Here is a 57,671-nt window from a genome sequence, read left to right as displayed (position 1 = left end):
AATCCGCCCGTGCGCTGTCCGTCATAGTTCGGCTGTGGTTGCTTGCTGTCCCGCAATCCCCGTCCGATGTTGACTTTGCGTTGCCCACCGTGGGCGCCCAAGGCCTCGCCCGGCTGGGACTCATCACCTTGGAAGCCGGTGTTGCCCGGGCCAAGGTGGACTTGCGTCCTTACGGCTGGGAGGCCAATGAAGACGGCAGCGCGGGAGCGGAGCTCTGGGTGGCCAGCGATCTCGCTGCCCACCAACAAGACGGGGTTTTGAGGCACGATCACGTGCTGGGGATAGGGCGGGCTTCAACAACCCTTGTCCAAACCACCATCAGGCAGCACACACAGCGTGCGCTGGATCTCGGGACAGGGTGCGGCATCCAGACGTTCCACTTGCTGCACCACTGCGAACACGTGACGGCAACAGACATTTCTGACAGGGCGCTGGCCTTCACCCGTTTCAATCTGATGCTCAATGCTCCGGAACTGGACCTGGATCCGGACAACCTGGAAGAGCGCGTCAGCCTGCGCCTGGGCTCGCTGCTGGAACCGGTGGCCGGGGAACGCTTCGGCCTCGTTGTCTCCAACCCGCCCTTTGTCATTACCCCCCGCAGCACTGGCGAATCCTCCGCTGATCAATTCACCTACCGGGACGGCGGTCTCCCGGGCGATGAGATCGTCGCTTCCTTGGTGCGGAACCTGGCTGACATCCTGGAACCTGGCGGCACAGCCCAGATGTTGGGAAATTGGGAGATCGTTAAAGGGACAGAGTGGCATGACCGGCCCTCGTCGTGGCTTCATGGTTCGGGTATGGATGTTTGGTTCATTCAACGCGAGCAGGTGGGCCCGGAGCAGTACGCAGAGACCTGGTTGCAGGACTCCTCGGAGAACCGGGACCGCAGTCACTATCAAGAGTCGTACGCTGCATACATCGACGACTTCGCCTCAAGGGACGTCGAGGGCATCGGCTTTGGCATGATCTGGCTGCGTCGCCCACAAACTTCGAACGGAACACGCCTCAGCCGCTTTGAGGAAATTACCTACCCCATTGAGCAGCCCATCGGACCGCATTTAAACGCGGCCGTGGAGCGCGCTGATTGGCTTGCCGGCAGCAGCTTGCCTGATGCGCACCTTGTGGTGGCCGATGACGTCACAGAAGAGCGCCACCAGCGTCCTGGAGCCGTGCATCCAGGCGTGATCCTCCTGCGGCAGGGGGCTGGCCTTCGCCGAACAAACTTGCTCAGCACCGAGCTGGCGGGCTTTGTTTCTGCTTGTGATGGCCAATTGTCCGTTCGGCAGATAATCGGAGCCTTGGAGGCACTGCTGGGAGGTGCAGACGACTTCGACTCAGTGGCCTTCCGCGAAGGGCTTCTTGCCGAAGTGCGGAATCTCGTCCTGGATGGCTTCCTCCTTCCCGATGCCAAGGAGGCGTCCGCATGAACAGTGCACGGCCCCCGCGCGCACCCCGCACCAAGCCCGCAGTTAGTGACCCTGATTACACTGGTGAAGTGATTGCGAACAACGAGGCACCCCAGGCGTCAGGCGATGCCCCGCGGCGCAAGAGGGCTGAGAAAACGGTTGAGATTACCGATCCCAAGGCTATCCGCGCGTTGGCGCACGCTGCCCGTCTCGAGGTCATTTCCGAGCTCTACGCCACGCAGGTAAGCCACACGGCCACTGAGCTCGCGGCCCGCACGGGGCTAACCCCCAGCGCCATGAGCTACCACCTCCGTGCGCTCCAGAAATGGGGCATCGTTGCCCCTGCGGAAAATGCCGGCGACGCAAGGGAACGCCGATGGAAAGCCGCCGGAACCGACTTCACGATTTCAGGCGGCAGCGTAGCCAGTCCGGAGATCGCGGTGGTCGATCTTGAGCTGGATGCCTTCCGGCGCAGGGCCTCCGCTTTCGCCAGGGCACGGGGAGAGCGCCGGCAACGTGGCGAAGCGGCGGAAGAGCCGGTGTCGGTGGTGCTGGCGAGCAACCTGCTGTACTTGACCAACCAGCAGCGCAAGGAGCTTTCAGAGCGGATCCGGGAGGTCCTGCGGGAGTATGAACTCGATGACCCAACCCAGATCCCGCAAGGCGCCGAGCGAGTTGCTACTCTTTGGTCGATGATCCCGGATGACCGCCTGGCACCTGGGCATTAGGGGCCTGGCCAGGCCCTCGGATTTCCACGCCAAAACGCAGGATTCTGCAATCTATGGTGAACTAGGCCAATATGGGCACCAGCCCAATTACACATTTTTTCTGTAGGAGCACCGTGCCCAGCAAGGCAAAAACCGGCAAGAAACTCGTGATCGTGGAGTCTCCGGCCAAGAGCAAGACCATCGCCAAGTACCTTGGCGAGGGCTTCATCGTCGAGGCTTCCATCGGCCATATCCGGGACCTCCCGCAGCCATCAGACCTCCCTGCAGAACTCAAGAAGACCTCGCTGGGCAAGTTCGCCGTCGATATCGAGAACGACTTCAAGCCGTACTACGTCGTATCGCCGGACAAGAAGAAGAAGGTCGCCGAGCTCAAGGCCCAGCTGAAAGACGCTGACGCGCTCTATCTCGCAACCGATGGGGACCGCGAGGGCGAGGCCATCGCGTGGCACCTCCTTGAGGTGCTCAAACCCAAGGTTCCCGTGTATCGCATGACCTTCGGCGAAATCACCAAGGAAGCGATTCACCGTGCCATGGACAACCTGCGCGACGTCGACACCGCCCTGGTTGATGCCCAGGAGACCCGGCGTATCCTGGACCGGCTCTACGGTTACGAAATCTCGCCGGTTCTGTGGCGCAAGGTTGCCAGAGGACTCTCCGCTGGCCGTGTGCAGTCCGTGGTCACCCGCATGGTGGTCGATCGCGAACGCGAACGTATGGCTTTCCGGGCGGCGTCCTATTGGGACCTGACCGGCCAGTTCGGCGCCGACTCGGGATCGTTCAAAGCGAAGCTCGCCGCGGTGGACGGTTCCAAGGTGGCCAGCGGTCGTGACTTTAACGACAATGGTCAGCTGACATCCTCCAACGTGGTGCACCTCAACGAGGAACTCGCCACGTCTTTGGCTGCGGGGCTGCAGGACGCCGATTTCCGCGTTCGCTCTGTAGACACCAAGCCGTACACCCGCCGTCCTGCCGCGCCGTTCACCACCTCCACGTTGCAGCAGGAAGCTGGCCGAAAGCTCAGGTTCTCCTCGAAGAGCACCATGCAGGTAGCCCAGCGCCTGTACGAAAACGGCTATATCACCTATATGCGTACGGACTCCTCTGCCTTGAGCGATGAAGCTGTGACAGCAGCCCGCAGGCAGGCCGCGGAGCTCTACGGCCCCGAGTACGTGCCCCAAAGCCCCCGCGTGTACGCCAACAAAGCTGCAAACGCGCAAGAGGCCCACGAAGCCATCCGTCCGGCAGGTGACTCGTTCCGCACTCCTGCCCAAGTGGCCAAGCAGCTCAGCGGAGACGAATTCCGCCTGTACGAGCTCATCTGGAAGCGCACGGTCGCATCGCAGATGGCCGACGCCAAGGGCTCGACGGCCACCATCCGCCTGGGTGCCGTGGCAACTGACGGACGCGACGCCGAATTCTCGGCCTCGGGTACCGTCATCACCTTCCCCGGATTCCTCGCCGCTTATGAGGAGGGCAAGGACGAGAGCCGCGGAGACGACGACTCCGATGAAGCCCGCCGTCTGCCCAACGTGGCCAAGGATGACTCCCTGAAGGCCTCGGACATCGTGGCTGTGGGCCATGAGACGTCGCCGCCCCCGCGCTACACTGAAGCCTCGTTGACAGCTGAGCTGGAAAAGAAGGGCATCGGCCGTCCGTCCACATACGCCTCCACGATTTCCACCATCCAGGATCGCGGTTATGTTCGGAAGCAAGGTTCTGCGCTGGTTCCCAGCTGGATCGCTTTCTCGGTGATCCGCTTGCTGGAGCAGCACTTCACGGACTACGTGGACTACGAGTTCACGGCAGACATGGAAGGCGACCTTGACAAGATCGCCAATGGACAGGCTGTTGGCGCTGCTTGGCTTAAGCACTTCTACTACGGTGAAGACGCAGACCCAGGCCTGCTGAGCATCGTGAACAACCTCGGCGAAATCGATGCACGCGAGATCAACTCCGTGCCGATCGCGGAAGGCATCACCCTGCGTGTGGGCAAGTTCGGTCCGTACCTGGAAAGCAGCATCCCCACCATTGATGAGAAGACCGGCGAGGTGGTGGAATCCGCACGGGCCAATGTCCCCGAGGAACTGGCTCCTGATGAACTGACGGCCGCCAAGGCCATTGAACTCATGGAAACGGCTGCTCCCGAGGAACGGGTCCTCGGAACGGACCCCCACACAGGACACACGGTGGTGGCCAAGAACGGCCGCTACGGCGCTTACGTCACCGAGATCATCCCCGAGATGACAGAGGAACAGCTGGCAAACCAGCCAGTTGAGTACTACAAGAACGGCAAGCCCAAGCCGCCCAAGAAGCCGGTGAAAGCCAAGCCACGCACAGGCTCGCTGTTCAAGTCCATGACCGTGGACAGCGTCACTTTGGATGAGGCCCTGCAACTCATGAGCTTGCCCCGGGTCCTTGGTGAGGATGCCGAAGGAAACGTCATCACGGTCCAGAACGGCCGGTTCGGACCTTACCTGAAGAAGGGCACAGACTCCCGCTCCATCGGATCCGAAGAAGAGATCTTCACCATCACCCTGGAACAGGCCTTGGAGATCTATTCACAGCCCAAGCAGCGTGGTGCCCGTGCCGCCGTGCCGCCGCTCGCCGAGTTCGGCCCGGACCCCGTCTCGGAGAAAAACATTGTCGTGAAGGAGGGCCGTTTCGGTCCGTACATCACTGATGGCGTCACTAACATCACGGTCCCGCGCTCAACCTCCCTTGAGGAGCTAACACGGGAACGCGCCGTCGAACTTCTTGCCGAGAAGCGGGCCAAGGGTCCCGTCAAGCGGACCACCACCCGCAAGGCGCCAGCCAAGAAGGCCACCGCCAAGAAGTAGGGCAGCAACACGGCAGGGTGCCGTCCGGGAAGCTAGCGAATTGCGTCCCGGACGGCATCGTGGTCGAGTAGAAGCATGACTGAACAGACGGTTTCACCGGACAACGAACCCTTGAATGACCTCGAAGCCAAGCTTGCCTTGGCCGAACATCCGGACGCCAACCCGGTAGACGTCATCCTTGCTTTCCTGAACAACGAGGTCTACCTGGTCAGTTCTGAAGCGGTGGACGGACCGGATTCTGCCGTAGAGCCACTGGTCCTCTCAAACGCCGATGGCCAGCCAGTCCTAGCGGTTTTCAGCCACCCGAGCCGCGTGGACGCACGTTTCCTGGAAGCTGCCCCGCATGTTCTGGGCACCATGGGCTCGGCGATTCTCGGTAACATCGGCGACGAACTGGGTATGGTCATCAACCCCGGCAGCGAATTTGGCTTCGAGATCGATCCTGAAGGGATCGCCAACATCCGGCGCGACTTCAAACGGGCAGACGAAGCCGGGGAGCCAACAGAATAGCTGGCATCCAGGACGCGAGGCGCGCACGTGTCCGCGAAACGTGGACGCCAAGTTGCTTTCCCGGCTTCGAATCGGTGAATAATGGCAGAATGCGTCTTGGCGTTCTCGACATCGGTTCAAACACCGTCCACCTGCTGCTCGTGGATGCCCATCCCGGCGCACGCCCCGTGGCTTTCGCCTCCCACAAGCGCCCCCTTTCCCTGGTGCAATACCTGGATGGTGATGGCAACATCAATGATGACGGCCAGAACGAGCTGATTGAGTTCGTCCTGGAGGCGTGGGAATTCGCAGCACGCCACAAGGCCGAGGATCTGCTGGCCTTTTGTACGTCGGCAATCCGTGAGGCAACCAACGGCGCCGAGGTCCTGGCACGGGTCAAGCATGAGACCACGGTGACTCTCCAGGAGCTCACGGGCAGCGAAGAAGCCTCCATGACCTTCTTTGCCGTTCGCCGTTGGTATGGGTGGGGTGCCGGTCCCATTCTGGACCTGGACATCGGCGGAGGCTCGTTCGAAATGGCCTACGGTACAGACGAACTCCCGGAGTTTGCTACGTCTGTTCCCCTGGGGGCAAGCCGGCTCACACGGGATTGGCTCCATGACGATCCACCCAGTGCCAAGAGTGTCAAGGAGTTGAGGCGTTACATCCGTTCCACGCTCAAACCGGTTGTCCGTAATTTTCACGAGCTCGGCCGCGCCAACCTGGTGGCCGGGACCTCCAAGACGTTCCGCTCGCTTGCACGGATCGCTGGTGCAGCCCCCAGCGGAGCTGGTCCTTACGTGAAACGGGAACTCCACGCCGCCGATCTTGGTCTGTGGGCCCAGCGCATATCCGCCATGAAAGTTGAGGACCGCTTGTATCTCCCCGGCGTTTCGGACGCGCGGGCCCGCCAATTGCTGGCTGGTGCCTTGGTGGCAGAAGCCGCGCTGGAACTCTTCGAATTCCCTAAAATGGAAATCTGCCCGTGGGCTCTGCGCGAAGGGCTGATCCTTCGCCGACTGGACCAGTTGGTCTTCGAAGAAGCCGTGGATCCCGCGCCGCACGTCGGGAAGCGCAAGAAGGACAAGTCCAAGAAAAAAGCAGGCAAGGAAGGCGACAAGAAGACGGACAGCGACGAGCCCCAGACCACCTTTGAGGAATTCCCTGTGCCGGTAAATAACCCTGCACCCGCACCAATCCCGGCCCCTATGGCAGGCGGGCTGGCTTCCTGAGATGAGCACCGACGTCGAGCCTGTTGAAAATAACCGCCATATCCCGGTGGCGCTGTCCAGCGCGTCCGTGTATCCGTTGAGCGTCCATGACGCTTTCGCTGTGGCCCAGGACCTCGGTTATGAAGGCGTGGAGGTCATGGTCACCAACAACGCCGTGAGCCAGAATCCTGACGCCCTCATCCAGCTGAGCCATCGGTACCACCAGCAGATCGTTTCCATTCACGCGCCCACGCTGCTGCTGACCCAGCAAGTGTGGGGAGCGGCATGGAACAAGATCGAGAAATCCTGCCAGATGGCAAGGGAGGTGGGCTGCGACACCGTGGTGGTCCACCCACCGTTCCGCTGGCAATCGAACTACGCCGAGAACTTCGCTGCCGGTGTTCGGGAGATCGCTGCGATGTACCAGGTGCACATCGCAGTCGAGAACATGTACCCCTGGCGCGTCCGTGGACGGGAGGCTGTTGCCTACCTGCCGCACTGGGATCCCTTGGGACAGGATTACGACGACGTCACTTGGGATTTCTCGCACGCGGCCACTGCGGGGGCCAACAGTTTGGAAGCAATCCAGGCGTTGGGGAACAAACTCCGCCACGTTCACCTCACGGATGGTTCAGGTTCCGGCAAGGACGAACACTTGGTTCCGGGCACTGGCACGCAGCAATGTGCAGATGCCCTCCAACACCTTGCATCCAATGGCTTCAACGGTGTTGTGGTGGCGGAGATCTCTACCCGCAAGGCCAAAGTGGCTGGTGAACGCGAGGAAATGTTGGCGGAGACGCTTCGTTTCGCACGGCAGCACCTCAGCATCCCGCTGGTGCGTTCGCACGACAACTAGCTAGTACGCTCCCACAATCATTAAAAGCGAAAGCACCGGCGGCCGAATCGGGAAATGGGGGAAAACCCGCCCGGCCACCGGTGCTGCTGGCGGACATCCCCATGCCCGCCTCATCACTCGCACCCTCAATGAGGTAACTACTAAGTTACGGACCAAGGATGGGTGCTGCCTGCAATAATCTTGGGAACCAGCTGTGAATGTGGATGCCGTTCGACCCCTCCATGGGCAAACTGCCATGATGGTGCAATGAGCAACCGAATCGCATTCCTTGGCTGTGGATCCATGAACGAGGCAATCCTGGCAGGTCTCCTTGCCGCCGGGACTGACCCATCCGACGTCGTCGCCACCGTCCGACGAACCGAGCGCGCAGAAGAACTTGCGCAGCGCCATGGCGTTATGGCGATCGCCGGCGAGGAAGAGCCGGAAAACAATAAGCTTGCCACCAAGGGTTCCGGCATGGTCATCCTTGGCGTCAAGCCAGTTGGCATTGCAGACCTTGCACGGGAAATCAGCCCGGCACTCGCCAAGGACACTGTTGTTGTGAGCGTGGCCGCTGCGGTTTCCATCGCACAGCTTGAAGCCGCCCTCCCGGAAGGGCAGCCGGTGATCCGAGCCATGCCGAACACCCCCGCCAGGCTGGGCCGCGGCGTCGTTTCCGTCTCGCCCGGAACTCACTGCACGCCCGAACAGCTTGAACGGGTGAAGGCCGCGCTGGCAGGTGCCGGCACGGTTGTGGAGGTGCCCGAAGAGCAGGTGGACGCTTTGTCCGCCATCAGCGGTTCCGGCCCCGCATACGCGTTCTATCTGGCTGAGGCCATGGCAGCGGCGGGCGTCGAGCTGGGACTGGACGCCGAATTGTCCCTCATGCTGGCCCGCGAAACGGTGGCAGGCGCCGGGTTCATGCTGGCGGAGCCTGGTGCGGACCCCACTGCGCTGCGCGTCGCCGTGACCAGCCCGAACGGCACCACCGAGCGGGCTATCGCAGCTTTCGACGACGGCGGGATCCCCAGGATCATCGCCGATGGCGCCCGTGCGGCTGCCAACCGCGCAGCAGAGATCACTAAACAGCTGGGCTAATCCCCAACCGCACCCTAGCCTCGCAAGCTCGGCCAGGGAACCCTGCGGTCGTGGGCCCAAAGCAACCGCACCCTAGCCTCGCAAGCTCGGCCAGGGAACCCTGCGGTCGTGGGCCCAAAGCAACCGCACCCTAGCCTCGCAAGCTCGGCCAGGGAACCCTGCGGTCGTGGGCCCAAAGCAACCGCACCCTAGCCTCGCAAGCTCGGCCAGGGAACCCTGCGGTCGTGGGCCCAAAGCAACCGCACCCTAGGGCCGTGCCGCGAAGCGCTCCAGGAGATCGACGTGCCCGGACACGATCAACATGTCGTGCCCGGACACCTTGGTCTCGGGCCGCGCGTAGGTGAAGTCCTCCCCGGGGGTCTTCACGCCTACGATCGTCACGCCGTATTTGGAGCGGACCTTGGACTCTTCCAGCGTGAAGCCCACGGTCTCCTTGGGCGGATACATCTTGACGATTGCGTAATCGTCATCGAACTCGATGAAGTCCAGCATTCGCCCGGATACCAAGTGTGCTGCCCGGACGCCGGCATCGGCCTCCGGGTAGATCACGTGGTTGGCGCCGATCCTGCTGAGGATCTTTCCGTGCGAAGGCGTGATCGCCTTGACCCACAGATGCTGGATCCCCAGGTCCACCAGGTTCACCGTGATGAGCACCGAGGATTCGATCGATGTGCCCACACCCACCACGGCCGAGCTGAACTCCTGCGCCCCCAGTTGGCGCAGGGCATCGATGTTGGTGGCGTCTGCCTCCACCACGTGGGTGAGTACGGGCGCCCATTTCTGGACGAGAGTGCGGTCGCGCTCGATTGCCAGGACTTCCCGGCCTTGCTTGACCAGTTGCTCGGCAGTGGCCGATCCAAACCGGCCAAGGCCAATGACCAGCACTGGTGCGTTGTGGGCGGGGCGGTTCGCCGCCCCTGTGGTACTAGCCAATGATTGGCCTCTCTTCCGGGTAGTGGTAAAGCTGGCTGCGTTGGCGCAGGGCCAGGCCGGCAGCGAGGGTTACGGTGCCGACGCGGCCTGCGAACATCAAGGCGGTCAGGACGTAAACGCCCGACGGCGGCAGCTCGGCGCTGAGGTTCGTGCTCAATCCCACGGTGGCAAAGGCGGAGATGGTTTCAAAGAGCACCCGGTCCAGTGATGCGCCGCTGATGGACAGCAGCAGGAACGCCGCGACCGAGACAAGGGTGGCGCCGGCAACAATCACCGAAATAGCCACCCGCATGGTGCCTTGGGGAATAGTGCGGCCGTATACCTTCACGTCGGCATCGCCACGGGCCTCGGCAACGATGGCGAGGAACATGACCGCAATCGTGGTGACCTTGATGCCGCCCGCCGTGGACGCCGAGCCGCCACCGGCAAACATGAGGGCATCCGTGAGGAGCATCGTGGTGGATTCCATGTGGTTCTGGTCCACCAGATTGAACCCGCCTGAACGCGTCATCACGGAAGCAAAGAGGGAATGAATAAGCTTGTCGCCGAATTCCATGTGCGCGATGGTCCGCACGTTGTCCCATTCCATGAGGGCCCATAGGACCGTGCCGGCGAGCAGCAGGATGAAAGACACCTGGATGGTGAGCTTGGTGTGGAGGTTCCACTTCTTCCAGTTCAGGCCGTTCTGCTGGAGCACCATCACTACCGGGAAACCGAGGCTGCCAAGGAACACGCCGAGCATGAGCGGTACCAGGATCCAGAGATCGGTCTCGTAGGGGACAATTCCGTCCGAGTGCGGCGTAAAGCCGGCATTGTTGAAGGACGAAATCGAGTAGAAGACTCCGTGCCAAACCGATTGCCAGAAGGGCTCCCCAAGGAGCATGAAGCGTGGGACGAGGGCCAGCGCCAAGGCACCCTCGATCACCACGGAGGTCACGATGACGATGCGTAGCAGGGTACCCACTTCACCCAGCCTGCCAGCATTGTTCATGGCCTCCTGGGCGATGAGCTTGCCCCGGACACCAAGCCGCTTGCTGACCATGAGCGCCAGCAGGGACGCCAAGGTCAAGGTGCCGAGGCCGCCCACAAAGATGCCCACCAAAATAATGAGCTGGCCGAGGAAGGACCAGTGGGTTGCGGTGGAAACCACGGTCAGGCCGGTCACACAGACACTCGAAACGGCCGTGAACATGGACTGGTGCAGGGGGGTAGGTTCGCCGGAAGCCGAGGAAAACGGCAGGGACAACAACCCTGTGAAGAGCAGGATCACCACGGCGAAAGCGACCAGGGCCAAACGGGCCGGGGATGTGTTGGCGATGTTGTCGATGAAGTCGCGCGCACGTGTGAAAATCCACAGACCTTCACGTTCCTGCTGGCCGGGATGCCAGTTGGCCGGGCTCGTGGAGCGCGTCTGGCTTTGAGACATGGGGTTCTTCCTCGGTTGAACATGCTTTCCTGAGTAGTAAACCACTATTCCTGCGGCGTAACCGGGCGGTGGTCCAGTGCGGCCTCAGGTAGCCTGTTCTGGATGAACTCCGGGCTTGGAACAACTGCTTCCAGCATTACGCGATCCGCACTGCCAACGACGGTGGTGTGGGACCCAGCCATGACTGCTTACAACTTTGGTCCCAGCCATCCTATGGCCCCGCAGCGGTTGGAACTGACGGCCAGGCTCGCGGAGTCCCTAGGCCTTTTCGACCACAGCCATGTGGCGGTGGAGGCGCCTGAGTTGGCCACCGACGTCGAACTTTGCTCGGTGCACAGCGCGGAGTACGTCGAGGCGGTGCGCCGCGTCAGCCAGGATCCGTCCATGCCCGAGGAAGACCGGGGCCTCGGAACCGAGGATGATCCCGCATTTGCCGGCATGCACGAGGCCAGCGCCCGACTCGCTGGCGGTTCCCTGTTGGCTGCTGAATCCCTCCTCTCTGGCCAAGCCGTCCGCGCCGTGAATTTCAGCGGTGGATTGCATCATGCCGCGCGGGAAAGGGCCAGCGGCTTCTGCGTCTATAACGACGTCGCAATCGCCATCCAGCGGCTTCTGGACGGCGGTGTGCGGCGCGTCGTGAGTATCGACGTCGACGCCCACCACGGCGATGGGACGCAAAGCATTTTTTGGAATGACCCCCGCGTTATGACCATTTCATTGCATGAATCGGGGCTCACGCTCTTTCCGGGAACGGGTTTCGCGAATGAAACGGGGGGCCCGGATGCGCCCGGGACGGCTGTGAACGTGGCGCTGCCGGCGTTCACGGGGGATGCCGCGTGGCTGCGCGCTTTCCATGCGGTGGTGCCGCAGCTGGTTGGCGCGTTCAATCCCGAGGTGATTGTCAGCCAGCACGGCTGTGACTCGCACCGCCTGGATCCGCTGACGCACCTCAACCTCAGCGTCGACGGCCAGCGGGAGGCGGCCAGCGCCGTCGCCAGCCTTGCCGCCAGGTACTGCGAAAACCGGTGGATAGCCACCGGCGGAGGCGGCTATGACATCACGGGTGTTGTGCCGCGCGCGTGGAGCCATCTGATCGGGATGGTGACGCAGCGGCCGGTCCCGTTGAGCACGCCCGTTCCCGAGGCCTGGCGGACCTATGTCAGGGAGGCTTACGGCGTTTGGGCGCCGGAGTCGATGAGCGATGACGTGGACGTCTGGTGGCGTTCCTGGGAAGTTGGATACGACCCCGCAGACGAGGTGGACCGGACGGTCATTGCTACGCGCAAGGAGATATTCCCCTTGTACGGGCTGGATCCCTGGTTCGACTAGCTGTTCGTGGACCAGGCTGTTCGGGGTCCATTCGACCGTCCCAACCCTGCTACGGCCCGGTCTTCTCCGTCTGGAACACCACGCCCGCTGCCCCCACGAGCCATCCCAGCAAGGACAAGGCAAACGCGCCGATGAGGTCCGTGGACGCTTGCCCTTTGAACAGCCACAGCACCAACACCAGCATGCCCATGGTCATGTAGACCATGATCGCGAAGATCACCCGGCCAGAGAGTCGGTTGGCCACCTCGGTGGGGCTGACAAGAGGGCTGGGCTGGCCAGCCTCGGCTTGGTCCCTTTTAACCTCGGAAATCGTAAAGCCCAGTGCGGATGCCGTCAGGGAACTCAGGGACGTGGCGAGGACGCCTGCAGCTGTCACAAGGGCACCATTGAGTTCAGGGGCAACCGCACCGCCGGTGGGCACCCAGGTTCCGACGCGCAACAGGACGGCAGCCCAAACGAACACGAAAAGTGCCAGGAATACCGCGGCGATGATGTTAAACATTTGACGTCGGAAATAGTCAGTCATGGCCTTGCACCCCGAGCGATTGGCGGCCGGGGCCTGGCAGCCCGGACGGACCGTGACTCCGTTGTAGCACCGGCCCCATGTTGGGTCAACGATCCGTCCCCGTCGCGGCACGAAACAGGGATGCCATTTGGCGTATATGTCGCTAGGGTGGGAGGCATGGTGACTGACGACGTATTTGCCGTCATAGCTGAGGCAACCAGGCGAGATATCCTGGTTTCACTCCGCTCTGGGGATAAAGCTGTAGGCGAACTGGTGGAAGAACTGGCTGCAAGCCAGCCCACGATCTCCAAGCATCTGAAGGTGCTCCGCGAGGCTGACCTCGTCAGCATGCGCGCCCAGGGACAGAAGCGCTACTACGCGCTGAACCCCAAGCCGCTTGCCGGCGTCGCCAGTTGGCTGGAAACTTTCGACGTCGGACCCTCGGCTTCCACCGCCGTCGGACCTTCCGTGGACGCAGCCCAGGAACCCGTGGCCGCCGCTGAAGCAGTGGCCGCTGCGTCGGTTGTGAAACCTGCCGACACAATTCCGGATGTCATCCCAACGCGGGCCGACGCCATTGGCCAGGCCGTGAAAGTCCACTCGAGTGGGACGCCACTCTCCGTCGATCCGGCATCGGATGACACCGTCCCGCAGCAGATTGGCCGGACTGTGGGCCGCGCTGCCACCAGAGCCGCAGATCTGCTGGCCAACCTCCCGAACCTTCCCAATCTCCCCAAGTTCGGTCGAAAGCGCTAGGAACCGCCCCACCCAGTAGGGTCGAATAACGTGATCTTCGACACCTTGTGAGGTGTTGTTAGGGTCAAGTTTCCCTGCGTTTCCGGGGTTTTTCTACGGTTGTGTTAACTCCGCCCAAGGGTCACATTTTCACCGGATGGAGATCCTACGTCCAATGATGCAACCATGAGCGGGACTGGATCGTCTCGCCGCGGGTCGGCGCATGGATGGATTGGAAGACGCATGGATTCGAGGCTCGAAGCTGTCCGGAACACCGTACTGGCGCGGAATCCCGGTGAGAAGGAGTTCCACCAGGCTGTCACCGAGGTCTTCGAAAGCCTGGGGCCTGTTCACGATCGGCATCCCGAATTCCTTGAGGGAGCCGTGCTGGAGCGCCTATGCGAGCCGGAGCGTCAGATCATCTTCCGCGTGCCGTGGACGGATGACTCGGGCCGCGTGCACGTCAACCGTGGATTCCGCGTGGAATTCAACTCCGCCTTGGGCCCGTACAAAGGCGGACTGCGGTTCCATCCGTCGGTCTACCTGGGCATCGTGAAGTTCCTCGGTTTTGAGCAGATCTTCAAGAACGCCCTCACCGGCATGCCGATCGGGGGCGGCAAAGGCGGCTCCGACTTCGATCCCCGTGGACGTTCGGATGCCGAGATCATGCGGTTCTGCCAGTCGTTCATGACTGAGTTGTATCGCCACATCGGCGAGTACACGGACGTCCCAGCAGGCGATATTGGCGTTGGAGGCCGCGAAATCGGCTACCTCTTTGGCCAGTACAAGCGCATCACCAACCGCTACGAATCCGGGGTCCTCACCGGCAAGGGTATTTCCTGGGGCGGCTCGTTGGTCCGGCCGGAGGCTACCGGCTACGGCACCGTGATCTTCGCCCAGGAGATGCTCAAGACCCGTGGTTCTTCCTTTGATGGCCAGCGCGTTGTGGTGTCCGGTTCGGGAAACGTGGCCATCAATGCGATTGCCAAGGCACAATCCCTCGGTGCAACCGTGGTGGCCTGTTCCGATTCCGCCGGTTACGTCGTGGATGAGGCGGGAATCGACGTCGCGCTTCTCAGCCAGATCAAGGAAGTGGAGCGCGGGCGCCTCACGGAATACGCCGCGCGCCGTTCCGGAACCAGCCACGTTGCCGGCGGTTCCGTGTGGGATGTCAACGGTACCGTGGCGCTGCCATGCGCCACGCAGAACGAGCTCGACGGCGATGCTGCCGCCAAGTTGGTCAGCAACGGCCTGATTGCTGTGGCTGAAGGCGCCAACATGCCCTCCACGCGCTCAGCCGTTTCGGTGTTCCAGGAGGCCGGCATACTCTTCGGGCCGGGCAAAGCAGCCAATGCTGGAGGCGTTGCGACGTCCGCGCTGGAAATGCAGCAGAACGCCAGCCGGGATTCGTGGTCGTTCGAGCACACGGAACAGCGCCTCACTGAAATCATGGTGGGCATCCACGATCGCTGCGCAGCTACAGCCGATGAATACGGCTCGCCTGGAAACTACGTGGTTGGCGCCAACATCGGCGGCTTCGTCAAGGTTGCCGACGCGATGCTGGCCCAGGGCCTGATCTAACCCCCTTACCCAACTAATACGCAGCTAAGCGCGTTTTGAGCCCTCAAAACGCGCTTAGCTGCGACCCGCATGGGTGCCTTTAGCGCTGCAGAAGCCGCACGTGGTCCGGGTTCAGTTCCGAGATCTTTGTGACGCCCAGCAGTGCCATTGTCCGGGTCATGTCCTTCTCCAGGATCTGGATGGTACGGTCCACGCCTTCGCGTCCGCCGGCCATGAGTCCGTAGAGGTATGCGCGGCCGATCAAGGCGAAGTCGGCGCCCAAGGCCAGGCCTGCCACGATATCCGCGCCGCTCATGATGCCCGTATCCAACATGATCGCGGCCTTGCTGTTGTCCGCCTTCAGGGCGGCCGAAACTTCAGGCAGCAAATGGAACGGGATAGGCGCCCGATCCAACTGGCGGCCGCCGTGGTTGGACAGGACGATGCCATCGGCGCCGTGGTCCACCACCTTGCGGGCGTCCTCCACGGTCTGGATGCCCTTGACCACGAGCTTGCCCTTCCAGGTTTCGCGCAGCCAGTCGAGGTCCTCGTAGGTCAACGTGGGGTCGAACATCGAGTTGATCAGGTCCGCCACTGTTCCCGTATACCGCGAGAGCGAGGCGAAGGTCAGCGGCTCATGCGTCAGGAAGTTGAACCACCATGCCGGGCGGTACGACGCGTCAAGGACTGTCTTCAGGGTCAATGCCGGCGGGATGGTCATGCCGTTGCGGACATCGCGCAGGCGGGCGCCGGCAACCGCGGTGTCCACGGTGACCATGAGGGTATCGTTGCCTGCTTTGGCGGCGCGCTCAATCAGCTCCAGCGAGCGGTCACGGTCCGTCCACAAATACAGCTGGAACCAGTTCCGGCCATTCGGAGCGGCAGCCGCGACATCTTCGATCGAGGCCGTGCCCATCGTGGACAGCGTGTAGGGGATACCCGCTGCTTCCGCGGCCTGCGAGCCTGCGTATTCGCCTTCGGACTGCATCATGCGCGTGAATCCGGTGGGTGCGATCCCGAAGGGGAGGCGCGATTCCTTACCCAGGATGTCGGTGCGGAGGTCGATCCTGGAAACGTTGCGAAGGATCCCGGGTCGGAACTCAATGTCCTGGAACGCCTGACGGGCCCTGCGCAGCGTGATCTCGGCTTCAGCGGCGCCGTCGGTGTAGTCGAAGGGGGCCTGCGGAGTGCGGCGCTTGGCGATGTCGCGCAGCTCCCAGATGGTGCTGGCGCGCTTCAGTCGGGCGGCCTTGCTGAATTCGGGCTTCTTGAACTGCATGAGCGGCGCCAGGTCCGACACTTTGGGGATGCGCCGCTTCAGTGCGGGAGGACGCACGACGGCGGGCGTCGGCTGGGGTGGGCGGCTTACGTTTTGGTCGCTGCCGGCATTGGCCGGGGCGGCTGTGAGCTTCGGATCGAGGGTGTCGGTCATGCGGTTCTCCCTTGAATTCTGTGGTCCTACCACTGTGGTCTAACCACACTGTAAGCCATGTGGTTGGACCACATCAACTAGTATTCCGTTATGCGTACCCACGAACTAGTCCTGCAGTGGATAGAAGAGCAGCTATCCGATGGCCACCTCGCCCTCGGAGGACGCCTCCCGGGCGAGCGGGCCCTGGCGGAGCAACTGCAGGTTTCGCGGACCTCCGTGCGTGAGGCCGTGAGGATTCTCGAGGCAATGGGTGTTGTCCGTGCGGGCGTTGGTTCGGGAAAGGACGCAGGGACCGTAGTGATTGCTGAGCCCGGCTCAGCGTTGGGCTCCACGCTCCGCCTCCACGTGGCAACGCGCCACCTTCCAGTGGCCGACATCGTGGAGACCCGCGTGCTGCTCGAATCATGGGCAGCGGCGCGGGCCAAGGTTGGCGCCCCGGCCCTCGATGAGGCTGCTGCCCTGCTCGAGCAAATGGACCATAGTCCGGACATCGAAACGTTCCTGGCGCTCGACGCCCGGTTCCACGTCGCCCTGGCACAGGCTGCCGGGAATACCGTGGTCAGCGCCATGATGGCGTCACTGCGTGGGGCAATCGAAAACTACGCCGGGAAGCTCACTGGAAACCTTCCCGACTGGAATGCCACTTCAGGCAGGCTTCGAGCGGAACACCGCGCGATTCTTGCGGCTGTGAACGCGAACGACGGCGGCCGGGCGGCGGAGCTTGTGGCCGCCCACATCGAAGGCTTCTACAAAGAGGCCGGACTGGGGTCGGAACACGCGCCGAGATGACAATTAATGCCAATGTTCCTCGGGAACATTGGCATTAAATGTCACCTCGCGGGGTTGAGTGCCGGGGCTGCAGTGCTCTTGCGGATTTCCATCCGCGGGGAAAATTCATCCTGGGCCTGCGTGGTCGACTCGCCTGCTTGCTGGATCTGCTCCCGCATCCTGCGCCACGCCAGGCTCCCGAGCTCGTTGATGGGCACGGCGGCGGTGGTCAGTGGGGGAGTTGTGTACTTGGCGAACGGGATATCGTCGAAGCCCGTCACCGAGATGTCCTGCGGTACCCGCACTCCACGCTCGTGCAGGCCGCTCAGCAAGCCCATGGCGACGAGATCGTTAAAGGCCAGGATGCCCGTGGCCCCACTGGCGATGATGGCCTCTGTTGATTCATGGCCGGAATCGAAGTTGGATCCGCCGTGGAGCATCTGGAGCTCGATCTCCGGGTGTTCCTTCCGGAATTGCTCCAGGCCAACCAGCCGCTGGCGGTTGGATGCGCTGTGCTCCGGGCCGGAGAGGAAGGCAAGGCGTCGGTGACCCAAGGTCACGAGGTGCTGTGCCAGTTCCTGGATGCCTTGGCCGTAGTCGACGCTGAGGCTTGGAGTGTTGGTGGCCACCGTGGTGCGGTTGATCAGTACCAAGGGGTGCAGGGTAGGTGCCAGTTCTTCAAGTTCGGCATCGCTCATGCGGGGTGCACAGAGCACTACTCCATCACAGCGGCGACGGGCTTCTCCGGCAAGGATTGCTTCCTCGCTGGTTACCTCGGAGGAGTCCGCGATCAGAACGCGGTAGCCGTCCTGGGCTGCTGCAATGCTGAGCCCGCGCAGGATGGCCTGGAAGGTGGGGTTGGCCAGATCCGGGACAACAATGCCGATGGTGTCGGTCTTCCCCAAGGCCAGGCTTCGTCCGACGGGGTTGGGCTGGTATTTGAGTTCGGTTGCTGCGGCCCGGACGCGGGCGGCGATGCCGGGATCCACGGCGGCGTTACCGTTCATGACGCGGGACACTGTGGCGTGCGAGACGCCGGCCATCTCCGCGACGTCGGCGATGCCAACGCGCCGATTGGTGTTCCTCCGTGCCATGTTGCCCCTTCCGGTTGGCTGTCCGCGTGCTGCCCCTGCGTTGGGGCAATGGTTGACGGAACCGCCAGAGTCTTGATACAAAGCTTATAACGCTCTGAGAAAACGCTTTCTCATGATTCTTCCCAGATCACGCCGGGCCGTCAAGCGGTTCACTTCTGCCTTTTGAAAGGGGCATTCCCATGGTCAACGTCGACACCGCCGAGACCCATTCATCCGCGGCCGAGACTTCCGCCTCGGCCGACGCAGGCACTGTCCGTCATAGGACCCGTATTGCCCTTATCGGCACCGGTGGCCGCTCCGACATGTACATTCGCGCGATCTATGGGCAGCACGCAGACGTGGCTGACCTCGTCGCGCTCTCAGACGTGAACCAAGGCCGCGTGGAGTTTTACCAGGAACTCATCAAGGAATTGGGCGGCGCCGGGCCAGTGGCATCCTTCGAGCCGGCAAAGCTAACGGAGTTTATCCAGGCCAACGGCATCGAGCGCGTCATTGTCACAACGCCCGACTACACCCACGCGGACTACATCGTCGAAGCGCTCGAGGCGGGTGCCGACGTCGTGGTTGAAAAGCCGTTGACGATCGATGTTGAGGGCTGCCGCCGCATCACCGCCGCCGTGGCAGAAACCCGTCGGAACGTCGTCGTCACGTTCAACTACCGTTACTCGCCCCGTAACACCGCGCTCAAGGAGATCATCCAGAACGGCGTGATCGGCAAGGTCACGTCCATCGATTTCAGCTGGGTGCTGGACACTGTGCACGGCGCGGACTACTTCCGCCGCTGGCACCGTGAGAAGAAGAACTCCGGCGGCCTGCTCATCCACAAAGCCTCCCACCACTTCGACCTCGTCAACTGGTGGATCAACGATGTCCCCGAGCGCGTATTCGCCTCCGGGGGGCTTCGCTTCTATGGCGACAAGAACGCTGCCGAGCGCGGACTGGGTGCCCGCCCGGAGCGCGGCACCGTTGATGGCCTGACGCCGGATCCGTTCCGCCTGGACATGCGGGAAGACGAACGCCTGAAGGCCTTGTACTACGACAACGAAAAGTTCGACGGCTACCTCCGCGACCAGGACGTCTTCACGGAAGGCATCACCATCGAGGACAACCTGGCCCTCGTGGTGGACTACCAGGGCGGCCCCACGCTGAGCTACTCGCTGAATGCCCACAGCCCGTGGGAGGGCTACCGGGTCAGCGTCAATGGTACGGAGGGCCGGGCCGAACTCGAAGTGGTTGAGCGCGCGGCGGTCCACTTCAGCACCGACAAGAAGACCGTGGTGGACCCCAGCGCGACGCCGATCGAGGAAGACGACGCCGTTCGACGCAACGGTGAGCGCCTCATTGTCCAGCGCCATTGGGAAGCGGCCTATGAAGTCCCGATCGTCAATGGCGAGGGAGGACACGGAGGCGGCGACAACCTGCTGCTCTCGGACCTCTTCAACGGACCGGGCGTAGACCCCCTGGGCCGCCCGTCGGGGTACATCGATGGCCTCCGTTCCGTCTCAGTCGGCATCGCCGGCAACCAGTCCCTGGACACCGGGCTCCCAACCCGCATCAGCGAACTTGGCCTTGGCGTCGACCTTAGCCGCGGCCAGGCTTGACGGCCCACCACCACACAAGGACAACACCATGAGCAGGATTTTCGTCACCGGCGGTTCCGGCCGGCTCGGCCGCAGCGTGGTGGCAGGCCTCACGCAGGCCGGCCACGAGGTGGTCTCGGTTGACCGCGACGCCATCCCGGCGGAGCAGTTGCCGTCCGGCGCCGTGCAGTACGCGGCGGACCTTTTGGCCCCGGGAGAAGCGGAGCGGCTGCTCCGGGAAACAAACCCCGACGCCGTCATCCACCTCGCCGCCATCGCCGTACCTTTCAGCGCGCCAGAGGACGTCATTTTCAGTACCAATACCCGGCTCGCCTACGCGGTCATCAGTGCTGCGACTGACGCCGGTATCCCGAAGATTATTACGGCAAGCAGCCCCACCGCCCTGGGCTATGGCTCACCGGCCGGTTGGTTGCCGCCGTCGTTCCCCTTGGACGAGCAGACGCCGCCCAAGCCGTGGAACGCCTACGCGTTGTCCAAGCTGATCGCCGAGCAAACCGTGCAAATGTTCGCTGCGGCGCAGGGGGATAAGATCCGCTACGCAGCGTTCCGGCCGTGCTACGTCATATCCCCCGAGGAGTGGCAGGGCGCGCCCACGCAGCAGGGGCACACCGTTCGCCAGCGGTTGGAGGACCCCTCCCTGTCGGCGCCGGCCCTGTTCAACTACGTCGATGCCAGGGACGTGGCCGACTTCCTGGACGTGCTGCTGGACAAGATGGACGCCATCCCCAATGGCCAGGTCTTCTTTGTGGGAGCGAAGGATGCCCTGGCCACTTCCCCGCTCGCTGAACTGTTCCCGCGTTTTCTGCCCGGCAGCGCCCCGCTCACCCGGCACCTGACCGGTACCAGCCCCGCGTTCTCCATCGGGAAAGCGCGTGAGCTTCTTGGCTGGGAGCCCAAGCGCAGCTGGCGTACCGAACTTTCGCCGCCCTTCGAAGGCGAAGATTCAGCAGCATCAGACCAAGCACTACTCAACGACGAGAATCACGCCGGCTTGGTTCCGGCGGGAGCAACCAAGGAGACACCATGAACTTCGACGGCGTACTGTTTTTCCCCGTCACCCCCTTTGCCGAAGACGGCTCGGTGGATGTAGCCCTTCTGAAGGAGCACATCACCTCGCGCCTTCCTTACGGCCCCGGCGGAGTGTTCCCGGCGTGCGGCACTGGTGAATTCCATGCGCTGTCCATCGATGAGGTCCGCACCGTGGTGACTGCCGCCGTCGAAGCTGTTGCCGGAGCTGTTCCGGTAGTGGCAGGCGCTGGTGGCCCGCTGGGGCACGCACTTGCTGCCGCCAAGGTTGCCGAGGAGGCCGGAGCCGACGCCTTGCTGGTTCTCCCGCCGTACCTCGTCACTGGGCCCACAGACGGCGTGGTTGCGTACGTCGAAGCCATTGCCGCAGCCAGTAGCCTGCCCGTGATCGTCTATCACCGTGGCACGGCTAAGTTCACCGCCGCGGCCATGACCCGCCTTACGGCCAATCCCAAGGTAATCGGCTTCAAAGACGGGATCGGGGACGTCGGCCTGGCGCAGGAAATCGTATCGGCCATCAACGCCAGCGGCCGCACTGACTTCGCACTCTTCAACGGGCTCCTCACGGCGGAGCTGACACAGGGCGCCTACCGCGGCCTCGGCATCCCGCTCTACTCCTCGGCGGCATTTGCCATGGCTCCCGAGATCGCCAAAGCCTATTACGACGCCTACGTCTCAGGTGACGAGGAACGGCGCAACGCCCTGCTTGAGGGCTTCTACGGCCCACTCGTGCGTCTTCGCGACCAGACGCCCGGCTTTGGCGTCTCGCTGATCAAGGCAGGCCTTCGCCTGGCAGGGCTCCCGGTTGGCTCCGTGCGACCGCCGCTGGTGGACCCCACTGAGGAACAGCTGCTGGAGCTGAAGGCGATCCTGGCCAAGGGCCACGAGCTGGCCGGCAGTTGATGGCTGCCCGCATCACGGGCCTCACAACCCGCCTGATCACGGTTCCGCTGCTGCGCGGCTGGGGTGCTGAAGCCCCCGAGAACCACGTGATCGTCACCGAACTGACCACTGACGACGGCGGCGTGGGCCACGGTTTCTCGTGGACACCCACAATTGGTCCCCAGGCTGTGAAGGCCCTCCTGGATCACGACATCGCACCATTCATCCTCGGTCTGGAGGCCAATCCGGAGCTGGTCTGGGACCAGCTGTGGAAACGGCTGCACGAAGCCGGGGGGGGAGGCCTGACCACCATCGCCATGGCCGGCGTCGACCTCGCCCTGTGGGATCTCAAAGCGCGGCAGGCGAGTACATCCGTCACCGGGCTCCTGGGTCAACGCCAGGAATCAGTGGAGGTCTATGGCTCGGGCGTGAACCTGCACTACTCCTTGGAGCAACTCGTGGAGCAGGCACAGCGCTGGGTGGCCGCTGGTCATAGGGCTGTGAAGATCAAGGTGGGAAAGCCTGAGCTACGGGAGGATGCCGAACGTGTTGCAGCCGTCCGGCAAGTCATCGGGCCGGACCGGCTGCTCATGATTGATGCCAACCAACGCTGGGACCTGGCGCACACTTTCCGCGCCTTGGATGTTTTGGGGGAGTACGGTCTGGAATGGCTCGAAGAACCAATCCGTGCTGATGACCTCTGGGCTTATCGGCGCCTCCGTAAACAGTCCCCGGTGCCCATCGCGCTGGGCGAGAACGTCCACACCATCTACCGTTTCCGTGACTTCATCGAAGCCGAAGCCGTGGACATCATCCAACCCAACATTGTCCGGGTGGGCGGCATTACGCCGTTCCGCAGGATCGTCGAGTTGGCCCGTGCGCACAGCATCAGGGTGGCGCCCCACCTGCTTCCGGAGCTCTCGGGGCAGTTGGCGCTCACCCTGGCTGAAGCCGTGAGCGTGGAAGACGTTGAAGATGCTTCCTTCGAGCAGCTCGGCATCCTCGCAGAGCCCTCTCCCATACAGATCCGCAACAGCAGGCTCAGCTCCGCGGGCCGTGCCGGCCTTGGCTTCAACTTTGCCGCGAAGCTGACCGCAAGTGAGAGCTCCGCCCCCGAGAGTAAAGGAAACCACATTGAGTACAGCAACTCTTGACCTAACCGCGGTTACAGCCGCTGCCGCCGCAGCGTTCAAGGTAACGGCAGCAGCGTCCGACGCCGAGCGCGCAGCCTGGCTGACCGCCGTCGCCGACGCCTTGGACGCCAACGTGACGGAACTGGTGACCATAGCCGACTCCGAGACCAGCCTTGGCACGGTTCGGCTCACCGGCGAGGTGGCAAGGACCAGCGGCCAATTGCGGTTGTTCGCGAAAGTCATCACCGAGGGCTCATACCTTGAGGCCGTCATCGATCACGCGGATCCTGCTGCCACCCCGCCCAAGCCTGACTTGCGCCGCATCCTGCGTCCGATTGGCCCGGTGGCCGTGTTCTCGGCGTCGAACTTTCCGTTCGCGTTCTCGGTGGCCGGTGGCGACACGGCGTCGGCGCTGGCTGTCGGTTGCCCAGTGATTGTCAAAGCCCATTCCGGCCACCTCCGCTTGTCCGAGCGCACCGCTGAGATTGTCGGCGAAGCCCTGGCCAAGGCCGGAGCGCCGGAAGGGATCTTCGCCCTGGTCAGCGGCCGCGAGGCCGGGACCGCATTGGTGCAGGATCCCGCCATCAAGGCCGTGGGCTTCACCGGCTCCATCCCTGGTGGACGCGCGCTGTTCGACCTCGCGACGTCCCGCCCGGACCCGATCCCCTTCTACGGCGAACTCGGCAGCCTGAACCCGGTGGTCATCACCGATGCCGCCCTGGCTGACCGCGGCGAGGAACTTGCTGCTGGCCTTGCTGGTTCCTTCACCCAAGGAGCAGGACAGTTCTGCACCAAGCCGGGGCTCGTCTTCATCCCCGCTGGAACCGACTTCGCTGCCCAGGTGGCTGAGGCGAGCAAGGACAAACCGACGGCAGCCATGCTTACTGAGCGCATTGCGGAGGCCTACCCGTACGGCCTGCGCAGCGTTGCAGAGCAGCCGGGTGTCGCGGTGGTGAGTGGCACAGTGGATCAGGACAGCCTGGCCGATGGTGCCGCCCCCGTGGTGTTCTCTACGAGCGCCGCCAACGTGCTGGAGCGTCCGGATGAGCTGCTGGAAGAGTGCTTCGGCCCCACCACTCTCCTCATTGAGTACGCCAACGACGACGAACTGTCGCAGGCCCTCGCCAAGGTTCCGGGCAGCCTCACCGGCACCGTACACGCGCAGCCGGGCGAGGACGTTTCGGCACTCGTGCAGCAGCTGAGTGAGCTTGCTGGCCGCCTCCTGTTCGATGGTTGGCCTACCGGCGTCGCAGTGAACTGGTCCCAGCAGCACGGTGGACCGTACCCTGCCACAACATCGCTGTTCACCTCAGTGGGCGCCACCGCGGTCCGCCGCTTCCAGCGTCCGGTCGCCTACCAGGACGCCCCGGAAAGCATCCTGCACCCGGCCCTGCGCGAGGCGAACCCGTTGGGCATCCCGCGTCGCGTGGACGGCGTGCTGACGCTCAGCTAGCGGGGTAGGCACACACGAAAGGGCGGTTCACCGTGATGGTGAGCCGCCCTTCGCGTTTGTTATTGCGTTGTGAGGCCCGCTTTGGGGGCTTACGGCCGCAGCGTGATTGGACGACGACGGCCGTCCACTTCCGTTGTCGGCCAGCGGTCGTCCACGGTCAGCACGCGGAGCCCGGAGTCTGTGAGCAGCACCGTGTCTTCGATCTTCACACCAGGACCCGAGGGGTTCCACGTGAACGGCTGGTCGAGGACGATTCTGTCCGTCACGTCCGCAGACACCCGGGGATCACGTCCCGCATAGCCCGCGGGCCCGCCTTGGTGGTGAAGCGTCCATTGCGCGGACCCAAATCCGTGGCGCACATACGCAGCCTGGATCTCGGCGAAGACCTCATTGAGCTTGGCACCCGGCACGGTGGCTCGAAAGATGTCCGCTTCAACTGCCGCGATGCGGGCCTCGGCGTCGAGCTCCTGTGCCGTTCCCGCGTCGAATGCTACCCATCGGGTCACGTTTGCCACCAAGCCATGACGGCGTGCGCAAACCACCACCATGGCCCTGCGGCCGATGGGGGCGTGCGTTGCCAGCGGGTGGCGGAAGCCGCTCCGGGCAGCACCGCTGCATAGCAGGACCAGCGGCTCGGCGCCGACCGCGACGATCCTCGCAGCCAGGTTTGAGACCAGCTCAAATTCCGTTGTCCCGGGCGTAGCTGCCATGAGGACGTCCGTCATCGCGGTTGCTGCGTCGCGGGACAGTTGGGTGTAGCGGGCTGTTTCCGCAGGTAGGAGTTGTTGCCGCGCTGCCCGCAGTTCCCCTGCGACGGCGGCTTCCATCAGCGGGCTTCCATCTGCGGCCAGGCCAGCCGCAGAGGCATGCAATTGGCCATGCCACGGAATACTGTGCAGGTTCACGCCCTCCGGCAGTTCCTCTGCCGCGATCCGCCCGGCTTCATTATTGAACGTCACCAGGTGATCACTTTTTCGATCCACCAGAAGGGCGGCGATGGGGTCGCCTGCCAGGCTGATGTGGACTCGACTGCCATCCAAGTACCAGGTGAGCGCCGTGTTGCTGGTGAGCAGAAGCGAGTCGCGGCCCGAACGGTCCAGAATGTCCATAAGCCGGCGGCGCTTCACGGCACGGTCGGCGGCGTTGCCGGGTGCCAGCGACGTGGTGCCGGATGTTGGTGCGGATTGAGTCGGAGCGGTCATGCTGGGTCCCCCTGGGTTGAAATGAGCTGTTCAATGTCTTCAGTGGCAAGGAAGCCGTCAGCCATGAGCACCTTGACCGTGCGATGTACAGGGCGTCCGGGTTCTACCGCCACTGGCGATTCCCATGCCAAGGACAGCCCCACACCCGGATAGCCCGAGTGGCGAACGAACCAGGGGTCCGGTGCTTGGGGGGACGCAAGGAATACGAGCGTGGCCGGGTGGCCCAGGCCCGGACCGCCCGCAGCAAGACTGCCGCCCGTTCCGGCGTCGAAAGTTCCTGACCAAGCCAACCAAGGCGCGACGCTGCCATGGACGGCATCTTCACCACGCAAATCAGGGGTCCAGATGGTCGCATCGCTGACCTTCGGCAGCCGCCAGAAGAAACCACCGTAACCGCCTTGCGGCCTTCCGTTGGAGCCGGGGCTGCCCAGCAGCACGGGACGTCCGGTAGCGGATTCGAGCCCGAAGTCCAGCGTTAACTGCCAGACGGAATTCCCGACGGCGGCCCAACGCCACCCGCGCTGTTCGCGGAGGAGGGGCTTGCCGTCGGGGCCTATCCAGTTCAGCCGTTCGTGCCTTGCCCCTTCAACGTCCTCGGCGGATTCGAGGACGATGCGGCCGTGGTCCTTGCGCCAGACGTAGGCTCCGGCGTCGCGGGTGTAGGTTCGGCCACCCCAGAAGTTGATACCGTCGACGTCCTGGATAGCGACTCCTGCGCCAAGGTGCCACACGTGGTCTTCCGGGATGTGATCGGTCACTACGGTGCCGGCAAGAGTGCGGACGGGATGGAGGTAGGGGCGGGGCGAAGATGTTGACCGGATGCCCGAGCCATCCTGCATGGTGGCAACGGCTGTGCCATTGACTTTCAGCTCTGGCTTGGCTGCTCCGGCAGCATCCCCCGACCTTTCAGCCCACGGAGTCCCGAGTTCCGAGAACGTGGCTTGGCCCAAGGTTGCCCGGCGGATCCACGATTCGATGCCATGCACCACGGCGTGGGCGTCGTCGCCTTCACCCAGCCATGTCACATGGTCCGGATGAATGAGACGGGGTGCGTCCGCGGTTCGGACCGCTTCCAGCACGGACACGTAGGCGCCGGATCCACTGAGTGGGCTGAGCAGATCCTGTTCCGTTCGTGCTGCAAGGAGGTTCTCCAACAGGTCCGTCCGCCCAAACGCCTCGTTCCGGGTTCCGCCAGGAGTGGTGATCTCCAATCTGTCTTCTGTGTATGAGAGCGTGACGTGCCCCAGTGTGCCGTAGATGGTGACTTTGGGCGCCGATTGCAAGGGTGCGCACAACGTCAGGGCACACGTCAGCACTGTGCCCGCCGCGGTGCGGATCCTGATCACGGAGGTGTCATCGCTTTCAGTGTCATTGGCCCGGTAAAGGTCGGTTTCCACCAATTCGACGTCCGCAAGGGTCCTGGCACCAGCGAGTCGCAGCCCAGTAGCCACGGCATGTGCCAATGCGTTGGTCGCTACGCCGTCCACCACATCCGTGCCATTCAGGCTTCGCTTGCCAGCCCAGCGGGACCGCTTGAAGTAGCCCTTGGTCCGGAGCCATTGGCCGGAGGCGCTGATGCCGCGGACCTCGCCGATTTCGCCCGATGCCACAATTCTTTCCACGGCTGGAAGGGCGTGCGAACCAAGGCTCTGGAAACCGACTTGCACCAGCCGCCCGGCGCTCTCTGCCGCTGCCAGCACGCTTTCGTATTGCGCCTGGGAAGCCACGGGAGGCTTTTCGAGGTAAACGTTGGCGCCAGCGCCCAAGGCGGTGAGGGCGAGCGGGGCGTGTGTCTGGATAGGAGTAGAGATGATGACGACGTCGGGGGCGATTCCCGCAGCCAGAAGCGCATCCAGGGAAGTGTGGACGCCAACCTCGGGCGGCAACTGGCCCTGGGCGGGTGGCCGTGGATCTGCAACAGCTACCAGCTTGAGCATTCCTGCGGACCCAAGGCGATCAAGGTTTTCGAGGTGTCGTTCGCCGAAGCCGTGCACGCCCACGAGCGCTACCCTGGGCAATTGGTTGTGGCTGGCCACCCTGGTGCGGGCGGTGGTTGAGGGCAGAGTCATTGTGCTGTCCTAGCGGGATCAGTTGCGGGGGAACGATGGCGTTTGTTGGCCTGGAGGCTGGAGGCGAGGAAAGCTGCCGCCTCCTCCTGCATGGCGGGGGAGAAAACATGGGGTTCGGACCAAAAGCTGCCTGTGTACCGCCCTGCCCGCATCCGCTGCGAGAGGTGGGCATCGGCGTCGCGCATTCCTGCCTCAGGAAACAGTGCGTCGGCAAGGGCGTACTGGACCAGGACCGCCCCGGCAGTGGAACGCACCACAAGATCCGGCCAATCCCCGAGCTTCGACAGGCCGGGGGAGTGGAGCAGCCAGGAATGTGCATCGAGGTAGGTGGGAAGCAAGGAGGCGAAGGTGGTCATCATGCACGTGACCACGTAACTCCGGACCAGGGGACTCAGGGCAGCGAGCACAACGGCCCGGCCGCCTCCGCCTGAAAATCCCGTGCATCCGAGGCGTTCCGCATCCACTCCCGGGAGGGACGCCAAAATACCAAGAGCGGAGAGGTCATCATGCGCGACCGTCCCGGCGATGCTGGTGCCCAGGAGCGTTGCGGCTTTGGCCACGGTTTCTTCATGGCTGGCCGCAGCTGTGTTGTACAGATCAGCCTGGGAAGGCTCGACGCCGGCCTCCCGCCACAGTGCCTGCCTACCGTTGACGGCGTCGGCGGTCCGCCAAGGCGGGGTTTCGAGACCGAAGCGGCGGCTTCCCCACACGAACGCATCGTGTGCCAGGACGGCGAAACCCTGCTGGGCAAACCACGTAGCCACAGGCCGCCCGCCGTAGAGCCTTTCCCGCAACCCAGCCGGTACGGGACCAAAGCCGGCCGCCATGGTGGCACCGCCGTCGTTCTCTTCGTCTTTTGCAAGCTGCTGGGCACCCGGAGAGGCTGCCGCAAAGCGATGCCGGACGGCAAAGGCCGGCCAGTCTTCATAGCGGCCAAGAGCGCTGGGGCGGGCGGGCGTCCCTGCCATGTCAGCAGTGGTCATGGCAGTCGCAGTGCTTGGGGAACAATGGTGTCCTGCCTTATCGGTGCGGAAGGTGCGCGAATGCGCACGCCGGGCTTCTTCAGCGTGGGGAAACGGGTATCGGCGGCTTCGCAAGAAAACGCTTTCTCAAAAATTAGCAAAAGGCTGTACATGGGTCAAGAAAACGTTTACTTTGGTACGGAGCCGCTGATCACCAGGATGCACATCCCGGCGGGTCGGAGGGTGCCGCCGGGCGAACGGCGGACTCCTGGAAGGCAAGCATCAAGCACACTCGTACTCCGTGGATGGCCACGATGACCAAAGGAGACCACATGGCCGCATATGAACACACGGGGACGCCGGAAGGCGTTCGCGGTCAGGCAGGGAGGAAGCAATGAGCGCCATTGGCGAACTCTCCACAATGACCCGCCGCAAGGGGCCCATGACCAAGGAGGAGAAGAAAGCGAACGGCCGCGACAACAAGGCCGCGTACGTATTCCTCCTGCCATGGCTGATCGGCCTCGTTGTCATCACCGTGGGTCCGATGCTGATGTCGTTGTACTTGTCCTTCACGGACTACAACCTCCTGCAACCTCCGCAATGGGTGGGAATCGACAACTTCGTCCGCATGTTCGGCGATGCCCGTCTCCACAATTCCTTGCGCGTTACTTTCACATATGTGCTGGTGGGCGTGCCGCTCCAGTTGGCTGTAGCGCTAGTGATCGCGCTCGTCCTGGACAAAGGGCTCCGTGGCCTTCCGTTCTATCGCTCCATCTTCTACTTGCCGTCGCTGTTGGGCGGATCTGTCGCTGTTGCCATTCTTTGGAAGCAGATCTTCGGCACCACCGGCCTTGTGAACCAGGTGTTGGCCATGATCGGCATTCAAGGTCCCGGCTGGATCTCGGATCCAAACACTGCCCTTGGCTCCATCATCCTTCTGCATGTCTGGACGTTTGGCAGCCCCATGATCATCTTCCTGGCGGGCCTGCGCCAGATCCCGAACATGTACTACGAGGCCGCCGAGGTTGATGGCGCCACCACTTTGCAGAAGTTCTGGCGGATCACCCTGCCGATGCTTAGCCCCATCATCTTCTTCAACCTGGTGCTGCAAATCATTGGCTCGTTCCAGTCGTTCACGCAGGCGTTCATCGTCTCCGGCGGCAACGGTGGTCCGTCCGACTCCACCATGTTCTTCACGTTGTACCTGTACCAGAAGGGCTTCGGTCAGTTCGATATGGGCTACGCCTCGGCGATGGCCTGGTTCCTGCTGGTCATCATCGGTGTCTTCACTGCCATCAACTTCATCGCTTCAAAGTATTGGGTGTTCTACGATGACTAAAATCCAGACCCTCCCGGCCGCCACTGAGGCCGAAAGCAGCAAGACCAGCAAAAGCCCGCGGCGCCGCGAATCACCGGGCAACCTGGCCTTCAGCCGCAATGCCCGCATCAAGGGACTTATCAAGCATGCCATCCTGATCCTCGTGGGCGGCATCATGATCTACCCACTGCTGTGGATGGTTGTTTCCTCCCTGCGGCCCAACGACCTCATCTTCCGTGAACCCGGCCTTTGGCTGAACAACCTGGAAATGAGCAACTACACCGATGGTTGGTCTGCGCTGACCCACCCCTTCGGGCATTACATGATCAACTCTGCAATCGTCGTACTCGGCTCGATCGTCGGAAACCTGATCTCCTGCTCCATGGCTGCCTATGCCTTCGCCCGGCTCCAATTCAGTGGCAAGAAGCTGTTCTTCGGCATCATGCTGCTAACCATCATGCTGCCGTTCCATGTTGTGATCGTGCCGCAGTACATCCTGTTTTCACAGATCGGTTGGGTGAACACCTTCTGGCCGCTCATCGTCCCGAAGCTCCTGGCCACGGACGCGTTCTTTGTGTTCCTCATGGTCCAGTTCATCCGCGGTATTCCCAAGGAACTCGATGAAGCCGCCCGCATTGACGGCGCCGGGCACCCCAGGATCTTCCTGCGGGTCATCCTGCCCCTCATGGTTCCCGCTCTCGCCACCACTACCATCTTCACTTTCATCTGGACGTGGAATGACTTCTTCGGCGCCCTCATCTACTTGACGGACCCGGACATGTTCACTGTCCCCGTAGCGCTCCGCGCTTTCGTTGACTCGCAGTCCGCCACGAGTTGGGGATCACTCTTCGCGATGTCCATTGTGTCCTTGTTCCCTGTGTTCCTTGTCTTCCTGTTCGGCCAGCGGTTCCTCATTAAGGGCATCGCAACTACCGGCATCAAGTAGGACCTCGGCGTACTCAAGAGAAGTCCAGGGCTTTCGCCCGACAAGTAATACAAGCAGAGATCTTGTCATACAAGATTGTGACTTGTAGCATAAAATCCATGCGAGAAAACGCTTTCTCACTTCGCATCAAGATCAAAGAGGATCGGAGACAACAGTGCCGGTATTTCCAAAGGGTGAAGCAGTCGCCCCCGAAGATGCTTCCAAAGCCCGGGCATCGGAACCCAAGGCCAAGCGGTCCAAGCGGCGGCTGCGCGCCTCGGCCATTATCGCTGCCACAGCTGCTGCCGTTCTGGCGCTTAGCGCTTGCGGCGATGGCGCAGAACAAAAGAGTGCCGACGGCAAAGTGGAGCTCCGCTTTTCCTGGTGGGGTGGCGACAAGCGTGCGCAATTGACGCAGGCAGCCATTGCAGCTTTTGAAGCCGAGAACCCCAACATTAAGATCAAGGCCGAGTACGGCGATTGGAGCGGCTACTGGGACAAGCTGGCCACTCAAGTTGCTGCCAACGACGCTCCAGACATCATCCAGATGGACGAAAAGTACATCACAGAGTACTCCACCCGTGGAGCCCTCCTGGACCTGTCCAAGTACAAGATCGATACGTCCAAACTGGACGAAGCCGCGCTGAATGCCGGCAAGGGGTCCAAGGGGCTCACTGGTATTGCGGCAGGCATCAACGCTGCCACCATCCTGGCCAACCCGGCGGTCTTCAAAGCCGCGGGCGTCCCACTCCCCGACGACAAGACCTGGACATGGGAAGACTTCGAGCGCATCGCGGCTGAAGTCACCAGCAAGTCGCCCAAGGGAACTTATGGGGCTGCCGCATACGGCACGGATGAGGCCTCCCTTGGCGTGTGGCTGCGCCAGAACGGCAAGTCTCTCTACACCCAGGACGGCAAGCTTGGCTTCGAACCTTCAGACATCGCAGGCTACTGGGACTTCCTGAAGGAAATGAGCGAGCAGAAAGCCGTTCCGACAGCGTCCGAGATCGTCGAGGCCGAAGCTGCGCCACTGGATCAGAGTGGCTTGGCAACCGGCAAGAACGGCATGGCCTTCTGGTGGTCCAACCAGCTGCCGGCGCTCGAGAAAGCCGCGGGCGGTGAACTGCAGATCCTCCGTTTCCCGTCCAGGACGGGCAAGGCTGCTGACACGCAGCTCTGGTACAAGGCTTCCCAGTTCTGGTCTGCTTCGTCCAGGACCAAGCACCCTGAAGAGACCGCCAAGTTCATCGACTTCCTAGCGAACAATGTCAAGGCGGGCGAAATCCTGCTGGCTGACCGCGGCGTTTACCCCAACTCGGACGTCCGCGAGGCAATCGCTCCCAAGCTGGCGGCGGCGGACACCAAGGTGGTCAACTTCATCAGCGAGATCCAGCCCGAGCTCGGTGAAGCCCCGGCCGCACCGCCTAAGGGTGCAGGTGCCATCCAGGAAATCATCAAGCGCTATTCTTCGGAAGTCCTGTTCAACAGGCTCTCCACGGAAGAAGCGGGCAAGAAGGCCGTGGATGAGATGAAGTCCGCGATCGGAGCCTAGCTTCCGGCAGCCAACTACAAAGAGAACCGCGCTCCGGTCGAATCATTCGTGATCCGACCGGGGCGCGGTTTTTGCGTGTCGCGGACCCAACTGGGTCGCAGTAGAGCGCGTTCTGAGCCGTCAAAACGCGCTCTGCTGCTACTTACTTGGGTTGGTCCTCCGCGATAACTGCCACGGCTCCGGCGGGCACCACGCCACTGAAGCGCACTCCGCCCAGGAGCTCGTCGCCGTCGGCCTTCACCATCAAGTCCTCCCGGCTGTGGTTAATGGCGAAGAGGAAGCTGCGGCCGTCCGCAGATCGCCGCCGGGAGAGCTCGACGCCGGCAGAAGCCTCGGTAACCGCTCTCACCCCAGCTTCCTCCAGCAGCCGGGCAGTGAGTGAGTCGATGCCATCGGCGTCGGGGAGTGTGGCAAGGTACCAGGCAGCCCCCGCCCCGGCGGATCGGCGCGTGAGGGCAGGGACGCCGTCCAACGGGTAGTCCGTAAAGGTTGCCAGAACCTCGGCAGGCCCGCCCTCCGACTCAGCCACGTGAACGTGCTCGCTCCACAAGGAACCAACCGTTCCATCGCTGAGGGTGAGTGTGCTGCCGGGGAAAAGTGGGTGGAATTCCTCGGTCCTGATGCCCAGCAACTCGCGGAAGGCACCTGGATAGCCCCCCAACCGAACGTGGTCGCGCTCGTCCACAATGCCGCTGAAATAGCTGATGAGGACGGTTGCGCCACCCTTTGCGGCGGCAGCGATGGAGGCGGCGTCAGAGTCCGTCACGGCGTAGAGGGTGCACACCAGGATGAGATCGTAGCCGGAGAGGTCGGCGGAGGGGTGGACAAAGTCTGACGTGACCCCGCGAAGGTACAGGGACCGGTGGAAAGCACGCATGGTTTCCAGGTATTTCAGGGACTGCGAAGGATGCGAATCCAGTTCCGAGGCCCACCACGCTTCGTAGTCAAAGACGAGCGCCACCTGCGATTCCACGCGGGAACCTTTCACGGATTCCAGCTTGGATAGGGCATCGCCGAGTTCCACCACATTCCGCCAGACCTGCGTGTCGCGTCCTCCGTGCGGAACCATGGCCGAGTGGAACTTCTCGGACCCGGCCTTGCTCTGGCGCCACTGGAAGAACATGACGGCGTCGGCGCCCCGGGCAACGTGCGCCAGGGAGTTGCGGAGCATTTCCCCGGGCATCTTTGGTTGGTTGTGCGGCTGCCAGTTCACGGCCGACGTGGAGTGCTCCATCAGGATCCACGGTTCGCCGCCCGCCACGCCGCGTGTGAGGTCGGCGCTGAAGGCAAGTTCGATCTCCCGTTCCGGATCTGCCGCCACCAGGTAATGATCGTTCGCGATCACATCCATGTCCTTGGACCAGTCGAAGTAGTCCAAGGTCTTGGTGGCGCTGGAAACCATGAAGTTGGTGGTGGCGGGGATATTCGGTGTGACTTCGCGGATCACTGCCAGCAGGGCGCGGTAGTAATCGATGAACGCCCACGAGTTGAAGCGCGCAAAGTCCAGTTGCTGTCCGGGGTTGAGCGTGGTGGGGGCGGCGCCGGGTGGAACGATTTCCTCGAACGAGGCGTAGTGCTGGGACCAGAACGCGGTTCCCCATGCTTCGTTGAGCACATCGATGGTGCCGTAGCGGCGTTCAAGCCAGGCTCGGAAAGCGGCTGCGTCTTCTTCCCCGTAGAACTCTCCCACATGGCAACCGAGCTCGTTGTCGACATGCCACAGTGCCAGGGCCGGGTGGTCCTTGTACCGTTCGGCCATGACGCGCGTCATGGTGGTGGCGTACCTGCGGTACACCGAGGACGACGGCGTGTAGTGGCGCCGCGAGCCACGTTCCAGCCTGGTTCCTTCCGCCGTTATGGGCAGGATTTCGGGGTATTTTCTCGCCAACCAGGCTGGCGGCGATGCGGTAGCCGTAGCCAACGCCACCTTGATCCCGGCTTGGTGGAGGTTGTCCATGACCTCGTCCAGCCAACCGAAATCGTACTGGCCTTCCACGGGTTCGAGCAGGCCCCAGGAGAAGATGGCGACGCTCAGGAAATTGACCCCGGCCTCCTTCATGAGCTCGATATCTTCACGGCGGACATCCTCCGGCCATTGCTCGGGGTTGTAGTCGCCGCCGTAGGCGATGCCGTGGAGGCTGTTCCAAACGGACGGCCCCTTGGATGGGCCTGCGGAGAGTTCAGGGGAGGACAAAGGGACTCCTAGTCGGGTTCGGCTGTGCGGGGACAGCTCGTGGAGCTTCGTTGCTATCAGGTTAGGCGAGGATCTTGGAAAACGCTTGCCCAGATTCCCGATTGGGGATATTGTATCGATTCAGAACGAGTGTAAGCGAAGTCACTTTCCCTTAAGGGGATCTGAGGCGCTTGCACCAACTGAGCAAGGAGGCTCTCATGATCAACAGAAGAAATTTCCTCACGACGGTGGCTCTCGGTACCGCATCTGCTGCGTTCCTGTCCGCCTGTGGCCAGTCTTCCCCGGCGCAAACAGGCTCCGCACAAAACCCGGTAACCATCAACTACACCTGGTGGGGCAACGATGACCGCGCCGAGCGTACCCGCAAGGCAATTGCCCTCTTCGAGTCCAAGAACCCCGACATCAAGGTCAATGGAAACTTCACGGACTTCGCCGGTTACTGGCAGAAACGCGCCACGGAAGCAGCAGGCGGCGGCTTGCCGGACGTCATGCAGTGGGACCTTTCCTATCTGCGTGATTATGGCCAGCGCAACCAGCTCCTTGACCTGGGCACGGTGAAGATCAACACGGACGCTTTCGACAAATCCCTCCTTCCCTCAGGCCAGATCCGGGGCAAGACCTATGGCATTCCCACCAGCACCAACGCCTTCGCGGTTTACTACGATCCCGCCAAGCTCAAGAGCCTGGGCATCGCCGAGCCGGATGGCTCCTGGAACTACAAGGAGTTCAACGCCTTCCTGGCCGACGTTGGTCAGAAGGGCAACGGCACGCTGTTCGGCGGCACCGACTACACCGGCATCTGGTGGAACTTCAACATCTGGCTGCGACAGAACAACATCAAGGCCTTCACCGATGAGGGCAAGCTTGGATTCTCCAAGGACGATCTGAAGAAGTGGTGGAACCTCACCGCGGACCTGCGCGGTACCGGCGCGATCGTGGGCGAGGACAAGGCCACGCAGTTGCTGCCCAAGTCCCCGTTCGGTTCCAACGTCACCGCCACGGAAGTCACCTGGGATAACTTCATGGCCGGTTACCTTGCGGACAGCGGCGCGAAGGAACTCAAGCTCGTTCCCGTTCCCTCGGATGACCCTGTCAACCTGGGCCTGTTCCTCAAGCCGTCCATGCTCATGGTGGCCAGCGCCAAGACCAAGTACAAGGACGCTGCTGCCCGCTTCATCGACTTCATGGTCAACGATCCCGAGGTCGGCCAGATCTTCAAGACCTCCCGTGGTGTCCCGGCGTCCAAGACCCAGCGCGACGGAACAACCTTTGAAGGGACGGACAAGCTCGTGGTGGACTACGAGAAGTCGATCGAGAAGTACCTCAAGGACGCTCCCGAGCCGCCCATCGTCGGGTTCGGCACGCTTGAGTCAACGTTCAAGCGTGTTACCCAGGACCTGAACTACGGCAAGCTGACCGTGGACGGCGCAGTGGATGCGTGGTTCAAGGAAGCCGAAGACCTTATCAAGCAGAACGCCTGAGCGGATTGATCTCGTGACTCAAAGCCCAACCCTGAGCAGGCGTTCCCAAACGTCCGCTGTCCCGCAGTCGCGCAAGCCGCGGCGGCGGGGAGCGGATACCCGCGCCGGCTACACCTTCCTGTTGCCCTGGCTTCTGGGATTCATCGCCCTGACCGTGGGCCCGATGATTTCCTCGCTGTACCTGTCCTTCACCAATTACAACCTCTTCGATGCCCCCAAATGGATCGGGTTCGATAACTACGCCACCCTCTTCCAGGACGAACGGTTCCTGCAGTCCGTGGGCGTGACCCTCAGCTACGTGGTCTTCGGTACCCCGCTGAAGCTCGCCGCGGCGTTGCTGGTCGCGATGCTGCTGAACAGCAAACGCCGCGGCCAGGGCTTCTACCGGTCCGCGTTCTACGCCCCGTCCCTGATCGGTGCCTCGGTGTCCATCGCGATCGTGTGGAAAGCGATGTTCGGCGATTCCGGCCCCGTGGACCAGGGCCTGTCCTTCTTGGGGATCAACCTCGGCGGCTGGGTGGGCAACCCGAACATGACCATGGGCATGATGATCCTGCTGACCGTCTGGCAGTTCGGCGCCCCAATGGTGATCTTCCTCGCCGGGCTCAAGCAGATCCCGGCCGACCTCTACGAGGCGGCCTCCATGGACGGGGCCGGACCGGTACGGAAGTTCATCAACATCACCTGGCCCATGCTCTCCCCGGTGATCTTCTTCAACCTGCTGATGGAAACCATCCACGCGTTCCAGATCTTCGCCTCGGCCTACATCATCTCCAACGGTGAAGGCGGCCCCGCAGGCTCCACCCTCTTCTACACCCTCTACCTGTACTTGCGCGGTTTCTCCGATTTCCGGATGGGCTACGCTTCGGCCATGGCCTGGCTGCTGGTGATCGTGGTCGGCGTCATCACGCTGATCTTCTTCAAGACCTCCAAGTCCTGGGTCCACTACAGCGGTGATGCAAAGTGACAACCATGGCAACCCCCACCCAGCCCCAACCTACAAAGCCCGCCACGTCGGCCCCGGCCTACAACCCGAAGTCCGAGTCCACCACCGCCAAGCGCATCAAGAGCACCATCTTCCATCTCATTGCCCTGGCGCTGGTGGCGATGGTCCTCTACCCGGCCGTGTGGATGATCTCCGCGTCCTTCAAACCCAACTCCGAAATCGGCGGGGCCAACAACTCGCTCTGGTCAAACAACTTCAGCTTCGATAACTTCGCCACCGCCATGGAAGGAATCGGCGGGGTCTCCACCCTGACGTTCTTCACCAACTCCCTGATCCTGGCCATCGGCGCCGTCGTCGGGACCGTTCTGTCGGCATCCATCTCCGCCTACGCCTTCGCCCGGATCAACTTCCCCGGCCGCGGCCTGTTCTTCGGCATGATGATCGCCACCCTCCTGCTGCCCTTCCACGTGGTGATCATCCCGCAGTACATCGTGTTCCAGCAGCTGGGCCTGGTGGACACCTACGTGCCCCTGCTGATCGGCAAATTCCTCGCCGCGGACGCGTTCTTCGTCTTCCTCATGGTCCAGTTCATGCGTGGCCTGCCGGCCGAACTGGACGAGGCCGCCCGCATCGACGGCGCAGGACACGTCCGGATCTTCGGCTCCATCATGCTCCCGCTGATGAAACCGGCCCTGATCTCCACCTCCATCTTCTCCTTCATCTGGAGCTGGAACGACTTCCTGGGCCCCCTGCTCTACCTGAACACCCCCGAAAAATACCCGCTGCCGCTGGCGCTGCGCCTCTTCGTGGACCAAACCCAATCCTCGGACTACGGCGCCATGATCGCCATGTCCGTCCTCGCCCTCCTCCCAGTACTGGCCTTCTTCCTCATCTTCCAGCGCTACATCGTCGAAGGCGTCTCAACACAAGGCCTCAAGGGCTAACATCCAAACCCGCAAATGGGAACACAGGAAATGAGCGTCATGGACACCACAGGCAAGTCTTCCGCGGCGAAGCCCGGCATTCCGGTCAACCGCTTTGCCCTCTTCGCCGAGACCATCCTGGCGGGAGTAATCGTGCTCCTCTTGTCCGTTCCTTTGGTGACGGCGCCGGCTGCCTACGCGGCCGGCGCCGCCCATCTGGAACGCCACCTCAGCGGCAGGGACGATTCCATCCGAAGCCTTTGGGGCAATTTCCGCCGCGCGCTTCCCGGCAGTTGGAAGATTGGAATCACGACGGCGGTAGCCGCCGTCGTGATTGTCCTGAACCTGCTGCTCGCTCTGGTGGGTCAACTGCCCGGGCGGGCAGTCATACTGCCGGCTACGTTGATTTTGGCCGCCGCCGGCGCTGTCCTGCTGCTGCGGACCGTTTCGAACTGGGGTACCGGTGCGAACTGGAGCGGCGTGAACTGGAGCGGGGAACCCGGAGATCGGCCCGGTGCGGAACGATGGTCCTTGGCCTATGCCAGCGCCAAGGTTGATGCCTTGCGGGATTGGAGCGGATCCCTGCTCCTGCTCGCTGCCTTGTTCATGGCGGTGGTCTTCGTCTGGATGTTGCAGGCGCTCTTCGTGATCGTGCCGGGCACGCTCGTCCTTGCCGCCGCTGCCATCAAGATCAGGGCCGCCAGCCGTGCCCAAAACTGAGAGCAACCTACAACCCGCTGAATTGAGCAGACCACCTCGTGTCACCGCGTCCGTTGCCACCGCGCCGCCCCTCTGACCAGACCTCGAACTCCGCCAGCAAAGAAGCCGCCAAACCAAGGCCTCGCTCTATCGAGACGTGGTACTACCCACTCCGCCACCACAATTACCGCATCTTCGTAGCGCTCACGCTCGCTGGCAGCGGGGGCGTGTGGATGCAGCGCTTGGCCCAGGACTGGCTTGTCCTGCAGCTGACGGGCAGCCCGGCGGCGGTCGGTCTGGCCGTCGCGCTCCAGTTCCTGCCCATGCTGGTGGTCGGACCTATCAGCGGCGTGCTGGTGGACCTCTTCCCGAAGCGCCGTATCCTGCTGGTTTGCCAGTCGGTCGCGGCCGTACTGGCTGCAGGGCTTGCAGTCTGGAACGCGACGGGCGGCCGTGACGTCTGGATTGTCTACGCGAGCTGCATCGCCCTGGGCGTCACGAGCGCCATCGACGGACCTGCGCGTCAGGTTTTCGTCAATGAGGTAGTGGGCGACGCCGGACTACCCGCGGCCATCGGACTGAACAGTGCCATGGGCCAGTTGGGTGCCATGGCTGGCCCCGCCCTGGCCGGCGTTGTCATCGCCCAAGCTGGCCCGGCCGCTGCCTTCGCTGCCAATGCTGTCATTGGCCTTGCGGTGCTGGTGATGATCGTTGCCATCCGGCCTGGCGAGCTCCACCACTCGTCCGAGCTGCCCGGGCCACCAACGGCCCGCAGGGGACAGGTCTTGGCCGGGTTGCATTTTGTTCGCGCCCGTCCGCCGCTCCTGGTCACCATGTTGCTGGCAGGCTTGCTCGGTGCTTTCGGCATGAACGGTCCGGTGGTGCTCGCGGCCTTCGCTGACCGCGTGTGGCACAGCGGTCCTGCCGGCTTTGGCCTCTTCAACACAGTCAGTGCCTTGGGTGCCTTGGCTGGTGCCTTGTTGGCTACCAGGATCAAGCGGTTTGGACGCAAGGGAATCGTGGCAAGCGCCGGGCTGTTTGGACTGACCCAGCTGCTTGCTGCGCTGATGCCCACACAGGAATCCTTCGTGGTGATGCTGGTCCTGGTGGGCTTTATGACGCTCATGTTCCTGACCAGTGCCGCAACCACGGTCCAGCTCGAAGCAGGCGTCAATGTGCGCGGCCGGGTGTTGGCTTTGTACTTTCCGTTGCTTTTGGGAGGGCACGCCCTGGGCGGCCTTCTGGCGGGCTGGCTCACGGAAGGCTTCGGCGTCCGGACCGGTTTGGTGGTCACAGGGGCACTGGGGATGATGTCCGCTGCCGTGATCGGGTTCTTGCTGTGGAAGTACTCACGCCGGCGAAACCGCGGTGAGCTCCCAGCAATCTGAGAGTTGTTGCCCTCTTTTTGAGATCCACCGGCCGCCAAGCACGGACGGCAGCGCCGCGGGAGCCGGGCAGTACCACAAGTCGTCCCAGTTCTGGTCGGCCAGTTCCCGGACAAAGCATCCCGCAGAGGTCCAGAAGTTCATCGACTTCCTCGCCAACAGCGTGGAGGCAGGAGAGATCGCCTTGGAGGACCGTGGCATCCCGGCAACTCTTAGGTGCGGCCTGCCATCACGACCAAATTGACGCCGGCAGACGTCGCGAAGAAGGCATTGGACGAGGCCAAGAGGGGCGCACTTTTTGTCTGCGTCAGCCAGTGACGGCTTCTTCTTTTGTGGCGGCTGCGATCGATTCGGCCAGGCGGGTGTCGTTGCGCGAGATGAAATAGTGCACTGTGCCCGCCACGCCTGCCCCGATAAACCAGGAGAAAGCAGAGACGGCAGCAAACACCGGAAGGAGCGCCAGGATCACAGCCGGGACCGCCGAGACGAAAAACGACAGGAGCGCTTTTTGGTTCCAGCCATAAGTGTAGGTGTAGTACCCCTCCTCCCTGAAGAGGTCACTTACCAGCACGTGCTGCTTGCGGAGCACGTAGTAGTCAACCATGATGATGCCGAACAGTGGCCCGAGCAGCGCCCCGAGCCCGCCAAGGAACAGGTTGATCACCACGGGACTGTTGAACAGGTTCCAGGGCGTAATGACGAGTGCGATCATTGCGGAGATCAGGCCGCCGCGCCTGAAATCTATCCGCGAGGGCCAGGCGTTGGCCAGGTCGTAGGCCGGTGAGACGAAGTTGGCTACGACGTTGATACCCAGCGTTGCGATTGCGAACGTAACGGCGCCGAGCAAAAGGGCCCAGATGTTGTCGATCCGCCCTACGATCTCAACGGGATCGTAGATGTATTCCCCGTACACCTTGAAGGTTCCGGCGGTGACAACCACCGAAACCACGGAAAAGGCGATGAAATTTACCGGCAGCCCCCACAGGTTGGCTGTGCGCACAGCTTTTCGGGAGGGAGCGAACCGGGAGAAATCGCAGAAATTGAGCATCAGGGTGGAGAAGTACGTCACCGTCAGCGCCGTGGCGGCGAAGAACGAGTGGATGACTCCCCATTGTGCATTACCCCCGGGCAGGTCCAGGGAAATATTCCATCCTGCGTTGATCAGGATGTAGACCACCAGTACGCCCATCACAGCCCAGACGGCAGGTCCCGCCCAGTCCTGGAACCTCCGGATGGTCTCCATGCCGTTTCGGAGCAGAAGAAGCTGGAGCGTCCACATCAGAAGGAAGGCCAGCCAGCCGAGGGTTGATTCGCCCAGGAAGTTGTTCTCAGTGAGGCCTCGGAGGTCGGGCCAGATCTCCAGGGCGATGACGATGACGGCCCGGGAAGCCAGCCAGGTCTGGATGCCGTACCAGGCAATCGCAACCAAGGCACGAATCAGGGCAGGCAGGTTGGCGCCGAACGTCCCAAACGAGATCCGGGCGAGCACAGGATACGGAACACCAGTCTTCTGGCCGGCGTATCCGGAGAAGTTCATCAGGACGAAAACGATCACAATCCCCGCGACCAAGGCAAGGAACACCTGCCAAGCGCCCAGCCCCAATGCGAAGAGGCCGGCGGCAAAGGTGTAACCGCCCAGCGAATGAATGTCGGACATCCACATTGCAAACAGCGAGTAGAAACCCCATGTGCGGTGCTCCGCCGGCGCGAGGTCTTCGTTGTACAGACGCCGGCTAACCCCCGGCGGAATGACGTGGGACACCTGATCCTCACTTCCCAAACGCCTACATGCAGAACGCCGGTTTGGAGGCCCCAAGCTGCAGGGGAACCGATGGCGCATCCATTGGTGCCAATATACTCAGCGATGCATGCGGGACATAGACCTGCCGCGACTCATACTCCAGGCCTGAGGGGCACGAACCGCCACGTTCCTGGTAAGGCGTTGAAAGCAGGAACCTGGATTGCGGGTCACAGCCCGGCCACCAGACCCTCGATTTCCTCCATGCCCAGCGTTCCGTCGCTGATCCAGACCCTGTTGGTACGGGTGAGCGACGAGCCCGCAGCGAGTTCGACGGCGGCGTCCCAAGCAAGCGCCGAACCGATTGCAGGATATTCGGCGCACCGCACGAACCACGGATCCGGCGACTCGGGCGGTGCGGCGAACACCAAAGTGGCAGGGCCGCCGTCGAACTCTGCTGTCCATGCAAGCCACGGCGCAACAGAACCGTGTACGGCTGGCTCGCCTTCAGCTGTTGGGGAGAAGACGCGCGGCGAGGCGCCCACAGGCAGCCGCCAGAAGAAACCGCCGTAGCCACTGCCAGCGGCCCCATGCGAACCAGGGCTCCCCAACGAGACATCCACGACGGCGGTCAGTTCCGTTCGGATATCCAGCCGCCATGTGCGCGGGTCAAGGACCGTGCGCCGGTACCATCGCCGCTCTTCCAGGACCAGGCCGCCGTCGAAAGCGAGCCAGTCGAGGTCAAGTGTTGTCTGGTCTTGTCCGCGGGTGACGTCAGCCGCCTCAATGCGGCCGTGGTCCTTCAAGTCCACGTACTTTCCGGCCGTGCGCCGGTAGCTCCGGCCTCCCCAGAAGTTGCTGCCGTTGACGTCCTGGAGGGCGAAACCAGCTCCAAGGTGCCAGACGTGGTCCGCAGGCAAGTGATCCGTGACCACGGTGCCGCTGGGAGTCGCAACCGGGTGCAGGTACGGCCGCGGAGAGAGCTCTGGTTCCAGCCCCATTCCGCTGCGCAGGATGGCTCCGCTGGATGCGTTGGCTCCGCTGGTTGTGATGGCTCCGGGGGAGAAGAGTGCATCCGCGCCCGTAGTGATGGGCCGCGCCCAGGGGAGTCCCAGTTCACTGAAGGTAGCGTGGGCACGGGTGGCCCGCTCCAGGATCTCCTCGATTCCGGGGATCACTGGGTGTGCCTGCTCGCCCTCGCCCACCCACTTCACGCTCGAAGAGGGGATCAGCGCCGGTGCTTCGGCGGTCCGAATGGCTTCCAGTACGCGCATGAACGCGCCGCTGTGGTCGAGAGGGCTCAGAAGAGGCGTGCCGGCAGACAAATGGTCGAGGAGGTTCTCGGTGAGGTCATCCCGGCCGAAGGTGTGGCTCGTCTCGCCCGCACCGTTCCGGACGGTTACGCGATCCTCGGTGTAGTGGAAGTCCGCCGTTCCTTCCGTTCCGTGGAGGGTGACGTACGGTTCCACGGACTCAGCGGCGCACAGAGTGAGGGCGCAAGTGATGGGCAGCCCGCTCACAGTCCGCATCCGGATCACGGACGTATCGTCAGCTTCGATGTCGTTGGCGCGGTACAGGTCGGTGTCCACGGAGGCGAGGTCGTTTGCAGTGCGGGCACCGGCAAGGCGGAGGGCCGTGGCGATTGCGTGGGCCAACGGGTTCGTCGCCACGCCGTCCACCACATCGACGCCGTCGAGGCTGCGCTTTCCGGCCCAGCGTGACCGCTTGTAATAGGCGCGGTCCCGGACCCAGCGGCCCGTTGCCGTAATTCCCTTGAGGGTGCCGATGCTTGGGAGGTCTCCAGATGGCTCTTCATTGATGAGTGTTTCCAGTGCTGGGATGGCGTGCGAGCCCAGGCTTTGGAAGCCGATCTGCACGCTGCGGCCAGCTGCTGTTGCTGCCTCCTGGAGGCGGAGGAAGTCCTTCATTGATGCCACGGGGGGCTTCTCAAGGTAGAGGTCTGCTGAGGACGCCAACACTGCCAGGGCCAAGGGGGCGTGCGTCTGGATGGGCGTTGCCACGATGATGACGTCCGGCCGGTGGTGGCCCGCGAGGAGGCTATCAAGGTCGGTGTAGATGGCGGCGGCTGGCGGCAACGCTCCGGGAGCCGGTGGGTTCGGGTCCGCCACAGCGACGATGTCCACCAGGCCTTGTCCAGTGAGCCGTTCGAGGTTGCGCAAATGGTGCGTGCCGAAGCCGTGCACTCCAGCCAGGGCTATTCTTGCCGGCACCGTTCCTGCCTGCGTTGTCCTGGGGTGGGCGGGGCTGTTCGTGGACTCGGTGGAGGGGGTGTCCATGGGCTCTCCTCTGCTGGCGCGGCAACGAGGGCGATGACGCCGTCGTCAAAGTATTCATGAAGGTTCCCGGCGGGTTCAGGCTATACCCAGCAAGCGCTTTCCCAATTCCGGCTCTTGCCAGTGTAGCGCGGGTTGCTCAGTAATGTAACGATTCAAGACTTGCCTTGACTCGTCGATAAGGTTCGGTCTAGATTTCGTGAAATCGTTTACTCATGTGATGTGGCCCACCCGGGCTGACCCAACTGACTGGCATTTGTGGTTGCTCTGAGGCCTCAGAACAACCGCACAGCCAGTTACTTGGGGCCGTTCTGCAACGATGGAGAGGGGAAGCCATGACCTCTGGCACTTTCGGCTTTCGGGCATACACGCTCTTCGACACACTCCTATGGATCGCCTGCCTTAATGTGCTGTGGATCGTCTTCACGGTGTTGGGTGGGGTTGTCCTGGGGGTTGGTCCAAGCACAGTGGCGGCGCACGTGCTGGTCCGCGACAAAGTCCGCGGGAATGCCGTCCCACTGATACGGCGCTTTGCCCGTGAGTACTTCAAGAACTTTGCCAAGGGAAACGCGCTTGGCCTGCCAGTGCTGGTGGTGGCTGTAGCGCTCACGCTCAATTGGGGTTACTTCTCGGCGGGCTGGGACCTCGGATCGCAGGTGGCGTCGGCGGCAATCCTGGTCGCGGTCCTGTTTGCTGCAGGTGCCGTTTGCTATTTGTTCCCCATGTTCGCCCGCTACCAGCTTCCGCTCGCGCAGTACTTTGTGATGTCATCCCGGTTCGCCATGCGCCACTTGGCGGGCACCGCGATCCTGCTGTTCGTGACAGCTGCTGCTGTTTTCGCGTGCCGCTCCCTGCCGGGCCTGGTGCCCTTCTTCGGTGTCGGTGCCTGGCTCTATGTCACGGGTTGGCTTTGCGACCGCTTCTTCACGGCTAATGACGAAGCCATGGCCAGTGCGGTAGCTGCTTCCGAAACTGCAGTGGCAACCACGCCGACAACTCCCGTCAAGGAGGGCAGCTTTGTCTGACGCCAGCCGAAAGGTCCCGCCCATTGATGGCAGGCAGGTCCTCCACCGGTCCCTTGATGTCCTTGGCCATGTTGCGCATACCCGCAACGAAATTGGCATCGGTTCCAGTGAAACGTATCAAGACCAGATGGGGCGGCCCTTGTGGAGCCTGAAAAGGTATCCCGCCGAGCCGCCCGCTGCATTAACCAACAACCCCGATGAAGTGGAAAAGGAAAAACCATGACCCGTAGAAAATCAACGCTGGCGGCCGCCGTCGTCGTTTCTGCTGCCCTGGCGCTGACCGCCTGTGGCGGGGGACAGCCCGCAGCCGCTGACCTATCGTCAATCAGCATCATGGCGCCTTACTTCGAAGCGCAGCCACCTGCGGCCGATGGTGCCGCGATGAAGAAGCTCGGCGAAATCACCGGCAAAGACCTGAGTGTCACGTGGGTGCCCAATGCCTCCTATGAGGAAAAGACCAACATCACCTTGGCTTCCTCGGAGATCCCCCACGCCATGGTCATCCAGAGCAAGTCGCCGGGATTCGTGAAGAACGCTGAGGCCGGCGCGTTTTGGGACCTGACGGACAAACTTTCCAAGTACCCCAACCTGACCACCACCACGCCCGAGATCCAAAACAATGCCTCCATCAACGGCAAGGTATATGGGGTCTTCCGTGGCCGTTCACCGATGCGCGCAGCAGTCATGTTCCGCCAGGACTGGCTGGACAAGCTGGGCCTGCAGCCGCCGAAAACAACTGAAGACCTCTACAACGTGGCCAAAGCATTCACCGAACAAGATCCGGACGGCAACGGCCAAAACGACACGTGGGGCATCACCATCCCCAAGTGGGGCGCCGTGGGCACCAACAGCCCGTACGACATCATCGAAGAATGGTTCGGTGCCGGAAACCGCTGGACTGAACGCGACGGAAAGCTCGTGCCCAGCTTCGAGACCGACGAATTCCTCGAAGCCGACCGCTTCATCAAGAAGATGGTGGACGAGAAGCTTATCAACGCAGACTTCGCCACATTTGATGGCACAAAATGGAACGAGCCGTTCCTCAACGGCAAGGGAGGCATCATCGTTGATGTCGATTCCCGCGTCAGCCAGCTGGTGACGCTGTTCAAACAGGCCACTCCGGCCGACTACGCCACCAAGGTTGGTTTCGTTGGAAACCTGAAGGGACCCGATGGCACGTTGCACGCGCACCCGACCGATGGGTACGCCGGATTCATCGCAGTGCCAAAGGCAAAGGTCCGCACAGAAGCAGAGCTTGACCAGGTGCTGGCATTCCTGGACAAGTTGAATTCCAAGGACGCCGCGATCGTCCTCAACAACGGCATCGAGGGCGTCAACTTCACCGTGCAGGATGGCAAGGCCGTGACAATTACGCCGGAAACCTCCGAGGGCAAGGCCGTCAGCGCGGATGTGAAGAGCGGCCTGGCCCAGCTGGGGATGAACGTTGCAGGGAACCAGTTCTACACGCCCAAGCAGGCCACCGATTATGAACAGAAGGTCTACGACGAGCGCCTTGAAGTCATGGCTGCAGACCTGAAGAGCGCTGTGTACAACCCGGCGGCTTCGTTTGTCTCGCCAACCTATGTGGCCAAGGGTGCGCAGTTGGACAACATCGTTGCTGACGCACGGATCAAATACCTCGCCGGGCAGATCGACGAGCAGGGCCTGAAGGACGCCATCAAGCTGTGGAACACCAGCGGCGGTGACAAGGTCAAGGAAGAGATCAACAAGCTCTGGCAGGAAAGCGGTAAGTGAGCGTCACCCAGCTTGAGAGCCGGGAGCGGGAGGCAGCCAAGGCGTCGCCTCCCGCGCCCCGGCGGCGTGCGGGGTTCGCGGTCCACTTCGCGCACTACAAGTGGCTGTACCTGCTCTTGCTTCCGGGCTTGGCGTACTTCCTGATTTTCCGGTACGGGCCCATGTACGGCGTAAGTATTGCCTTCAAGGACTTCGTACCGTTCCTCGGAATCAATGACAGCCCTTGGGTCGGGTTCCGGCACTTCGAAGACTTCTTCGCGAACCCGGATTTCCCGCGGCTCCTGGGCAACACCCTGATCCTCGCCTTCCTGAACCTCGGCATTGGCTTCCCCTTGACGGTCATTCTGGCGTTGCTGCTCAACGAAGTCAGGCTGAACATCCTCAAGCGCACAGTCCAGACCCTGGTGTACATCCCGCACTTCCTGTCCTGGACAATCGTTGCTTCGCTGAGTTTCCTGCTGTTCGCGTTGGACATCGGTCCGCTGTTCACCTTCCTGAACGGGGTGTTGGGCACCAATATCGATTTCCTGACGGACCCTGCCTGGTTCCGGCCCCTGATCCTGCTTCAGGACATCTGGAAGAACACCGGCTGGGGGACCATCATCTTCCTGGCGGCTCTTGCCACGGTGGACCAGGACCAATATGAGGCAGCCATTATCGACGGCGCCGGAAGGTTTCGCAGGGTCTGGCACATCACCTTGCCCGCCATCCGATCCACCATCATCGTCATGCTGATCCTCGCTGTGGGCCAGGTGCTGAACACCGGGTTCGAGCAGATCTACCTCATGACCAACGCGCTCAACCGCAGCGTGGCCGACGTGTTCGATACCTACGTGTACTTCGTCGGCATCACCCAGGGGGCCTACAGCTACAGCACTGCTGTAGGCCTGTTCAAATCCGTGGTGGGCATCATCCTCATCTTCGGCACTAACTGGTTGTCCAAGAGGTTCAACCAGAGCGGACTGTTCTAGCCATGAAAATCCACAACACCAAAGGCGGGCGGGTCTTCGACGCCGCCAACTACGTCTTCCTGGCAGGGATCGGCATCCTGACCCTGCTGCCGTTCGTGTACGTTTTAGCTGGCTCTTTTGCCACGGAAGCGGAAATCACGCGCCGGCCGTTCTTCGTCTGGCCCGAGCAGTTCACGCTGGGGGCGTACGAGTACATCTTCTCCACTCCGGCGTTCCCAAAGGCACTCCTCACCACCGTGCTTGTCACCGTCGTGGGAACGCTCATCCAGTTGGCCCTCACGGTGACCATGGCGTACCCGCTCGCCAAACGCGGCCTCCGCGGACGGCGGCTGATCCTTAACCTCGTGGTCTTCGCCATGGTCTTCTCCGGCGGCATGATCCCCACGTTCCTTCTCGTCAAGGACCTGGGCCTGCTGAACACGTATTGGGCGCTGATCCTGCCCGCGGCGATCAACCCGTTCAGCCTGATCATCATCAAGAACTTCTTCCAGGAGCTCCCTGCCGAGCTCGAAGAATCAGCCAAAATGGATGGCGCAACCGAGGTAGGGATCCTTTGGCGGATCCTGCTGCCCCTGTCCAAGCCGGTGCTGGCCACGTTCGCGCTGTTCTATGCCGTCGGGATTTGGAACGACTTCATGTCCCCGCTGCTCTACCTGAGCGACAACAGCATGTGGACCCTGCAGATGTACCTGCGCCAAGTCACCGCGGCTGCCGATCTCTTGGGCACCGGAAACGTTGACCCCAGCTACGTTCCCCCGGAACAAAGCGTGAAGTTTGCCGTGATCGTGGTGGCAACACTGCCCATCCTGCTCTTCTACCCGTTCCTGCAAAAGCACTTTGCCAAGGGCATGCTGATCGGCTCGGTCAAGGGCTAGGTCCAAGGGCGCGGTCCCAGGATTAAGGCACTAAAGAAAGGAATCCCATGAAAATCCTCCTCGCGGGCGACTCCACCGTGGCCGCCTGCCCCAGCTACGAATATCCGATGAGCGGTTGGGGAGCCCATCTGGCTCCTGAAACCTACTGGTGGGCCGCGGTCCACAACTACGCGAAGGGTGGCGCCACTACGGAGTCGTTCCGCGAGGAAGGCCTCTGGTACCAGTTGCTGCATCAGACTGTGCAGGGCGACCTCGTGCTGATCCAGTTCGGTCATAACGACCAGAAGCGTGACCACCTCGCGCCACGCGCAGGCTACGACGCGAATCTTCGTCGGATGGTGGCAGACGTCCAGGCCAAGGGCGGCATTCCCATCCTCTGCACCTCGGTGGAACGCCGACATTTCAGCAAGGGGCAATTGGACTTCACCCTTGGCGAATACCCCGCCGTGGTGCGCGAGCTCGCGGACGAACTCGGACTGGATGTCATAGACCTCAACCACTGGACACGCGCCCTGTACGAGGAATTGGGGGAGGAGGGATCCAAGGAGCTTTTCTTCCACTTCGCCCCGGGTGAGCACGCCCACTGGGCCGGCGGCTTGGAAGACAACACGCACTTCCACGAGAAGGGCGCCAAGCGGATCGCCGTGTATGTCGCTGAACAGCTCGAGTCGTTGGGCTATGGACTGGCGGCCACCCTCAAAGTGGGTGCACGGGTTTGAGCCTGGCCACCATCTACCGCAATGCGCTTCGCGGACCGGAGGACGTCGCTTCCTGGGCCGCCGAGGGCCCGGTCCAGCTGGGAACGTACGACGGCGACGGGCGGGGGGCGGTTGCGGACGGCCACGGCGCGCTGGTCCTGGCGGGGTCACTGGACCCCGAGGAATACGGCGACCACGCTCACTGGACCCTGTGGTGTCCGGAGGAACTCCCTGATCACGTCCGGATCTCGTGGGAGTTCCTGCCCTTGGAGGAGCCTGGCCTGGCCATGGTGTTTTTCTCCGCGCGCGGGCATGGCGGGGAGGATCTTTTCTCCGCAGCACTGGCTCCGCGAACGGGCTTCTATCCGGAGTACCACTCGGGAGACATCGACGCGCTCCACGTCTCCTACTTCCGGCACAAGTACGCATCCGAACGGGCTTTCCGGACGTGCAACCTGCGCAAGAGTGCCGGGTTCGAACTGGTGGCACAGGGCGCCGATCCGCTCCCACCTACAGAGGATGCGAATGGTTTCTATCGGATGGAAATCATCAAAGACGGCCCACGCGTGGCTTTCTCGGTCAATGGATTGCCTTTGTTCGATTGGACGGATCCCAGCCAGCACATCCTGGGCGGTGGCTACTTCGGAATCCGACAGATGGCTCCGCTGAAGGCCGCCTACCGGGAGCTCACCGTGGAACCGCTGTAGCCTCGAAGCAATTGTGACGGGGGACACTCAGTATGACGTAGGATGTCCTCTAGGCGCGTCAAGCCCGTCCAGGTTACGTCGTCGTGAATCAGCCCCTCCAAGCCCTACCTGAACCGGAATGGACCATGCCCCTCTTTGACCTTCCCCTCGACCAGCTCCGCGCCTACACTTCCAGCGCCGTCCCGCCCGGAGACTTCGAGGCCTTTTGGGACCGTACTGTTGCAGAGGCGCGGGCGCTGCCGCTGGATGCCGTGTTCGAGCCGGTGGAGAACTATCTGGGCATCATCGATACCTTCGACGTCAAGTTTTCGGGCTTCGGCGGGCACCGCATCAAGGGCTGGCTGCACGTACCGTCGCATCTCCAGCCAGGTCAGCAGCTTCCCGTGGTAGTTGAATACATCGGCTATTCCGGCGGCCGTGGACTCGTCAACCAGAACACCCGTTGGGCGCAGGCCGGCTACGCGCACTTCATCATGGACACCCGGGGCCAGGGCTACGGCGGTGTTTCCGGAGACACGCCGGATCCGCACCCTTCGGCAGGTGGCGTGGCCTACGCCGGGCTGATGACCCGCGGTGCCGGACACCAGGACGATTACTACTTCCGACGCGTCTACGTGGACGCCTTCCGTGCGGTAGAAGCGGCACAGCACCATCCCGCCGTCGACCCTTCCAAAGTGGTTCTTGCCGGCGTCAGCCAAGGCGGCGGCATCACAGTGGCGGCTGCCGGACTTACTGCCGGAAGGCTCGACGGCGTCATCGCCGCCCTGCCCGACGTCCCCTTCCTGCAGGACTTCCCTCGGGCGATCGATATCGCGCCGCGCGGCCCGTACCCCGAGATCGCGGGGTTCCTGGGCCGACATCGCGACCGCTACGAGTCCATGCTTGCCGTCCTCAACTATTTCGACGGAGTCCACCTCGGCCGGGCGGCGACTGTGCCGGCGCTGTTCTCGGCGGCGCAGATGGACGATATCTGCCCGCCCTCCACAGTGTTTGCCAGCTTCAACAGCTACGGCGTGTCAGGGGGATCGCCGGAGAAGGATATTGAGGTTTACCGCTTCAACAACCACGAGGGCGGGCAAGAGCACCATTGGATCAAACAGTTGCAGTTCCTTCGCAAACTACTGTCATCTTGATGGACCCGATTTGCCCGGTTCGCCGAACCGCGGTTATGGTGTGGCTATGACTAAGCGTTGGTATGCGTATTTTTCGTTGGCTCTGGAGGGGCCCGCGTCTAACTGACACGCATCCAACTTTCCTTCAGAGCCAACAGGGCAGAGATTATTCTCTGCCCTTCGCCATATCCGGCGGGTTCTGAAAAGGGGCCCGCTCCGCATCCGGAACAGGACCCAGAAATGACCAGCATCGCCGCAGAATCCCCCGAAACGCTCGACGCCGAAGCACCTAGTGCCGTTGCAGACGCAGCCCAGCCCGCAACGTCCAACCTGCGCGTCAGCCGCTTCGAGCCGCTTCCGGCACCCCAGGACCTCATCGCTGGGCTGCCGCTGGACGCCCGCTCAGCTGCCGTCGTCGAACGTGGCCGTGACGAAGTCCGCGCCATCATGGACGGCGTCGATGACCGCCTGCTGGTCATCGTCGGTCCCTGCTCAATCCACGACCCCAAGGCCGGCCTCGAATACGCCCGCCGGCTGGTAAGCCAGGCCGAGAAGCACAAGGAAGACCTGCTGATCGTCATGCGGACCTACTTTGAGAAGCCGCGCACCACCGTTGGCTGGAAGGGTCTCATCAACGATCCCCACCTGGACGGCAGCCACGACATCGCTGCCGGCCTCCGCGCCGCCCGCGGCTTCCTCAAGCAGGTCACTGCGCTGGGCCTGCCCACCGCCACTGAATTCCTCGAGCCCATCAGTCCGCAATACATGGCGGACCTCGTGTCTTGGGGCGCGATCGGCGCCCGCACCACCGAAAGCCAGATCCACCGCCAGCTCGCATCCGGGCTGTCCATGCCCATCGGCTTCAAAAACGGCACCGATGGCGACCTCCAGGTGGCGATTGACGCCTGTGGCGCCTCGGCCGCTGAGCAAGCCTTCCTGGGAATCGACGACGACGGCCGCGCGGCTCTCGTGGCGACCTCCGGCAACCCGGATACGCACGTCATCCTGCGTGGAGGCCGCAAGGGACCGAACTACTCGCAGGAAGACGTTGCCGCGGCCTCGTCGAAGCTGGCCGCGAAGGGTCTGAACCCCCGCCTGATCGTGGACGCCAGCCACGCCAACAGCGGCAAGAGCCACCACCGCCAGGCAGAGGTTGCCCTGGAGATCGGTGCCCAGCTCGAGGCAGGGGAGTCCTCGCCGATCGCAGGTGTCATGCTGGAGAGCTTCCTTGTGGGTGGTGCGCAGAATCTGGATGTGGCCAAGCAGCTGGCCGGCGAGCAGGAACTCGTCTACGGCCAGAGCGTGACGGATGCCTGCATGGAGTGGGACGTCACTGCGTCGGTTCTGGAACAGCTCGCATCCTCTGCGCGGAAACGTCGGCTGGCTACGGGGGAGTAGCTGGGGAGTAAAGTCCCACTTCGCCGAAATGCTTTCACATTGGTCACTTCAGCCTCTAGAGTATCTAGCACATGGTTGTTTGATGGCTCAGCATCGGCACACCGTTCTACTGGGGGGTGTCCTGTCCAGCTGAGAGCAAAGGAATATGGGAAATGTCCGCAGAGACTAACTTCTCGAATGCGCGTTTCATGACTGTGGCTGAAGTAGCCGACGTCTTGCGTGTTTCCAAAATGACTGTGTATCGCCTGGTCCACTCAGGGGAAATGCCTGCCGTCAGGTTCGGCCGTTCCTTCCGGGTGCCGGAAGAGGCCGTTGCCCAGTACCTCAAGGGTGCTGTGGTGGACGGGCAATCGGAGTCCGCCTGAGGGCGCCGGGGTCCGTCCCGCGGACCGTGGTCATAGGGTGCCCCTTTGAAGCGGTACTCTGTTAAGGAACGTTTTACGTCAATGTAAGAATCTGTCAGTTGTACTGTCTGCTGCTAGTCCGCGGATCCGTTCCAACAGACAGGACCTTCATCTAGTTTGTAAGGAACTTTCGTGGGTTCAGTTATTAAGAAGCGCCGCAAGCGTATGGCCAAGAAGAAGCACCGCAAGCTGCTTCGCAAGACTCGCCACCAGCGCCGCAATAAGAAGTAGAGATACTTCACCAAGCGTGAATGCCCGTTGCCTTCCAAGGTGGCGGGCATTTTTGCTCTCTCACGTCCTGAGGTGTTTGGCCTGATGCTCTCTCACGTCCTGAGGTGTTTGGTGGGTTGTTCTCTCACATCCTGAGGTGTTTGGCCGGATGTTCTCTCACATCCTGAGGTGTTTGGCCTGATGTTCTCTCACGTCCTGAGGCGTTTGGCCTGATGCTCTCTCACATCCCACCTTGGACAAAGCCGGATTCCACGGATGGGTCCATCCAAGCAGTTCGTAGTGCCCTTTTGATCTGCCGAATGGCGTTGGCGAAGTTGTCCGCCAGGTCGTCTTTTCCGAATACAAGGACGGTCCAACCGGCTGATCTAAACGCCTTGTCCCTGCGCCGATCGCTATGCCTTTGCTCCTCCTCAAGGTGATGACCGCCGTCGTACTGTATGGCGAGCCTGCGGCTCTTGAAACCGAGGTCCGCTGAGGGTGAGAAGGGGTCGTTCTCGCGGAGCATGACCTGGAGCTGAGGTTCCGGCAGGTTGGCATCAAGCATGGCTAAACGAAGCAAAGTCTCTGGTGCGGAGTCGGCCCCGACGCGCATGAGGTCAAGGGCCTCGCGTGCACGGACTACGCCCTGACGGTTCTTGTGCCGCTCGACCATGGTCCGGAGCTCCTTGGCAGTCGCGAACGGTGCATCGCGCCCCTCAAGATGCGGCCGTGGCACGCGTATCAACTGATCTGCCACACATACGAGGTCAGGAAGCGGGAGGCGCCGCGCCAAATCCAACCATGTTCTGGCTCGCGTGCTCATCCAGACGCCCTGTACCTGCTCAATTTCTCCCTCGAAGTGCTTTTCAGTGTGCCCGATGATGCCCTTGCGGCGAACCGATGGCAGGTGTCGGGGTTTGCTCAAATGCAATTCATTTGAATCCGATAGCCATGCCGGCAACACAAATCCATGGAGCCGGGCGGCCGTCGTATGGGAGATCCAGGCGCCGGGGCTGGCGGACGAGAGGGAACGGGCAGCTGACAAGAGGTCAAAATCCCAATCAGCCGGCCGATACAATCCCCGGCTAACCGGAACAATGTTGCTGCTGCGCCAAATGACTGCGGGGTTGATGCCCGCTGCTTTGGCTTCGTTCAAGCTGAAAGGCCCCAAGATCGGGCTGGATGGGTTGAGTAGCGAATTCTGCATACCCGCATTGTTTCTTGGAAGGGGAGTGTCGGAACAACGGTGGATCCGGGGTTGGCCTGACACGCCAAGCGTTGCTTGGCGGGGAGGACTGATCATGAGCGAGATCATGGGCCCCATGGCGACCGAGGTGGATCAGCAAGAGTTGGCGCAGCAGCTCCTGTCTCAGGCCAAGGAACAGGGGTTGGAGCTTGTTGGACCGGGAGGGCTGTTGAACAAACTGACCAAGAACGTCCTGGAGACCGCCCTGGAAGCGGAAATGGATGAGCATCTGGGATACGGCAAGCACGAAGTGGCAGGGCGGGGCAGCGGGAATTCACGCAACGGCACCCGTTCGAAGACAGTGCTGACGGAGATCGGGCCGGTGGAGATCGACGTGCCCCGGGATACCGGTTCCACGTTTGATCCCCAGACGGTGAAGAAGCGACAACGCCGTTTGACCGGTGTGGACGAGATCATCCTGTCATTGAGCGCTAAAGGACTCACGACCGGGGAAATCGCGGCCCACTTCGCTGACGTGTTCGGCGCAAGGGTTTCCAAGGACACCATCTCCAGGATCACCGAGAAGGTCGTTGGAGAAATGACCGAATGGCAGAACCGTCCTCTGGACAGGGTGTTCCCGGCGATGTTCATTGACGCTATCCACGTCAAAGTCCGCGACGGGCAAGTCACCAACCGGCCCATCTACGTGGCCATTGGTGTCACCGTCAATGGTGAACGTGACGTCCTTGGGTTGTGGGCCGGCGACGGCGGTGAAGGGGCGAAGTTCTGGCTCGCGGTGCTGACCGAGATCAAGAACCGGGGCGTGGAGGACGTGTGCATCACCGTTTGCGACGGGCTCAAAGGCCTGCCGGATGCGATCAATACCGTCTGGCCCCAGGCTGTAGTCCAGACCTGCATCGTGCATCTGGTCCGGAACACCTTCCGTTACGCCTCAAGGAAGTGCTGGACCGAAATGGCCCGGGACCTCCGCCCGATATACACCGCACCGTCCGAGACCGCGGCCAAAGAACGCCTCGGAGAGTTCGCCGGTAAATGGGGCAAGCAGTATCCGGCCATCATCCGGCTGTGGGAGAACGCCTGGAGCGAGTTCATCCCGTTCCTGGACTACGACGTGGAGATCCGTAAGGTCATCTGCAGCACAAACGCCATCGAATCCCTGAACGCACGATACCGGCGGGCAGTCAGAGCACGCGGACATTTCCCCACCATCCCCGCCGCCTTAAAATGCCTCTACCTGGCCACCCGGGCACTGGACCCCACCGGCCGGAGCAGAGCACGATGGATAGCACGATGGAAACCGGCACTGAATGCCTTCGCCATCACGTTCGAAGGCAGAATCACATAAACACCAACACCCGAATCCACCGTTAAACGGACACTCCCCTTGGAAGCCGCAAAGCGTGCAGAAGTTATCCACAGGCAGGCCAGTGCTATTGGAGCATGTGAGAGAGGAACGGTGGAAACGCGTTGGGATGTGAGAGAGGAACGGTGGAAACGCGCTGGGATGTGAGAGAGGAACGGTGGAAACGCGCTGGGATGTGAGAGAGGAACGGTGGAAACGCGTTGGGATGTGAGAGAGGAACGGTTAGCGGGGCCCGCGGAACTTTGAGAATCCACGCCAGAGTCCGTAGACGGCGCCGCCGACGGTTGCAGCCTTGAGCCCAAGGGTCGCTGCACGGCGACCGGACCGGAAATCGTAGACCGGCCAGTTGTTGTCGCGAGCATGCCGGCGCAGCTTGGAGTCGGGGTTGATCACCACGGGGTGACCCACCATAGTGAGCAGCGGGATGTCATTGGCGGAATCGCTGTAAGCCCAGCAGTGTTCCAGGTCCAAACCTTCTTGGTCAGCAATGAGTTGGACCGCGATGGCCTTGGCCGGCCCGTGGAGGATGTCACCCACCAGCTTGCCGGTATACATTCCGTCATGGACCTCGCCCACGGTCCCCAGCGCGCCCGTCAGGCCGAGCCTTGTGGAGATGACTGTGGCAACCTCAATGGGTGTGGCTGTCACTAGCCATACACGCCGGCCGACACGAAGGTGTTGCTCCGCGAGCGCCTTGGTTCCGGGCCAGATCCGTGACTCGATCATTTCGTCATAAACTTCTTCGCCGAGGGCTTTGATGTCCTCCACGGTTATCCCGGCAGCCAAGGTCAGGGCCGAATCGCGCACGGCATGGACGTCGTCCATGTTCTCGCCCCGCATCACAAACTTGAACTGCTTCCACGCGAAGCCAGCCGCCTGGGACAGCGTAAAGGCCCTGCGTTCGTACATCTTGCGAGCCACATGGAAGAGGCTGGCGCCCTTCATCAGGGTGTTATCGACGTCGAAGAAAGCGGCTTCGCCGGTGTGCTGTGGCACCTTGGCGTCGGCGACCACAGCGGCGTTCTTCTCGTCGGGCATGCCTTGAGTCTAGTCAATCGCCAGGCCCCCGCGTTGAGGGCGCACGACGAGGGCTGCCGTGTGGATGTGAGAGAGGATCGGGGGTTTGGGGGTGGGATGTGAGAGAGGATCGGGGGTTTGGGGGTGGGATGTGAGAGAGGATCGGGGCGGTTACCGTTGTGTCATGGCTATTCCCGACGTCGTTCTCCTCACCAAAGCTGACTGCCACCTCTGCACGGAGGCGCGTGCCGCCGTCGAACGCGTTACCTCGGCACTGGGCATCCAATGGACAGAGCGGGGGATCGATGATGACGCGGAACTGCAGGAGCGGTACGCGGAGGAAATTCCCGTGGTGTTGGTCGATGGAGTCCAGCGCGACTTTTGGAAGATCGACGAGCAGCGCTTGACCCGTACTTTGAAAAGAGTCATCGAAGGCTGAAGACTACGGACGCTGCAACCCGTAAGTACCGGCTTTTGTTGAGTCCGGCCAAGGGCCATAGAGTGGAACAACAAGCGACGCAATGGAGAAAACCGTGACTGCGCTGGAACCGTCCCCGGGGGCAACAAGCGGGGAAAACGAACCTGCCGCCAAGCAGATCCCGCCCGCGGCCGTGGCCCGGATGACTCTCTATTTGCGCGCGCTCAACTCCCTCCTGGCTGAAGGCGTGGAACGTGTCTCATCAGACGCGTTGGCCGAGGCTTCAGGCGTTAGCTCCTCCACGCTCCGCAAGGACCTCTCCTACGTGGGCTCGTACGGGAC

Annotated in this window: 52 protein-coding genes (2 of these 52 cut by a window edge); 38 read left to right on the top strand and 14 right to left on the bottom strand. The window is 62.3% G+C overall.

The features are described 5' to 3' along the window. The 7 genes from LDN75_RS19990 to proC all read left to right on the top strand — a co-directional run. Positions 1-1,427: the 3' portion of a methyltransferase gene (locus tag LDN75_RS19990; RefSeq protein WP_223934431.1), read on the top strand. The gene continues 223 nt to the left of window position 1, outside the view; the window shows 1,427 of its 1,650 coding nt (coding positions 224-1,650); the start codon falls outside the window, past its left edge; it ends in the stop codon at positions 1,425-1,427. After that, complete coding sequence (locus LDN75_RS19985; RefSeq protein WP_223934430.1) at positions 1,424-2,134, top strand: helix-turn-helix domain-containing protein; 711 nt, start codon at positions 1,424-1,426, stop codon at positions 2,132-2,134. Before LDN75_RS19990 ends, LDN75_RS19985 begins: the two co-directional genes overlap by 4 nt. A 113-nt stretch (positions 2,135-2,247) precedes the next feature. Then, the gene (topA, locus tag LDN75_RS19980) at positions 2,248-4,971 is read left to right on the top strand and encodes a type I DNA topoisomerase (protein WP_223934429.1); all 2,724 of its coding nucleotides are present in this window, start codon (positions 2,248-2,250) and stop codon (positions 4,969-4,971) included. Between the two features lie 75 nt (positions 4,972-5,046). Further along, on the top strand, positions 5,047-5,481 hold the full coding sequence (locus LDN75_RS19975; protein WP_223934428.1) for an SseB family protein: 435 nt from the start codon (positions 5,047-5,049) through the stop codon (positions 5,479-5,481). Between the two features lie 89 nt (positions 5,482-5,570). Beyond that, entirely contained in the window at positions 5,571-6,692 is a 1,122-nt protein-coding gene (locus tag LDN75_RS19970) for a Ppx/GppA phosphatase family protein (RefSeq protein ID WP_223934427.1), read from the top strand. A 1-nt stretch (position 6,693) separates the two neighbouring features. Next, complete coding sequence (locus tag LDN75_RS19965; RefSeq protein ID WP_223934426.1) at positions 6,694-7,527, top strand: sugar phosphate isomerase/epimerase; 834 nt, start codon at positions 6,694-6,696, stop codon at positions 7,525-7,527. Between the two features lie 246 nt (positions 7,528-7,773). Then, complete coding sequence (proC, locus tag LDN75_RS19960) at positions 7,774-8,604, top strand: pyrroline-5-carboxylate reductase (RefSeq protein WP_223934425.1); 831 nt, start codon at positions 7,774-7,776, stop codon at positions 8,602-8,604. A 246-nt stretch (positions 8,605-8,850) separates the two neighbouring features. Here the strand turns inward: proC and LDN75_RS19955 are convergent, their stop codons facing one another. Genes LDN75_RS19955 through LDN75_RS19945 form a run of 3 tightly spaced genes read right to left on the bottom strand, consistent with a single transcriptional unit; the run spans position 8,851 to position 11,145 of the window. Next, on the bottom strand, positions 8,851-9,537 hold the full coding sequence (locus LDN75_RS19955; RefSeq protein WP_223934424.1) for a TrkA family potassium uptake protein: 687 nt from the start codon (positions 9,535-9,537) through the stop codon (positions 8,851-8,853). Continuing rightward, the gene (locus LDN75_RS19950) at positions 9,530-10,963 is read right to left on the bottom strand and encodes a potassium transporter TrkG (protein WP_223934423.1); all 1,434 of its coding nucleotides are present in this window, start codon (positions 10,961-10,963) and stop codon (positions 9,530-9,532) included. Before LDN75_RS19950 ends, LDN75_RS19955 begins: the two co-directional genes overlap by 8 nt. A 44-nt stretch (positions 10,964-11,007) precedes the next feature. Continuing rightward, complete coding sequence (locus LDN75_RS19945; RefSeq protein ID WP_223934422.1) at positions 11,008-11,145, bottom strand: hypothetical protein; 138 nt, start codon at positions 11,143-11,145, stop codon at positions 11,008-11,010. Between LDN75_RS19945 and LDN75_RS19940 the strand changes: the two genes are divergently transcribed. After that, positions 11,144-12,292: an acetoin utilization protein AcuC gene (locus LDN75_RS19940; RefSeq protein ID WP_223934421.1), complete on the top strand. Its 1,149-nt coding sequence runs from the start codon at positions 11,144-11,146 to the stop codon at positions 12,290-12,292. The genes LDN75_RS19945 and LDN75_RS19940 overlap by 2 nt on opposite strands. A gap of 49 nt (positions 12,293-12,341) precedes the next feature. Here LDN75_RS19940 and LDN75_RS19935 read toward each other — a convergent pair whose 3' ends face one another. Then, entirely contained in the window at positions 12,342-12,818 is a 477-nt protein-coding gene (locus LDN75_RS19935; RefSeq protein ID WP_223934420.1) for a hypothetical protein, read from the bottom strand. A gap of 156 nt (positions 12,819-12,974) precedes the next feature. Between LDN75_RS19935 and LDN75_RS19930 the strand changes: the two genes are divergently transcribed. Next, the gene (locus tag LDN75_RS19930; RefSeq protein ID WP_223934419.1) at positions 12,975-13,553 is read left to right on the top strand and encodes a metalloregulator ArsR/SmtB family transcription factor; all 579 of its coding nucleotides are present in this window, start codon (positions 12,975-12,977) and stop codon (positions 13,551-13,553) included. A 222-nt stretch (positions 13,554-13,775) separates the two neighbouring features. Continuing rightward, complete coding sequence (gene gdhA / locus LDN75_RS19925; protein WP_223934418.1) at positions 13,776-15,113, top strand: NADP-specific glutamate dehydrogenase; 1,338 nt, start codon at positions 13,776-13,778, stop codon at positions 15,111-15,113. A gap of 79 nt (positions 15,114-15,192) precedes the next feature. Here gdhA and LDN75_RS19920 read toward each other — a convergent pair whose 3' ends face one another. Further along, on the bottom strand, positions 15,193-16,524 hold the full coding sequence (locus LDN75_RS19920; protein WP_275959793.1) for an alpha-hydroxy acid oxidase: 1,332 nt from the start codon (positions 16,522-16,524) through the stop codon (positions 15,193-15,195). Between the two features lie 90 nt (positions 16,525-16,614). Here LDN75_RS19920 and LDN75_RS19915 point away from each other — a divergent pair, with 90 nt between their 5' ends. Continuing rightward, the gene (locus LDN75_RS19915; RefSeq protein ID WP_223934417.1) at positions 16,615-17,313 is read left to right on the top strand and encodes an FCD domain-containing protein; all 699 of its coding nucleotides are present in this window, start codon (positions 16,615-16,617) and stop codon (positions 17,311-17,313) included. A gap of 41 nt (positions 17,314-17,354) precedes the next feature. Here the strand turns inward: LDN75_RS19915 and LDN75_RS19910 are convergent, their stop codons facing one another. Continuing rightward, on the bottom strand, positions 17,355-18,386 hold the full coding sequence (locus LDN75_RS19910; RefSeq protein WP_223934416.1) for a LacI family DNA-binding transcriptional regulator: 1,032 nt from the start codon (positions 18,384-18,386) through the stop codon (positions 17,355-17,357). 179 nt (positions 18,387-18,565) lie between these two features. On the opposite strand from LDN75_RS19910, the gene LDN75_RS19905 reads away from it, so the two are divergent. Genes LDN75_RS19905 through LDN75_RS19885 form a run of 5 tightly spaced genes read left to right on the top strand, consistent with a single transcriptional unit; the run spans position 18,566 to position 24,481 of the window. Further along, positions 18,566-19,987, top strand: coding sequence for a Gfo/Idh/MocA family oxidoreductase (locus tag LDN75_RS19905; protein ID WP_223934415.1), 1,422 nt, complete (start codon positions 18,566-18,568; stop codon positions 19,985-19,987). A gap of 28 nt (positions 19,988-20,015) precedes the next feature. Next, a complete protein-coding gene (locus LDN75_RS19900) occupies positions 20,016-21,014 on the top strand; it encodes an NAD(P)-dependent oxidoreductase (RefSeq protein WP_223934414.1) in 999 nt (332 codons plus the stop codon). Beyond that, a complete protein-coding gene (locus tag LDN75_RS19895; protein ID WP_223934413.1) occupies positions 21,011-21,916 on the top strand; it encodes a 5-dehydro-4-deoxyglucarate dehydratase in 906 nt (301 codons plus the stop codon). Before LDN75_RS19900 ends, LDN75_RS19895 begins: the two co-directional genes overlap by 4 nt. Beyond that, a complete protein-coding gene (locus LDN75_RS19890; protein WP_223934412.1) occupies positions 21,916-23,049 on the top strand; it encodes a mandelate racemase/muconate lactonizing enzyme family protein in 1,134 nt (377 codons plus the stop codon). The genes LDN75_RS19895 and LDN75_RS19890 overlap by 1 nt, the downstream gene beginning before the upstream one ends. Then, positions 23,030-24,481 carry an aldehyde dehydrogenase (NADP(+)) gene (locus tag LDN75_RS19885; RefSeq protein ID WP_223934411.1) on the top strand — a complete coding sequence of 484 codons (1,452 nt, stop codon included), beginning with the start codon at positions 23,030-23,032 and terminating at the stop codon, positions 24,479-24,481. Before LDN75_RS19890 ends, LDN75_RS19885 begins: the two co-directional genes overlap by 20 nt. Before the next feature lie 89 nt (positions 24,482-24,570). On the opposite strand, the gene LDN75_RS19880 is transcribed toward LDN75_RS19885, so the two are convergent. From LDN75_RS19880 to LDN75_RS19870, 3 genes are read right to left on the bottom strand one after another with little or no spacing between them, the layout of a single operon-like run. Then, positions 24,571-25,683, bottom strand: a complete 1,113-nt coding sequence (locus LDN75_RS19880; protein WP_223934410.1) for a M24 family metallopeptidase — start codon at positions 25,681-25,683, stop codon at positions 24,571-24,573. Beyond that, complete coding sequence (locus LDN75_RS19875) at positions 25,680-27,752, bottom strand: DUF6807 family protein (RefSeq protein ID WP_223934409.1); 2,073 nt, start codon at positions 27,750-27,752, stop codon at positions 25,680-25,682. The genes LDN75_RS19880 and LDN75_RS19875 overlap by 4 nt, the downstream gene beginning before the upstream one ends. Then, the gene (locus LDN75_RS19870; protein WP_223934408.1) at positions 27,749-28,735 is read right to left on the bottom strand and encodes an acetylxylan esterase; all 987 of its coding nucleotides are present in this window, start codon (positions 28,733-28,735) and stop codon (positions 27,749-27,751) included. Before LDN75_RS19870 ends, LDN75_RS19875 begins: the two co-directional genes overlap by 4 nt. A gap of 373 nt (positions 28,736-29,108) precedes the next feature. Between LDN75_RS19870 and LDN75_RS19865 the strand changes: the two genes are divergently transcribed. The 3 genes from LDN75_RS19865 to LDN75_RS19855 all read left to right on the top strand — a co-directional run bounded on the left by LDN75_RS19865 (position 29,109) and on the right by LDN75_RS19855 (position 32,509). Continuing rightward, entirely contained in the window at positions 29,109-30,053 is a 945-nt protein-coding gene (locus LDN75_RS19865) for a sugar ABC transporter permease (protein ID WP_223934407.1), read from the top strand. After that, positions 30,046-30,978: a carbohydrate ABC transporter permease gene (locus LDN75_RS19860; RefSeq protein ID WP_223934406.1), complete on the top strand. Its 933-nt coding sequence runs from the start codon at positions 30,046-30,048 to the stop codon at positions 30,976-30,978. Before LDN75_RS19865 ends, LDN75_RS19860 begins: the two co-directional genes overlap by 8 nt. Positions 30,979-31,132: 154 nt before the next feature. After that, on the top strand, positions 31,133-32,509 hold the full coding sequence (locus tag LDN75_RS19855) for an extracellular solute-binding protein (RefSeq protein WP_223934405.1): 1,377 nt from the start codon (positions 31,133-31,135) through the stop codon (positions 32,507-32,509). Positions 32,510-32,651: 142 nt separating this feature from the next. On the opposite strand, the gene LDN75_RS19850 is transcribed toward LDN75_RS19855, so the two are convergent. Then, positions 32,652-34,703 (bottom strand): beta-galactosidase, encoded by a 2,052-nt coding sequence (locus LDN75_RS19850; RefSeq protein ID WP_223934404.1) that lies wholly within the window; start codon positions 34,701-34,703, stop codon positions 32,652-32,654. A gap of 197 nt (positions 34,704-34,900) precedes the next feature. Between LDN75_RS19850 and LDN75_RS19845 the strand changes: the two genes are divergently transcribed. From LDN75_RS19845 to LDN75_RS19825, 5 genes are all read left to right on the top strand, one after another. Beyond that, entirely contained in the window at positions 34,901-36,184 is a 1,284-nt protein-coding gene (locus LDN75_RS19845; RefSeq protein ID WP_223934403.1) for an ABC transporter substrate-binding protein, read from the top strand. A gap of 13 nt (positions 36,185-36,197) precedes the next feature. After that, complete coding sequence (locus LDN75_RS19840) at positions 36,198-37,151, top strand: sugar ABC transporter permease (RefSeq protein WP_223934402.1); 954 nt, start codon at positions 36,198-36,200, stop codon at positions 37,149-37,151. Further along, a complete protein-coding gene (locus LDN75_RS19835) occupies positions 37,148-38,074 on the top strand; it encodes a carbohydrate ABC transporter permease (protein ID WP_223934401.1) in 927 nt (308 codons plus the stop codon). Before LDN75_RS19840 ends, LDN75_RS19835 begins: the two co-directional genes overlap by 4 nt. Positions 38,075-38,113: 39 nt before the next feature. Then, a complete protein-coding gene (locus LDN75_RS19830) occupies positions 38,114-38,773 on the top strand; it encodes a Poxvirus protein I5 (protein ID WP_223937645.1) in 660 nt (219 codons plus the stop codon). A 128-nt stretch (positions 38,774-38,901) separates the two neighbouring features. Further along, positions 38,902-40,140, top strand: coding sequence for an MFS transporter (locus LDN75_RS19825; RefSeq protein WP_223937644.1), 1,239 nt, complete (start codon positions 38,902-38,904; stop codon positions 40,138-40,140). A 304-nt stretch (positions 40,141-40,444) separates the two neighbouring features. Here the strand turns inward: LDN75_RS19825 and LDN75_RS19815 are convergent, their stop codons facing one another. Together LDN75_RS19815 and LDN75_RS19810 are read right to left on the bottom strand one after the other, a co-directional pair. Further along, positions 40,445-41,899 carry an NCS1 family nucleobase:cation symporter-1 gene (locus tag LDN75_RS19815; protein ID WP_223934400.1) on the bottom strand — a complete coding sequence of 485 codons (1,455 nt, stop codon included), beginning with the start codon at positions 41,897-41,899 and terminating at the stop codon, positions 40,445-40,447. Between the two features lie 206 nt (positions 41,900-42,105). Then, on the bottom strand, positions 42,106-44,172 hold the full coding sequence (locus LDN75_RS19810) for a DUF6807 family protein (RefSeq protein ID WP_223934399.1): 2,067 nt from the start codon (positions 44,170-44,172) through the stop codon (positions 42,106-42,108). A gap of 332 nt (positions 44,173-44,504) precedes the next feature. Here LDN75_RS19810 and LDN75_RS19805 point away from each other — a divergent pair, with 332 nt between their 5' ends. The 11 genes from LDN75_RS19805 to LDN75_RS19755 all read left to right on the top strand — a co-directional run bounded on the left by LDN75_RS19805 (position 44,505) and on the right by LDN75_RS19755 (position 53,345). Then, positions 44,505-45,194, top strand: a complete 690-nt coding sequence (locus LDN75_RS19805) for a DUF624 domain-containing protein (RefSeq protein ID WP_223934398.1) — start codon at positions 44,505-44,507, stop codon at positions 45,192-45,194. Further along, positions 45,187-45,417 carry a hypothetical protein gene (locus LDN75_RS19800; protein WP_223934397.1) on the top strand — a complete coding sequence of 77 codons (231 nt, stop codon included), beginning with the start codon at positions 45,187-45,189 and terminating at the stop codon, positions 45,415-45,417. The genes LDN75_RS19805 and LDN75_RS19800 overlap by 8 nt, the downstream gene beginning before the upstream one ends. Then, positions 45,414-46,949 (top strand): extracellular solute-binding protein, encoded by a 1,536-nt coding sequence (locus LDN75_RS19795; RefSeq protein ID WP_223934396.1) that lies wholly within the window; start codon positions 45,414-45,416, stop codon positions 46,947-46,949. Before LDN75_RS19800 ends, LDN75_RS19795 begins: the two co-directional genes overlap by 4 nt. Continuing rightward, a complete protein-coding gene (locus LDN75_RS19790; protein WP_223934395.1) occupies positions 46,946-47,920 on the top strand; it encodes an ABC transporter permease subunit in 975 nt (324 codons plus the stop codon). The genes LDN75_RS19795 and LDN75_RS19790 overlap by 4 nt, the downstream gene beginning before the upstream one ends. 2 nt (positions 47,921-47,922) lie before the next feature. Further along, positions 47,923-48,795: a carbohydrate ABC transporter permease gene (locus tag LDN75_RS19785; protein WP_223934394.1), complete on the top strand. Its 873-nt coding sequence runs from the start codon at positions 47,923-47,925 to the stop codon at positions 48,793-48,795. Between the two features lie 47 nt (positions 48,796-48,842). Further along, positions 48,843-49,514 (top strand): rhamnogalacturonan acetylesterase, encoded by a 672-nt coding sequence (locus LDN75_RS19780; RefSeq protein ID WP_223934393.1) that lies wholly within the window; start codon positions 48,843-48,845, stop codon positions 49,512-49,514. Then, entirely contained in the window at positions 49,511-50,200 is a 690-nt protein-coding gene (locus LDN75_RS19775; protein WP_223934392.1) for a DUF1961 family protein, read from the top strand. The genes LDN75_RS19780 and LDN75_RS19775 overlap by 4 nt, the downstream gene beginning before the upstream one ends. A gap of 125 nt (positions 50,201-50,325) precedes the next feature. Then, a complete protein-coding gene (locus LDN75_RS19770) occupies positions 50,326-51,333 on the top strand; it encodes an acetylxylan esterase (protein WP_223937643.1) in 1,008 nt (335 codons plus the stop codon). 219 nt (positions 51,334-51,552) lie between these two features. After that, on the top strand, positions 51,553-52,710 hold the full coding sequence (locus LDN75_RS19765) for a 3-deoxy-7-phosphoheptulonate synthase (protein WP_223934391.1): 1,158 nt from the start codon (positions 51,553-51,555) through the stop codon (positions 52,708-52,710). A gap of 152 nt (positions 52,711-52,862) precedes the next feature. Next, the gene (locus tag LDN75_RS19760) at positions 52,863-53,075 is read left to right on the top strand and encodes a helix-turn-helix domain-containing protein (RefSeq protein WP_223934390.1); all 213 of its coding nucleotides are present in this window, start codon (positions 52,863-52,865) and stop codon (positions 53,073-53,075) included. A gap of 171 nt (positions 53,076-53,246) precedes the next feature. Continuing rightward, complete coding sequence (locus LDN75_RS19755; RefSeq protein ID WP_003792170.1) at positions 53,247-53,345, top strand: AURKAIP1/COX24 domain-containing protein; 99 nt, start codon at positions 53,247-53,249, stop codon at positions 53,343-53,345. Between the two features lie 220 nt (positions 53,346-53,565). Here the strand turns inward: LDN75_RS19755 and LDN75_RS19750 are convergent, their stop codons facing one another. Further along, positions 53,566-54,531: a DUF559 domain-containing protein gene (locus LDN75_RS19750; protein ID WP_223934389.1), complete on the bottom strand. Its 966-nt coding sequence runs from the start codon at positions 54,529-54,531 to the stop codon at positions 53,566-53,568. A gap of 94 nt (positions 54,532-54,625) precedes the next feature. Between LDN75_RS19750 and LDN75_RS19745 the strand changes: the two genes are divergently transcribed. After that, positions 54,626-55,876, top strand: a complete 1,251-nt coding sequence (locus LDN75_RS19745) for an IS256 family transposase (protein WP_223934388.1) — start codon at positions 54,626-54,628, stop codon at positions 55,874-55,876. A gap of 240 nt (positions 55,877-56,116) precedes the next feature. Here the strand turns inward: LDN75_RS19745 and LDN75_RS19740 are convergent, their stop codons facing one another. Then, positions 56,117-56,932, bottom strand: a complete 816-nt coding sequence (locus LDN75_RS19740; protein ID WP_223934387.1) for an HAD-IB family hydrolase — start codon at positions 56,930-56,932, stop codon at positions 56,117-56,119. Between the two features lie 163 nt (positions 56,933-57,095). Here LDN75_RS19740 and LDN75_RS19735 point away from each other — a divergent pair, with 163 nt between their 5' ends. After that, on the top strand, positions 57,096-57,350 hold the full coding sequence (locus LDN75_RS19735) for a glutaredoxin family protein (RefSeq protein ID WP_223934386.1): 255 nt from the start codon (positions 57,096-57,098) through the stop codon (positions 57,348-57,350). An 82-nt stretch (positions 57,351-57,432) separates the two neighbouring features. Beyond that, positions 57,433-57,671 carry the 5' portion of a redox-sensing transcriptional repressor Rex gene (locus tag LDN75_RS19730; RefSeq protein ID WP_223934385.1) on the top strand. The gene runs 469 nt beyond the window's last position, so 239 of the gene's 708 nt are visible here — the first part of the coding sequence; the start codon lies at positions 57,433-57,435; the stop codon falls past the right edge of the window.

This window comes from Arthrobacter sp. StoSoilB5 (genome assembly GCF_019977235.1).
In the GTDB taxonomy this organism is placed as follows: domain Bacteria; phylum Actinomycetota; class Actinomycetes; order Actinomycetales; family Micrococcaceae; genus Arthrobacter.
This window is presented reverse-complemented; position numbering and strand designations above follow the sequence as displayed.

Coding starts and splice junctions, on each gene's coding strand:
- gdhA (WP_223934418.1), top strand. CDS start 13,776: ATGGATTCGAGGCTCGAAGCTGTCCGGAACACCGTACTGGCGCGGAAT.
- LDN75_RS19880 (WP_223934410.1), bottom strand. CDS start 25,683: ATGACCGCTCCGACTCAATCCGCACCAACATCCGGCACCACGTCGCTG.
- LDN75_RS19965 (WP_223934426.1), top strand. CDS start 6,694: ATGAGCACCGACGTCGAGCCTGTTGAAAATAACCGCCATATCCCGGTG.
- LDN75_RS19910 (WP_223934416.1), bottom strand. CDS start 18,386: ATGGCACGGAGGAACACCAATCGGCGCGTTGGCATCGCCGACGTCGCG.
- LDN75_RS19950 (WP_223934423.1), bottom strand. CDS start 10,963: ATGTCTCAAAGCCAGACGCGCTCCACGAGCCCGGCCAACTGGCATCCC.
- LDN75_RS19760 (WP_223934390.1), top strand. CDS start 52,863: ATGTCCGCAGAGACTAACTTCTCGAATGCGCGTTTCATGACTGTGGCT.
- LDN75_RS19830 (WP_223937645.1), top strand. CDS start 38,114: ATGGACACCACAGGCAAGTCTTCCGCGGCGAAGCCCGGCATTCCGGTC.
- LDN75_RS19875 (WP_223934409.1), bottom strand. CDS start 27,752: ATGACTCTGCCCTCAACCACCGCCCGCACCAGGGTGGCCAGCCACAAC.
- LDN75_RS19765 (WP_223934391.1), top strand. CDS start 51,553: ATGACCAGCATCGCCGCAGAATCCCCCGAAACGCTCGACGCCGAAGCA.
- LDN75_RS19930 (WP_223934419.1), top strand. CDS start 12,975: ATGGTGACTGACGACGTATTTGCCGTCATAGCTGAGGCAACCAGGCGA.
- LDN75_RS19795 (WP_223934396.1), top strand. CDS start 45,414: ATGACCCGTAGAAAATCAACGCTGGCGGCCGCCGTCGTCGTTTCTGCT.
- LDN75_RS19905 (WP_223934415.1), top strand. CDS start 18,566: ATGGTCAACGTCGACACCGCCGAGACCCATTCATCCGCGGCCGAGACT.
- LDN75_RS19780 (WP_223934393.1), top strand. CDS start 48,843: ATGAAAATCCTCCTCGCGGGCGACTCCACCGTGGCCGCCTGCCCCAGC.
- LDN75_RS19740 (WP_223934387.1), bottom strand. CDS start 56,932: ATGCCCGACGAGAAGAACGCCGCTGTGGTCGCCGACGCCAAGGTGCCA.
- LDN75_RS19770 (WP_223937643.1), top strand. CDS start 50,326: ATGCCCCTCTTTGACCTTCCCCTCGACCAGCTCCGCGCCTACACTTCC.
- LDN75_RS19935 (WP_223934420.1), bottom strand. CDS start 12,818: ATGACTGACTATTTCCGACGTCAAATGTTTAACATCATCGCCGCGGTA.
- LDN75_RS19890 (WP_223934412.1), top strand. CDS start 21,916: ATGGCTGCCCGCATCACGGGCCTCACAACCCGCCTGATCACGGTTCCG.
- LDN75_RS19870 (WP_223934408.1), bottom strand. CDS start 28,735: ATGACCACTGCTGACATGGCAGGGACGCCCGCCCGCCCCAGCGCTCTT.
- LDN75_RS19985 (WP_223934430.1), top strand. CDS start 1,424: ATGAACAGTGCACGGCCCCCGCGCGCACCCCGCACCAAGCCCGCAGTT.
- LDN75_RS19860 (WP_223934406.1), top strand. CDS start 30,046: ATGACTAAAATCCAGACCCTCCCGGCCGCCACTGAGGCCGAAAGCAGC.
- LDN75_RS19735 (WP_223934386.1), top strand. CDS start 57,096: ATGGCTATTCCCGACGTCGTTCTCCTCACCAAAGCTGACTGCCACCTC.
- LDN75_RS19750 (WP_223934389.1), bottom strand. CDS start 54,531: ATGCAGAATTCGCTACTCAACCCATCCAGCCCGATCTTGGGGCCTTTC.
- LDN75_RS19940 (WP_223934421.1), top strand. CDS start 11,144: ATGACTGCTTACAACTTTGGTCCCAGCCATCCTATGGCCCCGCAGCGG.
- LDN75_RS19895 (WP_223934413.1), top strand. CDS start 21,011: ATGAACTTCGACGGCGTACTGTTTTTCCCCGTCACCCCCTTTGCCGAA.
- LDN75_RS19900 (WP_223934414.1), top strand. CDS start 20,016: ATGAGCAGGATTTTCGTCACCGGCGGTTCCGGCCGGCTCGGCCGCAGC.
- proC (WP_223934425.1), top strand. CDS start 7,774: ATGAGCAACCGAATCGCATTCCTTGGCTGTGGATCCATGAACGAGGCA.
- LDN75_RS19915 (WP_223934417.1), top strand. CDS start 16,615: ATGCGTACCCACGAACTAGTCCTGCAGTGGATAGAAGAGCAGCTATCC.
- LDN75_RS19785 (WP_223934394.1), top strand. CDS start 47,923: ATGAAAATCCACAACACCAAAGGCGGGCGGGTCTTCGACGCCGCCAAC.
- LDN75_RS19805 (WP_223934398.1), top strand. CDS start 44,505: ATGACCTCTGGCACTTTCGGCTTTCGGGCATACACGCTCTTCGACACA.
- LDN75_RS19745 (WP_223934388.1), top strand. CDS start 54,626: ATGAGCGAGATCATGGGCCCCATGGCGACCGAGGTGGATCAGCAAGAG.
- LDN75_RS19920 (WP_275959793.1), bottom strand. CDS start 16,524: ATGACCGACACCCTCGATCCGAAGCTCACAGCCGCCCCGGCCAATGCC.
- LDN75_RS19975 (WP_223934428.1), top strand. CDS start 5,047: ATGACTGAACAGACGGTTTCACCGGACAACGAACCCTTGAATGACCTC.
- LDN75_RS19865 (WP_223934407.1), top strand. CDS start 29,109: ATGAGCGCCATTGGCGAACTCTCCACAATGACCCGCCGCAAGGGGCCC.
- LDN75_RS19810 (WP_223934399.1), bottom strand. CDS start 44,172: ATGGACACCCCCTCCACCGAGTCCACGAACAGCCCCGCCCACCCCAGG.
- LDN75_RS19970 (WP_223934427.1), top strand. CDS start 5,571: ATGCGTCTTGGCGTTCTCGACATCGGTTCAAACACCGTCCACCTGCTG.
- LDN75_RS19845 (WP_223934403.1), top strand. CDS start 34,901: ATGATCAACAGAAGAAATTTCCTCACGACGGTGGCTCTCGGTACCGCA.
- LDN75_RS19945 (WP_223934422.1), bottom strand. CDS start 11,145: ATGGCTGGGTCCCACACCACCGTCGTTGGCAGTGCGGATCGCGTAATG.